This window comes from Leptospiraceae bacterium (assembly GCA_015075105.1).
Taxonomy (GTDB): Bacteria; Spirochaetota; Leptospiria; order Leptospirales; family Leptospiraceae; genus JABWCC01.
Map to the genome: position 1 here is coordinate 57,672 of JABTUZ010000002.1, position 57,671 is coordinate 115,342.

56 protein-coding genes, 1 tRNA gene and 2 pseudogenes (2 of these 59 cut by a window edge) are annotated in these 57,671 nt (G+C 34.2%); 34 read left to right on the forward strand and 25 right to left on the reverse strand.

The features are described 5' to 3' along the window. The 7 genes in view from HS129_10205 to HS129_10235 are tightly spaced (at most 10 nt apart) and all read left to right on the forward strand, a layout consistent with a single transcriptional unit that may run on beyond the window. Window positions 1-808: the 3' portion of an NADP-dependent isocitrate dehydrogenase gene (locus HS129_10205; GenBank protein ID MBE7412412.1), read on the forward strand. It extends 401 nt beyond the left edge of the window; only the last 808 of its 1,209 coding nucleotides appear in the window; the start codon falls outside the window, past its left edge; the stop codon is at window positions 806-808. Window positions 809-816: 8 nt separating this feature from the next. Next, window positions 817-1,701 (forward strand): MCE family protein, encoded by an 885-nt coding sequence (locus HS129_10210; GenBank protein ID MBE7412413.1) that lies wholly within the window; start codon window positions 817-819, stop codon window positions 1,699-1,701. Then, window positions 1,698-2,840, forward strand: a complete 1,143-nt coding sequence (locus HS129_10215; GenBank protein ID MBE7412414.1) for a glycosyltransferase — start codon at window positions 1,698-1,700, stop codon at window positions 2,838-2,840. The genes HS129_10210 and HS129_10215 overlap by 4 nt, the downstream gene beginning before the upstream one ends. Then, the gene (locus tag HS129_10220) at window positions 2,791-3,003 is read left to right on the forward strand and encodes a flagellar FlbD family protein (GenBank protein ID MBE7412415.1); all 213 of its coding nucleotides are present in this window, start codon (window positions 2,791-2,793) and stop codon (window positions 3,001-3,003) included. The genes HS129_10215 and HS129_10220 overlap by 50 nt, the downstream gene beginning before the upstream one ends. A gap of 10 nt (window positions 3,004-3,013) precedes the next feature. After that, window positions 3,014-3,796, forward strand: a complete 783-nt coding sequence (locus HS129_10225; GenBank protein ID MBE7412416.1) for a motility protein A — start codon at window positions 3,014-3,016, stop codon at window positions 3,794-3,796. A 10-nt stretch (window positions 3,797-3,806) separates the two neighbouring features. Further along, window positions 3,807-4,634: a flagellar motor protein MotB gene (gene motB, locus HS129_10230; protein ID MBE7412417.1), complete on the forward strand. Its 828-nt coding sequence runs from the start codon at window positions 3,807-3,809 to the stop codon at window positions 4,632-4,634. A 9-nt stretch (window positions 4,635-4,643) separates the two neighbouring features. Then, window positions 4,644-5,162, forward strand: coding sequence for a flagellar basal body-associated FliL family protein (locus tag HS129_10235; GenBank protein ID MBE7412418.1), 519 nt, complete (start codon window positions 4,644-4,646; stop codon window positions 5,160-5,162). 3 nt (window positions 5,163-5,165) lie between these two features. Here the strand turns inward: HS129_10235 and HS129_10240 are convergent, their stop codons facing one another. Together HS129_10240 and HS129_10245 are read right to left on the reverse strand one after the other, a co-directional pair. After that, window positions 5,166-5,981: a hypothetical protein gene (locus tag HS129_10240; GenBank protein ID MBE7412419.1), complete on the reverse strand. Its 816-nt coding sequence runs from the start codon at window positions 5,979-5,981 to the stop codon at window positions 5,166-5,168. Window positions 5,982-5,991: 10 nt separating this feature from the next. After that, a pseudogene (locus HS129_10245) lies at window positions 5,992-7,446 on the reverse strand (M20/M25/M40 family metallo-hydrolase). Window positions 7,447-7,530: 84 nt separating this feature from the next. On the opposite strand from HS129_10245, the gene HS129_10250 reads away from it, so the two are divergent. Genes HS129_10250 through HS129_10260 form a run of 3 tightly spaced genes read left to right on the forward strand, consistent with a single transcriptional unit; the run spans window position 7,531 to window position 11,199 of the window. Further along, window positions 7,531-9,144, forward strand: coding sequence for a hypothetical protein (locus HS129_10250; protein ID MBE7412420.1), 1,614 nt, complete (start codon window positions 7,531-7,533; stop codon window positions 9,142-9,144). Between the two features lie 19 nt (window positions 9,145-9,163). Next, window positions 9,164-10,342, forward strand: a complete 1,179-nt coding sequence (locus HS129_10255) for a hypothetical protein (GenBank protein ID MBE7412421.1) — start codon at window positions 9,164-9,166, stop codon at window positions 10,340-10,342. Window positions 10,343-10,350: 8 nt separating this feature from the next. Next, window positions 10,351-11,199 (forward strand): diaminopimelate epimerase, encoded by an 849-nt coding sequence (locus HS129_10260; GenBank protein ID MBE7412422.1) that lies wholly within the window; start codon window positions 10,351-10,353, stop codon window positions 11,197-11,199. Window positions 11,200-11,239: 40 nt separating this feature from the next. Here the strand turns inward: HS129_10260 and HS129_10265 are convergent, their stop codons facing one another. From HS129_10265 to HS129_10310, 10 genes are all read right to left on the reverse strand, one after another. Continuing rightward, entirely contained in the window at window positions 11,240-11,578 is a 339-nt protein-coding gene (locus HS129_10265; protein ID MBE7412423.1) for an STAS domain-containing protein, read from the reverse strand. An 86-nt stretch (window positions 11,579-11,664) separates the two neighbouring features. Beyond that, on the reverse strand, window positions 11,665-12,486 hold the full coding sequence (locus HS129_10270) for a hypothetical protein (protein ID MBE7412424.1): 822 nt from the start codon (window positions 12,484-12,486) through the stop codon (window positions 11,665-11,667). 48 nt (window positions 12,487-12,534) lie between these two features. Then, window positions 12,535-14,136, reverse strand: a complete 1,602-nt coding sequence (locus HS129_10275) for a methylcrotonoyl-CoA carboxylase (GenBank protein MBE7412425.1) — start codon at window positions 14,134-14,136, stop codon at window positions 12,535-12,537. A gap of 7 nt (window positions 14,137-14,143) precedes the next feature. Continuing rightward, a complete protein-coding gene (locus tag HS129_10280; protein ID MBE7412426.1) occupies window positions 14,144-15,013 on the reverse strand; it encodes an alpha/beta hydrolase in 870 nt (289 codons plus the stop codon). A gap of 9 nt (window positions 15,014-15,022) precedes the next feature. Next, a complete protein-coding gene (locus tag HS129_10285; GenBank protein MBE7412427.1) occupies window positions 15,023-16,063 on the reverse strand; it encodes a glucose-1-phosphate thymidylyltransferase in 1,041 nt (346 codons plus the stop codon). Then, window positions 16,060-17,892, reverse strand: coding sequence for a glutamine--fructose-6-phosphate transaminase (isomerizing) (gene glmS, locus HS129_10290; GenBank protein ID MBE7412428.1), 1,833 nt, complete (start codon window positions 17,890-17,892; stop codon window positions 16,060-16,062). The genes HS129_10285 and glmS overlap by 4 nt, the downstream gene beginning before the upstream one ends. Window positions 17,893-17,895: 3 nt before the next feature. Next, window positions 17,896-19,278 (reverse strand): phosphoglucosamine mutase, encoded by a 1,383-nt coding sequence (gene glmM / locus HS129_10295; protein MBE7412429.1) that lies wholly within the window; start codon window positions 19,276-19,278, stop codon window positions 17,896-17,898. 59 nt (window positions 19,279-19,337) lie between these two features. Further along, window positions 19,338-19,410 (reverse strand) — tRNA-Val (locus tag HS129_10300). Further along, a complete protein-coding gene (locus tag HS129_10305; protein ID MBE7412430.1) occupies window positions 19,401-19,709 on the reverse strand; it encodes an HU family DNA-binding protein in 309 nt (102 codons plus the stop codon). The genes HS129_10300 and HS129_10305 overlap by 10 nt, the downstream gene beginning before the upstream one ends. Before the next feature lie 6 nt (window positions 19,710-19,715). Continuing rightward, window positions 19,716-19,979 (reverse strand): 30S ribosomal protein S20, encoded by a 264-nt coding sequence (locus tag HS129_10310; GenBank protein MBE7412431.1) that lies wholly within the window; start codon window positions 19,977-19,979, stop codon window positions 19,716-19,718. A 125-nt stretch (window positions 19,980-20,104) separates the two neighbouring features. Between HS129_10310 and HS129_10315 the strand changes: the two genes are divergently transcribed. From HS129_10315 to HS129_10325, 3 genes are read left to right on the forward strand one after another with little or no spacing between them, the layout of a single operon-like run. Beyond that, complete coding sequence (locus HS129_10315; GenBank protein MBE7412432.1) at window positions 20,105-20,404, forward strand: hypothetical protein; 300 nt, start codon at window positions 20,105-20,107, stop codon at window positions 20,402-20,404. Next, window positions 20,388-21,401 carry a hypothetical protein gene (locus tag HS129_10320; protein MBE7412433.1) on the forward strand — a complete coding sequence of 338 codons (1,014 nt, stop codon included), beginning with the start codon at window positions 20,388-20,390 and terminating at the stop codon, window positions 21,399-21,401. The genes HS129_10315 and HS129_10320 overlap by 17 nt, the downstream gene beginning before the upstream one ends. Beyond that, a complete protein-coding gene (locus HS129_10325; GenBank protein MBE7412434.1) occupies window positions 21,402-22,193 on the forward strand; it encodes a hypothetical protein in 792 nt (263 codons plus the stop codon). Here the strand turns inward: HS129_10325 and HS129_10330 are convergent, their stop codons facing one another. Then, window positions 22,194-22,535, reverse strand: a complete 342-nt coding sequence (locus HS129_10330; protein MBE7412435.1) for an STAS domain-containing protein — start codon at window positions 22,533-22,535, stop codon at window positions 22,194-22,196. 97 nt (window positions 22,536-22,632) lie between these two features. Next, window positions 22,633-23,034, reverse strand: a complete 402-nt coding sequence (locus HS129_10335; GenBank protein ID MBE7412436.1) for a cytochrome c — start codon at window positions 23,032-23,034, stop codon at window positions 22,633-22,635. A gap of 170 nt (window positions 23,035-23,204) precedes the next feature. On the opposite strand from HS129_10335, the gene HS129_10340 reads away from it, so the two are divergent. The 5 genes from HS129_10340 to HS129_10360 are packed head-to-tail and all read left to right on the forward strand — an operon-like array spanning window position 23,205 to window position 29,045. After that, the gene (locus tag HS129_10340) at window positions 23,205-25,553 is read left to right on the forward strand and encodes an MASE1 domain-containing protein (protein MBE7412437.1); all 2,349 of its coding nucleotides are present in this window, start codon (window positions 23,205-23,207) and stop codon (window positions 25,551-25,553) included. 43 nt (window positions 25,554-25,596) lie between these two features. Next, the gene (gene leuC / locus HS129_10345) at window positions 25,597-26,991 is read left to right on the forward strand and encodes a 3-isopropylmalate dehydratase large subunit (protein ID MBE7412438.1); all 1,395 of its coding nucleotides are present in this window, start codon (window positions 25,597-25,599) and stop codon (window positions 26,989-26,991) included. Beyond that, window positions 26,988-27,617, forward strand: a complete 630-nt coding sequence (gene leuD / locus HS129_10350; GenBank protein ID MBE7412439.1) for a 3-isopropylmalate dehydratase small subunit — start codon at window positions 26,988-26,990, stop codon at window positions 27,615-27,617. The genes leuC and leuD overlap by 4 nt, the downstream gene beginning before the upstream one ends. Before the next feature lie 11 nt (window positions 27,618-27,628). Next, on the forward strand, window positions 27,629-28,012 hold the full coding sequence (locus tag HS129_10355; GenBank protein MBE7412440.1) for an FKBP-type peptidyl-prolyl cis-trans isomerase: 384 nt from the start codon (window positions 27,629-27,631) through the stop codon (window positions 28,010-28,012). Between the two features lies 1 nt (window position 28,013). Continuing rightward, on the forward strand, window positions 28,014-29,045 hold the full coding sequence (locus tag HS129_10360; protein MBE7412441.1) for a cysteine synthase family protein: 1,032 nt from the start codon (window positions 28,014-28,016) through the stop codon (window positions 29,043-29,045). Here HS129_10360 and HS129_10365 read toward each other — a convergent pair whose 3' ends face one another. Then, on the reverse strand, window positions 29,046-29,834 hold the full coding sequence (locus HS129_10365; protein MBE7412442.1) for a hypothetical protein: 789 nt from the start codon (window positions 29,832-29,834) through the stop codon (window positions 29,046-29,048). It lies immediately after the preceding gene. A 103-nt stretch (window positions 29,835-29,937) separates the two neighbouring features. After that, window positions 29,938-31,164, reverse strand: a complete 1,227-nt coding sequence (locus HS129_10370; GenBank protein MBE7412443.1) for an adenylate/guanylate cyclase domain-containing protein — start codon at window positions 31,162-31,164, stop codon at window positions 29,938-29,940. A 144-nt stretch (window positions 31,165-31,308) separates the two neighbouring features. Here HS129_10370 and HS129_10375 point away from each other — a divergent pair, with 144 nt between their 5' ends. From HS129_10375 to bla, 3 genes are all read left to right on the forward strand, one after another. Then, window positions 31,309-31,866 carry a hypothetical protein gene (locus tag HS129_10375; GenBank protein MBE7412444.1) on the forward strand — a complete coding sequence of 186 codons (558 nt, stop codon included), beginning with the start codon at window positions 31,309-31,311 and terminating at the stop codon, window positions 31,864-31,866. Then, the gene (locus HS129_10380; protein ID MBE7412445.1) at window positions 31,847-32,341 is read left to right on the forward strand and encodes a hypothetical protein; all 495 of its coding nucleotides are present in this window, start codon (window positions 31,847-31,849) and stop codon (window positions 32,339-32,341) included. The genes HS129_10375 and HS129_10380 overlap by 20 nt, the downstream gene beginning before the upstream one ends. A gap of 104 nt (window positions 32,342-32,445) precedes the next feature. Further along, window positions 32,446-33,225 carry a subclass B1 metallo-beta-lactamase gene (gene bla, locus HS129_10385; GenBank protein ID MBE7412446.1) on the forward strand — a complete coding sequence of 260 codons (780 nt, stop codon included), beginning with the start codon at window positions 32,446-32,448 and terminating at the stop codon, window positions 33,223-33,225. Between the two features lie 5 nt (window positions 33,226-33,230). Here bla and HS129_10390 read toward each other — a convergent pair whose 3' ends face one another. Next, window positions 33,231-33,791 carry a septation protein IspZ gene (locus HS129_10390; GenBank protein MBE7412447.1) on the reverse strand — a complete coding sequence of 187 codons (561 nt, stop codon included), beginning with the start codon at window positions 33,789-33,791 and terminating at the stop codon, window positions 33,231-33,233. Window positions 33,792-33,917: 126 nt separating this feature from the next. Between HS129_10390 and HS129_10395 the strand changes: the two genes are divergently transcribed. The 5 genes from HS129_10395 to HS129_10415 all read left to right on the forward strand — a co-directional run bounded on the left by HS129_10395 (window position 33,918) and on the right by HS129_10415 (window position 40,037). Further along, a complete protein-coding gene (locus tag HS129_10395) occupies window positions 33,918-35,414 on the forward strand; it encodes an ABC-F family ATP-binding cassette domain-containing protein (protein ID MBE7412448.1) in 1,497 nt (498 codons plus the stop codon). A gap of 45 nt (window positions 35,415-35,459) precedes the next feature. Continuing rightward, the gene (locus tag HS129_10400; protein MBE7412449.1) at window positions 35,460-37,454 is read left to right on the forward strand and encodes a sulfatase-like hydrolase/transferase; all 1,995 of its coding nucleotides are present in this window, start codon (window positions 35,460-35,462) and stop codon (window positions 37,452-37,454) included. Window positions 37,455-37,568: 114 nt separating this feature from the next. Then, complete coding sequence (locus HS129_10405; GenBank protein MBE7412450.1) at window positions 37,569-38,660, forward strand: hypothetical protein; 1,092 nt, start codon at window positions 37,569-37,571, stop codon at window positions 38,658-38,660. After that, window positions 38,657-39,319, forward strand: coding sequence for a hypothetical protein (locus HS129_10410; GenBank protein MBE7412451.1), 663 nt, complete (start codon window positions 38,657-38,659; stop codon window positions 39,317-39,319). Before HS129_10405 ends, HS129_10410 begins: the two co-directional genes overlap by 4 nt. Continuing rightward, window positions 39,306-40,037, forward strand: a complete 732-nt coding sequence (locus tag HS129_10415) for an endoflagellar motor protein (GenBank protein ID MBE7412452.1) — start codon at window positions 39,306-39,308, stop codon at window positions 40,035-40,037. The genes HS129_10410 and HS129_10415 overlap by 14 nt, the downstream gene beginning before the upstream one ends. Here HS129_10415 and HS129_10420 read toward each other — a convergent pair. The 6 genes from HS129_10420 to HS129_10445 all read right to left on the reverse strand — a co-directional run bounded on the left by HS129_10420 (window position 40,034) and on the right by HS129_10445 (window position 47,391). Further along, entirely contained in the window at window positions 40,034-41,314 is a 1,281-nt protein-coding gene (locus HS129_10420) for a DUF1566 domain-containing protein (protein MBE7412453.1), read from the reverse strand. The genes HS129_10415 and HS129_10420 overlap by 4 nt on opposite strands. 113 nt (window positions 41,315-41,427) lie before the next feature. Continuing rightward, a complete protein-coding gene (locus HS129_10425; protein ID MBE7412454.1) occupies window positions 41,428-42,075 on the reverse strand; it encodes a response regulator transcription factor in 648 nt (215 codons plus the stop codon). Window positions 42,076-42,116: 41 nt separating this feature from the next. Further along, entirely contained in the window at window positions 42,117-43,892 is a 1,776-nt protein-coding gene (locus tag HS129_10430) for a hypothetical protein (GenBank protein MBE7412455.1), read from the reverse strand. A 97-nt stretch (window positions 43,893-43,989) separates the two neighbouring features. Continuing rightward, window positions 43,990-45,462 (reverse strand): Na+/H+ antiporter NhaC, encoded by a 1,473-nt coding sequence (nhaC, locus tag HS129_10435; protein MBE7412456.1) that lies wholly within the window; start codon window positions 45,460-45,462, stop codon window positions 43,990-43,992. A gap of 6 nt (window positions 45,463-45,468) precedes the next feature. Then, the gene (locus HS129_10440; GenBank protein ID MBE7412457.1) at window positions 45,469-46,602 is read right to left on the reverse strand and encodes a hypothetical protein; all 1,134 of its coding nucleotides are present in this window, start codon (window positions 46,600-46,602) and stop codon (window positions 45,469-45,471) included. A gap of 12 nt (window positions 46,603-46,614) precedes the next feature. After that, window positions 46,615-47,391 carry a carbon-nitrogen family hydrolase gene (locus HS129_10445; protein MBE7412458.1) on the reverse strand — a complete coding sequence of 259 codons (777 nt, stop codon included), beginning with the start codon at window positions 47,389-47,391 and terminating at the stop codon, window positions 46,615-46,617. Between the two features lie 150 nt (window positions 47,392-47,541). Between HS129_10445 and HS129_10450 the strand changes: the two genes are divergently transcribed. The 4 genes and pseudogenes from HS129_10450 to HS129_10465 all read left to right on the forward strand — a co-directional run bounded on the left by HS129_10450 (window position 47,542) and on the right by HS129_10465 (window position 50,297). Further along, on the forward strand, window positions 47,542-47,952 hold the full coding sequence (locus HS129_10450; protein MBE7412459.1) for a hemerythrin family protein: 411 nt from the start codon (window positions 47,542-47,544) through the stop codon (window positions 47,950-47,952). 44 nt (window positions 47,953-47,996) lie between these two features. Beyond that, on the forward strand, window positions 47,997-48,404 hold the full coding sequence (locus tag HS129_10455; protein MBE7412460.1) for a hemerythrin family protein: 408 nt from the start codon (window positions 47,997-47,999) through the stop codon (window positions 48,402-48,404). A 94-nt stretch (window positions 48,405-48,498) separates the two neighbouring features. Then, window positions 48,499-48,696 (forward strand): hypothetical protein, encoded by a 198-nt coding sequence (locus tag HS129_10460; GenBank protein ID MBE7412461.1) that lies wholly within the window; start codon window positions 48,499-48,501, stop codon window positions 48,694-48,696. A 59-nt stretch (window positions 48,697-48,755) separates the two neighbouring features. Further along, window positions 48,756-50,297: pseudogene (locus tag HS129_10465) on the forward strand (potassium transporter Trk). 20 nt (window positions 50,298-50,317) lie between these two features. On the opposite strand, the gene HS129_10470 reads toward HS129_10465, so the two are convergent. Further along, entirely contained in the window at window positions 50,318-51,529 is a 1,212-nt protein-coding gene (locus HS129_10470) for an aspartate kinase (GenBank protein ID MBE7412462.1), read from the reverse strand. A gap of 118 nt (window positions 51,530-51,647) precedes the next feature. Here HS129_10470 and ilvC point away from each other — a divergent pair, with 118 nt between their 5' ends. The 3 genes from ilvC (at window position 51,648) to HS129_10485 (ending at window position 55,310) form a co-directional block, all read left to right on the forward strand. Continuing rightward, window positions 51,648-52,649, forward strand: coding sequence for a ketol-acid reductoisomerase (gene ilvC / locus HS129_10475; protein MBE7412463.1), 1,002 nt, complete (start codon window positions 51,648-51,650; stop codon window positions 52,647-52,649). A 92-nt stretch (window positions 52,650-52,741) separates the two neighbouring features. Then, entirely contained in the window at window positions 52,742-53,701 is a 960-nt protein-coding gene (locus HS129_10480; protein MBE7412464.1) for a class I SAM-dependent methyltransferase, read from the forward strand. Window positions 53,702-53,750: 49 nt separating this feature from the next. After that, window positions 53,751-55,310, forward strand: a complete 1,560-nt coding sequence (locus HS129_10485) for a hypothetical protein (GenBank protein ID MBE7412465.1) — start codon at window positions 53,751-53,753, stop codon at window positions 55,308-55,310. An 8-nt stretch (window positions 55,311-55,318) separates the two neighbouring features. On the opposite strand, the gene HS129_10490 is transcribed toward HS129_10485, so the two are convergent. Then, window positions 55,319-56,347: an OmpA family protein gene (locus HS129_10490; protein ID MBE7412466.1), complete on the reverse strand. Its 1,029-nt coding sequence runs from the start codon at window positions 56,345-56,347 to the stop codon at window positions 55,319-55,321. 345 nt (window positions 56,348-56,692) lie between these two features. Here HS129_10490 and HS129_10495 point away from each other — a divergent pair, with 345 nt between their 5' ends. Beyond that, window positions 56,693-57,671: the 5' portion of an MFS transporter gene (locus HS129_10495; GenBank protein MBE7412467.1), read on the forward strand. 233 nt of this gene lie beyond the right edge of the window; only the first 979 of its 1,212 coding nucleotides appear in the window; its start codon is at window positions 56,693-56,695; the stop codon falls past the right edge of the window.

Sequence of the window (57,671 nt, forward strand, 5' to 3'; positions counted from 1 at the left end):
TTATGGAGATATTTACAAAAATACAGAACTAATCATCGACGAGCCGGGGAAGGCAGAAATAGTATTTACAAATTCTTCTGGTGCAGAAAAAGCAAGAGTAACTATTCAAGATTTTAAAACTCCGGGTGTAGTGATGGGGATGCACAATATAGATAAATCCATTGAAAGTTTTGCTAAAGCTTGTTTTAATTATGCTCTATCAGAGAAAGTAAATATTTGGTTTGCAACCAAAGATACAATTTCTAAAAAATACCACGCTAAATTTAGAAAAATTTTTGATGAGATGGCAGTTTCCAAAAAATCTGAACTTGAAAACGCTAAAATTGACTATAGCTATTTTCTAATTGATGATGCAGTCGCTCAAATCATAAAGCACGAGGGAGGAATGCTCTGGGCTTTGATGAATTACGACGGGGACGTTATGAGTGATATGGTAGCATCCGGATTTGGATCACTTGGCTTAATGACTAGTGTATTAGTTTCTCCTGACGGAAAATTTGAATACGAAGCTGCACACGGAACGGTTACTAGGCACTTCCGTAAATACCAAAAAGGAGAAACGACATCTACAAATTCAGTTGCTTCTATTTTTGCTTGGACAGGAGCTCTCGCTAAAAGAGGAGAGTTAGACGGAATACCTGAGGTTACAAGTTTTGCACAAAATTTAGAAAAAGCTGTTTTAGATACGATTGAATCTGGCGAGATGACAAAAGATCTAATCCTACTAACTACAAGCGCGAATAAAAAAGAATTAGATACTTTTCAGTTTATGGAAGCAGTTCAAACAAGATTGAACAAACTAATTTAAGAAAATTTTTGCCACTTCAAGAAATTGGGGTGGCTATTCCGATATTCTATATGATGAAATTTTCTTCTAATGCAATAGTAGGACTTGGATTTACGGCATTTATGCTTGTAAGTTTTTATTTCACGATTATCAAACAAGTTGATATAGATTCCAAATACCCTTACAAGCTCAAACTATACTACTCAAAGATAGACGGGATCCGAAAAGGTACAGAAGTTTATCTAAATGGTATTTTATTTGGAATGGTGAATAGTTTTCAAGAAATCTCTGCAAATGATGTCCCTGATAAAAGATTTTTAGAATATGGGAAAAGCGATGCAATAGAATTGGTTCTGAAAATTTCAGAGCCTTTGACTTTATGGAATAATTACAAAATTCGATTTAAGAATACTACAATGTTTTCTGGAAGAACAATCGAAATAGACCCCGGATCTTATGAAGGCGAATCTTCTACCTATTTTCAACCAAGTTTTAGAACAGGAGAAAAAATTCCTGACTTTTCTCCATCGGCAAGTTACTATGACGATTTTTTTGCATCTTCTGCAAGACTAATAGAGGACAACCGTCCAGAGATTAAAATTGCAGTAGAGAATCTAACCGAAGTTTCAACAAAACTTCAATACGGAAACGGGACTCTCCCACAATTCATCAATAACGATATAGTTTATGATGCGTTAGCCGAAACAGCAAGCGACCTGAGCATATTTGGAAAAGATTTAAGAAGAACCCAAGAATCACTTAGAGAGTCCAATATTATCCCTGCACCTTTTGCAATCAATCTTTATAAAAGAAATACTACAATCGGTAGAATTTCTGATAGGCTTTATGTTGTAAAACCACAAAGTCAAAAAAATCTTGAACTATATTACAAATCAAAACTACTTGGCTTATGAAAGTTGCGGTCATTCACGATTGGCTAACAGGGATGCGGGGAGGAGAAAAAGTACTTGAGTCTATTTTAAAAATTTTTCCAAATTCTGAACTTTTTACACTCTTCTATTCAAAGGGCAGCCTAAGCCCTCTAATCGAAAATCGAAAAATCCATACTGCATTTACAGATAAACTCCCATTTAAAAAATCTAAGTATAGAAATTATCTGCCTCTATTCCCAACTGCCATAGAAACGTTTGATTTAAGAGGATTTGATCTAATTCTTTCCAGCTCTCATTGTGTAGCAAAAGGAATAATCTCCCCTCCGGATTCAACGCACATTTCTTATATCCATTCACCCATGCGTTACGTTTGGGATATGTACTACGAGTATTTTCCGAAAAAATCCGGGATAAAAAATTTCTTGATTCAGTTCATCTCTAACTACTTAAGAATATGGGACGTAACCAGTGCTCAAAGGGTAGATAAATATGTGTGCAATTCTAAATTTGTAGCAAAAAGAGTGAAGAAATACTATTCCAAAGACTCTAATGTAATCTACCCGCCGTGTTTGGAAACTGGTACCAAAATAATCAATGAAAAAAAAGAGGATTATTACCTAATTGTTTCTGCCTTTGCTCCCTACAAAAGAATTGATCTCGCAATAGAATCTTTTCGTATCAATGGAAAAAAGTTAGTAATCATTGGAAGCGGGCAAGACGAGGGAATTCTTAAAAAAAGTGCTCCTAAGAATATAACCTTTCTATCAGGTGTCTCTAAAACTGAAATAGAAGAGTATTATAAAAGAGCAAGAGGGTTTATTTTTCCGGGGTTAGAGGACTTTGGGATTACCCCTGTAGAAGCACAAAAATTTTGTACCCCTGTAATAGCCTACGGCAAAGGTGGGGTTTTAGAGACTGTCAATGACAAAAAGACAGGTGTTTTCTTTCAAAATCAGAATATTGGAGATTTGAACGAGGCTATAATGGTTTCAGAGAAAATTCGGTACAATCCGGAGGATTTCCAAAAGAATATTGAAAGATTTACCGAAGAAAAATTCATAATTGAAATGAAAAATACGGTCGATGAAGTACTTAGGGGTAATATAAGTTTTGATCGTAGTCCACAGGTTAAACAAAAGCGAAGTAGTAATAAACGCTAGTCAGATTGAATCATTAGAATCAACCCCCGATACTGTAATCGTACTCGTAAATGACAAAAGATATATAGTACGAGAAACTATATCTGAAGTCATAGATAAGGTTATAGAATATAAAAAAAAGATATTTCAATTTCCTTTTAATGGAACAGAAAAAAAGGGATAATGGTTAAATTATGGATATAGCTACAATCATTGGTTTAGCGTTTGGTTTGACAGTACTACTACTTGGAACTATAACAGCGGGTTTAAATCCGATGTCGATTTTGGATATTCCTTCGATTTTGATTACATTTGGTGGTGGTATTGCTGCAACAGTTATTTCTACTTCTTGGTCAAATACAATGAATATTGTAAATGTATCGAAAAAAGCATTCTCCGAACCAAAATTCGATATACCCGGACTTATTACTACTCTTGTTTCTTTTTCAGAAAAAGCAAGAAGAGAAGGACTACTTGCACTCGAAGATGATGTTTCTGAGTTGCCCGATGAATTTCTTCGTAAAGGAATTCAACTTGTAGTGGACGGAACAGACCCTGAATTAGTGAGAAATATCATGGAAACTGAAATGTCGAATATTGCCTCGAGACACTCCTCGGGTAGGAACTGGTGGGATTCCCTAGGTGGTCTTGCTCCCGGATTTGGAATGCTTGGAACTCTTATCGGACTTATCGGTATGTTGAAAAACATGGGCTCTGGAGATTCGAGTGCAATCGGTATCGGTATGGCTGCTGCTCTTATTACCACGCTTTACGGATCTTTTATATCCAACCTGCTCGCTATCCCAATGGTAAAAAAACTCATGATGAGAAGTGAAGACGAATTATCCATGAAACAAATTATGATAGAAGGCACATTGTCCATCCAATCCGGGGACAACCCTAGGATTGTAAAAGAAAAACTTTCCAGCTTCCTCTCTCCTTCCGAAAGAGGAGCCTTGAAAGATGATGAAAAATAGGAAAGCATAGATGGCAAAACAACAAAAGTGTCCAGAATGTATTCAAAAAGTAGCGGAGTATATGCTTACCTATGGGGATATGGTCACTCTACTTCTATGTTTTTTTATTATGTTATACACCACAGGTAAAACTAACGCACGTGAAATGCAGATTATTTTATCTGTGTTCAAGTCAACAACCGGGTTTTTTGACGGAGGACAAACTCTATCCAAAGGTACCTTAGAAGAATTTGGAATGAATATTGAATCCCTTCCTTCACAAACAAGAGGAAAGGCTCTTTCCAAAGCAAAAAGAACTGCAACAGAATTATTTAAACCAGAAATTCGTGCAGGGAAAGTTAGGGTTTCTGAAGACGAGAGAGGGCTTGTGATTTCTTTAGCTGGGGCTGACTATTTTGATCCCGGGTCGGCTATTTTATTACCAGAAATAAAAGAAACTTTAAAGAAAGCGTCCGGGTTAATGAAAGAATTAGAAAGATTTGTAAGAGTCGAAGGACATAGTGACGAAGACGCAGTCCTACCCGGTACAAATCCCGGAAGAGAAGAAAGAATTTATTTGAATAACTGGGACCTTGCCGGTGCGAGAGCAATCAATTCCACAGTGTATCTTATTAATTATGGGAAGTTAGATCCAAGCTGGTTTCAAGCAGTAAGTTTCGGCTCATATCGACCCATGATAGTAGAAGATCCTGGCAGCCCAGAAGCAAAAGCGTATAACAGAAGAATTGATATAGTAATTTTAACAGAGAGATCGGTTAAGAGGAAAACGTCAGAGAGCAAATTCGGACTCCCTAAAAGCAAAATCTCAAACACCGAAACTACAACAGAGGAAGAATAGGAGAAAAATATGGGTGATGCAGAAATAGATGATGAAGGCAGTGCCCCGGCGGCTGAAGCGACTGGAAGTTCACCGATTATTAAATGGCTATTGTATATCGCAGGAGCCATATTTGGAATAATTATTGTTGTTGTAATAGCTATGTTTGTAGCTCAAAAAACTGCAACCAGTGTATTTAAACAACAAAAAAATATAGCATTAGTGAAAGCCCCTCCCCCACTCGACGTATTTAGATTTACAGATGAATTTAGAATAAATACTGCCGATGTCGGAGAATCTCATTTTATTAAATTGAAACTTTCTTTTGGTTACGACAAAGGGCAAGCAGCACTCGGAGGCGAGCTTGCAGAAAGGATGCCACAAATGCAAAATATCATTAATCTGATAATTTCCAGAAAGACTAAAGAAGATTTAAGAACAGTGGTTCAACAGCTTGATTTACGAGAAGAAATAAAAGCTCATATCAATCATATCTTGACAAATGGCAAGATCAAAGAAGTTTACTTTCAAGAATTTATCATCAATTAAGGGTTATTCTTCCAAAGCTGAAAAAATTTCTTTAAGTAAGGTTTTTCCTTCTTGCTTACTTCCGGTTTTTTTATCAATGTATTTGTTTAAAAATCCCGGGAGTTTTTTATTTCTGACGTTGTAAGAAATGATTTTTTTATTCAACTGAATAGATTGAGTTTTTGTAAATTGAAAATTTTCAGAAATTTTTTTTGACAGTAGATTGCTTTCCTCAGTAGGATTGGTTTTGCTACTCAAAACTCTACGATTCAAAAAATCTTCAATTTTTAGTACATTTTCTTTGACTAACCTCCTGATCAAATTTTTGGTAATAGAATTTTTTTCCAAAAAATCTGATAATATTTTAATAATAAAGATTCTGTCCGGTCCGAAAAAAACTGAAGATGCCTCAAAAAATCCGGAAGACTCCATATCAACAAATACCTTCTCTTTGAAAATAGAAGAATCAAAGACAGGAGTATCTGAGGTTACAATAGAAATCTCTCTAAACGAACTTTGGAATACATCAGGATAGTAATCTTTTTTTGTTGCCAAGTCTGTAACTTTATGGACTAAAAAAATATCTCCGATAGATTTACTTAGATCGTTTGACCCACAAATCCCAATATTGAATATGAAATCATTCGAGCTTATTTTGAATTTATTTAATAAAATCGCAGTACCTATCGCTGAATTAATTTTACCTACACCGGTGATAATTAATTTTATCCGATCACTTGAATAAATAGAAAATCTATTTTTCGTATCTTCTAATTTTAATTGAAAATTTTCGATAATCGGTTCTGCCTCAGACCTTAAAGCAACCGAAACGAATACCATGAAAAGAAGCTCAATTCATTCCGTAGATCATCTCATATATAACTTTCATTCCAAGTTGCAAATTTTGAATAGATATACTTTCATTTTTCCCATGCATTCCATCTATATCTTCTGCAGTCATTATCGCAGGTATTAGCCCATAGCACTTTAAACCTAACTTTCTTAAAAAATGAGAATCAGTTGCACCAGGAGAAAGAAAAGGAGTAATTACTGCCCCAGTTTCATTTTTCATTGCGACAGAGGAAAGAATCTGAAATAGCTCACCGTTTAGATCGGAAGAAGTAGGTGGCTGTTTACTGATAACCTCAATTGTAATATTTCTCCCTTTAGCCAATTCTTGTATTTTCTCTAAATAGTTTTCCGGTGTTATTCCGGGGAGAAGACGAATATCTACTACCGCTTCTGCCTTGTCCGTTATTACATTGGGTCCTGCTTTTTCTGTGCTTAGGGAGGTTATGCTCCTTGTATTAGATGTCATGGCTCTAAGGTGACGGTTTCCCTTTATTATCCCTGCTAAAATCTTTTTCACAATTGGGTTATGAGCTCTTTTTAAGAAAAAAGAATTAGGGAATTTGCTTGCTTCACCCATCTGATAAAAAAATTTAGAAGTCTCATCCGTGATTGTAACCGAAGTCTCCATTTCTTGCAAATCGAATAAAAACTTCATCAAATCCAATGTAGCGTAGTTTGTTGGAGGTGTACTACCATGACCCGAAGTACCGGTTGAAATAACTCTAATCCATAAAATCCCTTTTTCTGCGTATTGCAGATTAAAAATCTTAGATCCGGGAATAGCCACATCTTTAGTACCAACTCCACCTTCGTTCAAAACATATTCATAGCCTTTAAAAATTTCAGGATGTCTTTCTACTAAAAATTTTGCTCCTTGCTTACTCCCAGTTTCTTCATCTGCCATTGCAAGAAACATCAGCTTTCTTTTGAGTTTAATATTTTTTTTCTTAATTTGGATAAATGCGTGTAACTGCATGATCCCCATTCCTTTCATATCAACAGCACCACGCCCGAATACTCTCCCGTTTGCTATGTCGCCCGAAAAAGGATCCCTTTCCCACTCTTTAGAATTTGCTTCAACTACATCTGTATGATTGGCAAGAATCACCCCACCTTCATTCAATTCACCGGGTAGTTCTGCGATTAAGTTGGCTCTCAATGGGTCGCCCGGGTATTCTATTATTTTAGAAGAAATCCCTTCTCGTTTTAGAATTTTTTGCAAATATAGACAGGCTTCTTTTTCATTCCCGCGAATTGAGCGGATTTTGATATACCCTTGTAAATCTTTTGCTGCCGTATCAGAAATTAATTTCCAATCGATCGAGTCTTTTGGAAGAGGGTATGAGCCTTCCTTTGCAATTGAAATCCCATATTCGTAACTGAAGGAAATGTATAGAATTAAAATTAAAAATATTGAAATAAGAGTAATTGATATTTTTTTAGTCATTCACATACTATATTATTTAAAAAAAGAAACGCAAGTATTTTTTAGGGTAGTTTGCATTTTAAACTATACACTGGAATTATATCGAGGATTATGAAAAAAGTTTTTCTTGGAGTATTTATTTGTTTTATTCCAATATATTTTTTGGTTAAAATAGACCCGAGATTTGTATTTACTGGGGATGGACTAAATAAGCTAATCCAATCAAAATCTCTACTGGAGAACAATTTCAAAAGCGAAGAAATTTTCTACCCTGCAAGAGATATTGACCCGGATTTTAATTCCTATCCTTTCCAAGGAGTATATCTTATAAAACAAAACGATAGACATATCGGACAATACCCTATATTTTTTTCGTTTATAAACGCATTACTATTAAAAATTCTTCCCTACTACTTTTTACCCGGAAATTCTTACCTATTTGCGATTGTTTCTCTTTTTTTATTATATAAATATTGGAATGTTAGTTTAAAGTTTATTCTATTTACGGCAGTATGCACAAACTTTCTATTTTATGGAATAGAATTTAACGAAAATTTATTGTTGGTCTTTCTCCCATTTGTAGCAATTACAATTTTATTTCATTACGAAAGTTCTAAACATAAACTAAGTATTTTATTTTTATCCGGGTGTATAATGGGTAGCGCTGTTTGGCTTAGGCTAGAAGCATTACTTTTTTTTGTTAGTCTTATAGGAGCATGGATATTTTTAAAAGGCTTTGAAAATAAAACATTGAAAGTTGAAAGATTATTTTTTATATCTGGGTTTACTTTAGTTCTTTTTTTATTTTTTTTATTTAACCAATGGAACTACTCCCACTTCTTAGGACCCAGATACATTGCAAACCAAGGGGAATTTTTATCTGGTACCATGTCGAGTAAACTCACCCAAGCCTTCACGATTGCTTTTGCCGGACACTTAAAACTTGGATTTTTTGGATACACACCACTGTTCTTACTTATATTAGTAAACCCAGTATTATCTATTTTTAAAAATTTCTCTGAAAAAATAAAAATTCTTAACTGTACAATTATATTTTTTATTATTCTCGTTTTACTTTCTGCCCCAAACGACGGGGTAGTGAGCTGGGGGTCTAGATATTTAGCCCTGGCAATTCTACCGAGTGTAATAGTTTTAGATGAGATTTTTAAACATATCCAATTCCAAAAAAATATTACGAAAAAATTATTTTCTACTATAACAATTCTATTATGTGTATATTCTATATTTATAAGCCTGCTTGGTTTTACATTTACAAAAAATGCCAACCGACAACTAAAAGAATACCAAAAAGAATTCACACCATATAAAAATGACTATAAAATTTTTTCCTCCACATTTATGTCCACAATGATTGGAACAGAATACTTCTACTCAATTTATCTTATTCCCAAAGATAAGGATAGCTTAGTTGACTTAATCTCAAAAATAAAACTAAAAAAAGATAAAAAAAGAATCATATTCTTTGAATCTATTGAAGCGAATAAAGAAAAACTTTTCCAAAAAAAAGAAGAGTCTAAAAAAATATACAAGAATTTTCTATTTTTCCTTTTTCGGTTTTTAACTATAGATGATTCTGATAAAGCGCATATAGAAAATATTGATTTTAAAAAAGAATCTTATCTAAAAATTTTAGAGAAAAGTTTTTATAAAGAAAAAACTATGTCAGGAAAATATACAAACGCAAGTATTTTTTTAATCCAATAATTGAAAAGGAATCCTATCATTGAAGAAGTATAGATTAACAGACCAAAAAAGTATTCTGGGAGCATTGAGTAAGTTAAAAGATAAAACTCTCCAATCCCCTACAAACAACAAACACTATTCTATTACGAATATCTCAGGCGAAAAAGATATTTTAAATTCAGTGAATATTACTATCGCACCAGAAGAAGGTGAAATCGGAAAACCTCAAATCTTAGTTTGTATTTTAAAGGAAAACAAAGCTGAATTGAGAATTAAACAGGTAAACCCTTACCAAGATGATTTATTTTCTGTTTCAGAATTGATCATTGAGCCTTTAGAAAGATCTGCTGAAAGAGCTGCAATTAAAAATATCAATATATGGAATACCCACGTTTCTCCTCAAGTTGATTTGACTATGGTTCTTTCTCTTTACGGAAAGACCTCTATCATCACTCAAACCATAAATCAATTCCAATTAATGCTCGAACATACTTTGAATCAATACGGTTACTTTATTAAAAAAGTAAACATTGGCTTTTTTTATGCTTCTGATTCACCTTTGATTGATAGCATTGGTGAAGCAAAGTCTCCTTTTTTTATTCGAGACTCCTATCAAAAAAAATTCTATACAGAAAGGTCTTTTTATAACCCGGTCGGAAAACTAAAAGATCGAGAAATTGATGCGATGTTAAAATCTTTTCTTTATGGGAATATCAAATCCACTCTTATCGTTCCATTTTATGGTGGGGAAAACGCAATCGTTGGTTACGTGGAACTTCAAAGCAACCTCCCCAATCTCGGAAATACAATTCTTCAAGAGGAAATTGAATCTCCCAACGGTATAGGGATTTTAATCAGTTTTCTTGAAGCAAAGTTAGAAGAATTTACTTATGAGTTAGAGCTTGCTTATGTAAAAGAGTGGAAATTCATTTCAAATAAAGATGATATCATTGATATAAGCCAAGACGGTAGAGGTATTGGGCTGCATTTCTCCTCAGTGCAAAACTCTTCTCTTCTCGTAGTTGGCTCAAAAATTACTTTTACTATTCAAATCAACTCTATCAACTATGAATTTTTTGGAAGCATCCGTAATATCAAAAAAGGAAAAACTCCGGAAGATGGGCTTATCGTAGGAATTAAGATTTATACTTGCAATATTCCTGAAGGAATTTCTCTTCTTTCTACTTATGCAGCAAAACTTATAGGGACAACAATTTAGGAGCAATAATGAAAAAAATCTTTTTCACAAAAATGGAAGGCATCGGTAATGATTATGTGTATATTGATGCAACAAAAGAAGACATTCAACTCACACCGAAAGAAATACAATTTCTATCCGATAGAAATTTTGGAATTGGAAGTGACGGAGTAATTTTTATCAGGAATTCATCTAATGCAGACTTCCTTATGGATATGTACAATTCGGATGGCTCTTCATCAGAGATGTGTGGAAATGGAATTCGCTGTGTAGGTAAATATGTGTTTGATAAAAAACTAACCAATAAAACAAACCCGAAAATTGAAACTGGAAAAGGAATACTCGAATTAGAGCTTTCTTTAAACACTGATAAAAAAGTGAAAAGTGTAACCGTGGATATGGGCTCTCCAATTTTAACTCCTTCTGAAATTCCAGTCAACCTAACAGGCAAAGACCCAATTATAGAAAGAGAAATTTCCATAAATAGCTTCGACCTACGTTTTACGGCTGTAAGCATAGGAAACCCACACGCTGTGATTTTTGTAGAAGACTCCGATAAATTTCCGGTAGCTGAAATTGGTAGATTGATTGAAAACCATTCCATGTTTCCAAGAAGAACCAATGTAGAATTTGTAACTGTTAAAGGGAAAGATCACTTATACCAAAGAACTTGGGAAAGAGGAGCCGGAGAAACATTGGCTTGTGGGACTGGGGCTTGTGCTGTGGCGGTTGCAGGATTTTTAACTAATAGATCGGGCAGAAGGGTGCAGATTGATTTACGAGGAGGCAGCCTTGAGATTGAATGGAAAGAATCCAATAACGTAATTATGAAAGGGCCAGCGAAAGAAGTATTCACCGGAGAAATTGAGCTAAGCTAAGATGTGGTTCAAAATTTTACTGCAACGTATTTAGAATTTCTTAGATCCCAAAGGCAGAAACTGCTTCTTCCTCTGACTTACACACTTCTAAATGCTGCTCCATACCAGTAAGTTTAAATACCTTAGCAACGCTCCCGGTGATATTTATCACCTTTAACCCACCGTGGTATTTTTTTAGTCTATACATACCTGTAACTAAAGTGCCAATTCCCGAAGAATCAATAAAAGGAACCTTAGCCAGATCAATCACAACCTGAAATTTCTCCTCTTTGATCATAAGGTCTAAGCAGTCTTTCAATTCCTTAGCATTGTACAAATCTACCTCACCGGCAATGCTAATAATTTGAACACTGTTATTTTCTCTAATGTTTATTTCCATGGCTCGAGCTTCAAATATATAATATATTATTTCCTAAAAGAAAAGCAAATACAATTCTCTCAAGAAAACGCCTTTCTTAAAAAAATTTAAAATTTGTAAAATACCCCAAAACTTGTCTTAGACTCAAAAATAGACTCTCCTAAAAACCCTTTTTTTACAGAAGGAGTATAATTGAATAAAATTCCTTGGGTGGCGTCATTTTTGTAAAAATAGCCTGCATCAACAATATTGATTAAATAAACTAAAATTGCGCTGAATAAATACATATTTCTCTCTTTTTGGTGGTTTTCTACTGCCTCTTTTTGGCTATCGAAAGAATGGCTGTAAATATAGGCAGTGCCGGGATTCAAAAATGTAGCCGATGAAGGTGCTTGGCTAAAATAGGGTGAATTCAATGAATTGTAATCATTGGACGCATTTCTATACTCTCTGTTTTTTTGATACGCCCCAAACAATAACACTCCAATAACAGAAGGATATACAATTGCAAAAATATTTCTATTTTCCTTGTATTGCCCCCAGCCGGGAAGAACCATCGAACTGAAAATTATGTTTCTTCTGGAATACTGGGTTTGTTCTTTTTTTGACTCTTTTTCGGTAATTATAGGCTCTTCACTAATTTTTTTATCTGTGAGTTTTTTGTTCTTCTCTAAGATTTTTCTTTCTTCCTCTTCCTTGATTTTCTTGGCTTCGTTTGCATCAATATCTTTGTAAACAATTTTTAAAATAGAATTTTTAGAGTAATTTTGCGTGCTCCCATTTTCTTTTTTTATTGTGATTTCTTTTGGATTTTGATTAACAACTTTTGCTTTGATAATATTGCCATTTTTGAGTATTACAGTTTCAGAAAAAATACTCAAAGAAAAGACAAAATATATAAATACAAAACTCTCAAAAAAATACTTCATCGCTTATGGATATTTTTTATTTATTAAAAAATCTTGTAAAGGTTTTTTTTACATTCTAAAAATACCGAATCTCGGATCATCCATTGAGCGATTCTCTGAAACAGAAAGCGCAATTCCAAGGGCTTGTCTTGTTTCTTTAGGGTCTAAAATCCCATCGTCCCACAATCTAGCAGAACTATAGATACAAGAAGATTTATTTTCATAGTCTGTAAGGATTGGCTTTTTAAAATTTTCTTTTTCTTCTTCGGTAAATTCTTTTTTTTCTTTTGCGAGCTGATCCATTTTTACAGTAAGAAGTACGTTGGCTGCCTGCTCCCCTCCCATCACTGAAATTCTGGAATTTGGCCACATCCACAAAAACCTTGGACCGAAAGCCCTACCGCACATCCCATAATTTCCGGCACCGTAAGAGCCTCCAATGACTACAGAAAATTTTGGAACTACAGAGGTAGAAACTGCGTTTACCATTTTAGCTCCATCTTTTGCAATCCCTCCATTCTCGTATTTTTTACCGACCATAAACCCAGTGATATTTTGTAAAAATAATAATGGAACTTTTCTATGATTGCAAAGCTCTATAAAGTGTGTTGCCTTTAAGGCACTTTCAGAAAATAGCACTCCATTGTTGGCAATAATACCAATAGGCTTACCGTAAATATTGGCAAAACCGGTAACGAGAGTAGTTCCATAATATTTTTTGAATTCGTGAAACTTGGATCCATCTACAATTCTTGCAATCACCTCTTTTACGTTGTACGGTTTACGGACATCTTTACTGATGATTCCATAAATTTCATCTGCCGGATACAAAGGCTCTTCATAAGTATTGGTTACTTCATTTTTCTTTCTATTCAAGTTTGCAATGATAGACCTAGTGATTGAAATTGCGTGGTTATCATTTTCTGCGAGGTGGTCCGTGACCCCGCTAATCCTGCAATGAACTTCAGCGCCACCTAATTCTTCAGGGGTAACGATCTCTCCTGTAGCTGCCTTTACTAATGGAGGTCCACCTAAAAATATAGTACCGTTTCCTTTTACAATAACAGACTCATCGCTCATAGCCGGAATGTACGCACCACCGGCAGTACAACTGCCCATCACTACAGAAATCTGCGGGATTCCGACTGATGACATTTTTGCCTGATTGTAAAAAATTCTGCCAAAGTGCTCCTTATCAGGAAAAACTTCGTCTTGCATTGGCAGAAAAGCTCCCCCTGAATCTACTAAATACACACAAGGAAGGTTATTCTCTAAAGCAATCTCTTGGGCGCGTATATGTTTCTTTACTGTCAAAGGATAATACGTTCCTCCCTTGACTGTAGCGTCGTTTGCTACGACTACACACTCTATACCGGAAATTCGACCAATCCCGGTAACAATTCCCGCAGCCGGAACCTTATCTGAATATACTCCTTCTGCTGCAAGTGAAGAAAATTCCAGAAAAGGAGTCTCTCTATCAAGAAGAGATAGAATTCTTTCTCTTACTATGAGCTTTCCTCTTTCTTTATGTTTTGCTATAAGTTTTTCTCCACCACCCATTCTTGCTACTTCGATCAATTTTTTAATATCTTGAACTTTTCCAAATAGGTCATTATAATTTTCTTTGTATTCTTTTGAATTGACTGAAACTTGAGATTGAAGTATTTCCATAATTAAATTAAATTTTTCCTTTTTTTGAAAATGCTTTTACTAACACTTCGATTTTTTCTGCACACTCGATTGGGTATTCTTCCAATAAAAAATGTCTTCCCTGTATAAAATTACAGAAACCGAGGCGCATCACTTGCTTTATATACTCTACTTCCGAAAGGTCAATGATCGGATTTTTTTCTCCAGCTATGATCTGCCTTCCACCAATCATTTTTTTGATCCCGGATTCCATATCACGCTGTGCATGGATTGTAGTGTCGATAGATTGACATATCTTTACAAAATTTTTTCTGCACACACCATTCAATAATAAAAATGCGTAGTCTTTTGCAGTATCTCGACTAATAGGTTTTTGTTTAGAAACAAATCGAAGATTAAACAATAACCTCAAAGTAAATGAGTTTAAAAACATAGAAAACATATTCCCTAAAAAAGGAATCTTTAAAACAGAAACCGGAAAATACATTCTAAATTTTTTCAAATTCAAAAAAGTATTTATGACAGAAAGAGATTTTACTTTTTCAGGATGGTCATTCAACAGCAAAAAAGATATAGGTCCTGCATAGTCGTGGGCTACAACATGAACTTTTTCATCTGTTATTTTTTCTAAGAATCGAAAGATAAATCTTGCAAAATATCTGTGAGAATATACTTCTTTAGGTGTTTCAGAAAATCCGAGTCCCGGTAGGTCAGGAGCGACCACTCTATATTTTTCAGACAAAATCGGTATGAGTTTTCGATATATATAAGACGTGCCAAAAAGGCCATGAAGAAGTACAATCACTTCTCCTTCTCCTTGATCTATCGTAAAAACATTTAGCTCATCTACTTCAACGAACTTACCATTTCTTTGGTGTAAATTTACAGTTTCACTCATTACGAAACATCAAAAAATTTCATACAAATTTCTCAAAAGTATTTCTTCTTTTTCGCTTAACGATTTATCTCTTCTCGCCATGATTTTTTTCGCATCATTTAAAAATGAATCTAAACGATATTTTTCGCTTCCACCAACCCAACTAAACGGTTTTGTATAACCTTCAACTCTTGGAGCAACAACATTGCAACCGATATCTATTACAGATCCGGTATTTAACATACACCCGATAGCGATTTTAGAAAAATCTCCGATGATAGACCCGAATTTTATAGTCCCAGTATTAATTTTTTCTAAACCAGACCAAATTTTTATTGTTCCATAGTTGTTTTTTAAATCACTCGTTGTGGACAAAGCGCCAAGGTTCACCCAACTCGATATAAAAGAGTGCCCCACGAAACCTTCGTGGTGTTTGTTGGAAAAATTACCAAAAATAGAATTCTCCACTTCACCACCAATCTTGCAAGTATCCCCGATGATTGTTCCTCCAGTAATTCTCGCTCCATCAATTTGTGCGTTAGGCGAAATATATAGAGGCCCTTCTAAAAAAGAAAAAGAAGTAATCGTTACCCCTTTATCAATTATAATAGGGCCTGAAGTTAGATCAAAAACCACGTTTGGATAAACGTTTGCAGTTGGATGAAGGTATAAGTGCTTTTTCTTTCCAACAACAGAAAACTGCTCCGATTTAATTTTTAGTTTACGATTCCACTTTTTTATATCTTTAGATAAATCTATATCTTCTTCGATTTGCTTACTAATTTGACGAATTAACTCCCAAGGCAAAAAACCTTGAGGCTGAATTTCTAAATCTATTTTTTGATTTTCATACAAGCGTATAAAACTATTTCTGGAAAGAAAAGAATTTATAAAAATCGGATTCTCATGGGAATAATAAATTTTTGCTCCCGGGTATTTTTTTGTCAACCTCTGAATTGTTGAATAGACTCCGGTTTGAATCTCGCTAAACGATCGTATTCTTGTAGGAACTTCGAGTCCTTGGGGAATATTTTTTTCATTTATCAGTATAGACTCAATTTTTGATTTCATTCCACTGTTACCGCTTTTGCTAAATTTCTTGGTTGATCGGGAGTGCAACCTCTCTTGATAGCTACATAATAAGAAAGCAGTTGCAATGGAATAACAGTCAACAGTGGACTTAAAATCTCACTGCAAGAAGGAATTTCAAATGTATAGTCCGAAAGTTTTCTTGCTTCCACATCTCCTTCGGTTACAATGGAGATGACTTTTCCGGATCTGGCTTTAATTTCTTGGATATTGGAAAGCATCTTAGGGTAAATTTCAGATTGAATTGCAATGCAAACTACCGGAACATCGCCCGTGATTAAAGCAATAGGCCCATGTTTCAACTCTCCACCGGCATGACCGGATGCGTGGATATAAGAAATTTCTTTTAGTTTCAATGCACCTTCCAAAGCAACAGGGTAGTTGTATGTTCTTCCGAGAAAAACAAAATCTTTTGTATTCACAAAATCTTCTGCCCATTTTTCGATTATCGGTGCGTGGCTCAAGATTGTTTCCATTTTGGAAGGAAGCAGTCTGATTTCTTCCAATAGGGCTTTTCTTTCGCCGTCGTTTGTCATCCACTTGATATGGCTAACATAAAGAGAAAACAAAAAGAAATGAATTACTTGCGCAGTGAATGCTTTCGTACTTGCGACTCCGATTTCTGGTCCGGCAAGAATATCAATAAATGCGTCGGACTCTCTTGCAATAGTAGAATTACTATTATTTACAAAGGATATCACTTTTACAAATTTTGATTTTGCTTCGTGGATTCCGGCTAACGTATCGGCAGTTTCTCCCGATTGAGAAATTGCAATCACCATTGTGTCTCCTTCCACTACAGGATTTCTATACACAAATTCTGAAGACATTTCTGAATCAGTCTGGATTCTTGTATTATGCTCAAGATAATGTTTTCCTATCATTCCTGAATGCAGACTAGTACCCGCAGCTTGAATTACAAATCGTGAAACTTTAGAAAGCAATTCGTTGGAAATTTTTAATTCAGGAAAATGTAAGCCTTCTCCACCATTCAGTCTTTTTTCGATAATCTTTCTGAATACCGCAGGTTGTTCGTAAATTTCCTTAAGCATAAAGTGGGGATAACCGCCTTTATCGATTTCTTCCCATTTGATTTCTTGCTTTTGAAAATTAGGCTGGATTTCATTTCCCTGAAAATCAAACAAAGATAGTTTATCTTTTGAGAAAAAGCCCCATTCTTTTTTATTTAAAAAATGTACATAGACAGAATTTCTAATCAAAGCTGAAACATCGGATGCAAGAAAAAATTCGTTGTCTCCCTTTCCTAATAAAAGAGGTGCACCGTCTTGAGCAAAATATACTTTATCCGGGTCTTTTTCAAATATCGCTGCAATAGCCCACTTCCCTTCGATAGTTTTGAATAAATTCAAAAAAGCATCTTGAATAGACTTCCCCGATTTTAATTCTTCTTCCAATAGATGGGGAATAATTTCTGTATCTGTATCGCTATGAAATACGTGACCTTTTTCTAATAGTTGATTTTTCAATTTCTGATAATTTTCAATTATTCCGTTATGGACAACTGCAATTGAGGACTTTGCATTGGTATGGGGGTGAGCGTTGATTGTAGAAGGCTCTCCATGAGTAGCCCACCTTGTATGACCAATCCCTACATTTCCAAAAACTGGTTTTTCCTTCAGGATGGCTTCAAGGGCTTTAATCTTTCCTTTTTCTTTTCGGATTTCTATTTCTCCGTTTTCAAAGGCTGCAATACCCGCAGAATCATAACCCCTATATTCTAAACAAACAAGCCCGACAATTAATACTGACTCTATATTCTTATTTCCGGCGTAACCGACTATTCCACACATATATTATTTTTCCGAAATCTCTTTTGCTTTTTCTAAAATTTGTTTTAAATCGTTTTCATTTTTTGTTTCAGCTATTACCCGAATAATCGGCTCAGTATTGGAAGATCGAATATGTATCCAAGAAGAAGAAAATTCCATTCTGAGTCCATCTCTTTCATCTATTGTATTTGGCGAAAATGAGCTTTTAAATTTATCAAATAAGGATCGAATTTCCCAGCCTGAAGAAGAAAAACTGGTTTTTTCCATATATATTTTTGGCAAAAAATCTACTATTTCATCAATTTTTTCTCTACTCATGGAAAGCCTATTCAAGATATGAGCGATCCCAGACAGTGAATCTCTACCAAAAGAGCTAATTTTAGGGTCAATCACCCCTCCATTTCCCTCTCCACCGAAAAAAGCCCTCTCTTTCTGCATCATTTCGACTACATTTGCTTCTCCTACTTTCGATCTTAACAATTTCTTCCCATATTTGTTTAAAATTTCTTCAATAATGAAACTTGTAGATAGATTGACTACAATTTTTCCATTTTTTGGAGAATCTTCTATAACCGATAATATACTCAAAGGCAGCGTGTATTCTTCAGAAATTGCACCTTTTTTGGGAGTTAGGACTACCAAACGATCTGCGTCCGGATCCAAAGCAAATCCTATGTCGCATCCGGAAGACTTCATTTTTTTTGAGGTGACTTGGAGTGCTTTTGGAGTTGGCTCCGGTGGTCTTGCAAACTTGCCTGTAGGCTCACAGTTCAATTTAATGACTTTACAACCCAATCTTTCGAGTAAAGCCGGCACTACAATGCTTCCTCCGGCGTTTACAGAATCTATTAGTACCTTGAATTTTCTCTTCCGAATTCTGCCAATGTCTATCCATTTTAAAACAGACTCCAAGTGAAGAGCTATGTATTTTTTGCTATCGTTGTACACATTTGATTCAGGAAGAAACAATGGTTTTGGACTTGGATTACTCCCTGCGATAGACAAAAATTCATCTAACTCTTTTTGATTATAAAAAAATCCATTCTTTCCGATTAATTTAAACGCATTCCAATGAATCGGGTTATGGGAAGCACTCACCATAACCCCCCCACCGCTACGAGTTTCTTTGATTACAGATTTCACTGTCGGGGTAGGCACAATACCTAAATCTATTACATTTTTACCGAGCGAAAGAAGTACCCCTTCTAAAATAGATTTTATAAATTGCCCGCTTGGTCTGCCGTCCAACCCTATTACTGCTGTTTTTGAATTTAGGTGCTCGGCAAACGCCTTTGAATATAAAAATATTGTTTCTAAATTCAATCCTTCGGGAATTGTTCCTCGAATTCCAGAAATAGAAATCATAAGGTTCGTATTTTTATTTGAAATGCTCAATATTTTTCCAATTTAAGATATGTTCTGGAATTTTCAATTCTATTTAGTGGAGAGTAAGTGGTTAAAAAAAATGGGCGATGACAGGATTGAACTGCCGACATCCTGCTTGTAAGGCAGGCGCTCTCCCAGCTGAGCTAATCGCCCTTACTCTTTTGACTTAATTGAGAATGGGTCAATTCTGTCCACTCTTTTCCTGATTTAAAGTGAATTTTGAATTTCTCTTCAGAAATTTTTGTTATCCTTTGGATCGGATCCCAAACATTTCTTTTTTTCTTAAGAACTCTCCGAAAAGAGCCAAACCCTCGGATTTGAATTGATTCCCCTGATGCGATTTTGTTTTTAAGAATTTCAAGAAATGAATCTACAGAATTTTCTACTAAGGATAAGGGAATACTATTTCTTTCTGAAATTTCTTTACAAATCGAAAGTTTAGTGATTCCCAATGAATGTTATTTTAAAGAATTAATTTTCTTTGCCATTCGGCTTTTATTTCTGCTTGCGTTGTTTTTATGCACTACATTTGTCTTTGCTGCTTTATCTATTGCAGAAGAATATTTCACAAATAGCTTGGATGCTTCTTCTTTTTTACCTGTTTTGATAAATTTTAAGATATTTTTAGCGTAGGTTCTGATTTCAGATTTCTTCATAGAGTTTCTTTCTCTTCTTTTATCAGATTTTCTTGCGTCTTTTTTAGATGATTTTAAATTAGCCAACTTTTCCTCTCAGTTTTTCCCTGATTATACAATGCAAAAATAACAAAAGTATGAGTCAAGCGTTTTATTTATGCACTTTTTTGAAAAAAATTATTAATTTTCTTACTTTTTTTACCTATATATATATGGAAACAAGATATACAATTTTAATAACCTTGGACAGAAATATAAGCGACATGATAGAAAAAGAAGGACACTCTATACCAGAAATTCTTTCTAAGGCTGCTTATTTTATTCATTTAGAAGATAACTTGTCTTATTTAAACACGGATGAGATCGTAGAATACAGGTGCTTTTTGTCAAAAAATCTATATTTAAAACTAAATGAACTTGCAAAAAATCAGGGGGATTACTTAAATTTAATAGCTGGGCAGCTAATTTTTGAATATTATATAAAATATCTTCACTATGATGCAAACTCCTAAGACACAGTATATTCCGATTGATTCTATCGAAGACTTGGATCTTTCCAAACTATCCATCGGTCAATTGAACAATAAATACATCGATAAAGACAATAATCGCTATGCTTTAAAATTCAATAAAGAAAATCGAAAAATAGAAGTTGTCCGAATTCAAATGAAATCCTCCGGAACTCCTACATCAGAAAAATCAAAATCAGAAGAAACTGCCGTAAAAACTGAGGGACTCATTAAATCAAAAACCCGATCTTTGGAAGAAATCATGGCAGAAAAGAAGTCTATTGATTCTGAAGAAGTGACCTCTGAAAATGTAGAAGTTTTAGACGAAGCTGATGTTGAGAATACAGAAAGCGACGACGATCATGATTTTGATCTGAGCATTGATTACAAAAAAGAAACACCCGGCTCAAAATACAACGAATCTTTTAGAACAGAAGGGAACTTTCAAATAGAAGAGAAAAATTTCTTATCTGAAATTATAAAAGAATTCGAAAAGAACAAAGATCGAATTTCAGCAATGTTAAACAACCTCAAGAATTCAAAAATTTTTGAAGTTACAGGAGACCCGTCTGAAAATCAAAACATTATCGGCAATCTCTCTCGTGAAATAGAAGTTGAAATTTTTCAGAACATGGATAAAATTATAAACTTCTATAAAGAGCTTACTTCCTATCCCAGACCGAGTGGTTACTATTCTTCTAAGTACGACAAGACAAAAAAAGACATTCTTTCAAAAACAACAAGCGACAAAGAGATCATGGCTCTCATCACTCGATGGGAAATGCAAGAGTTACTTTTCCCGATTCATCAAAAATTAAAAAAATTATTAAAAAATATTTTAGATATTATGAATACCAAAACAGACAACCACCTAAAGCAATTGCAATACAAAGAACAGCAAATGTTTACAGACGCAAAAAATGCTGCAATATTTATGTTACAAGATATAGATTCTGTTTTAATGAAAATCGAACAATGGAAGATTCGGAGCTCAACCTAAATGTCTTCACTGGATTCCATAGAAATAAAAAAAATATTAGAAAAGCTCAGATCTGAATATTCTACCTTTTCAAAAGAAAATCCTACTATATTCAAATCACTTCCATTTGAAGAAAGGTACACTCAAGTATTAAAAGCAAAAGGGAACATTGAAAATTTTCTAAAAGATGAAATTGTATTTTTTGAAAAGTTAAAAGAAAAACACAATGAATTGCAAGCTAAAAAAGAAGCACTAAAAGGAGATACTCTGAATCGCATTTTAGACGAAATAGAAGAAAGGCTCCAAAAATACCCAAGAATCGAATTCCACCCTCTCGCAAAAAAAGAAATGAAATATTTTTATGGGGCTATTATGGATTTTGTAAATTCAGAAGTTCCTGCCTTGTATGCAATTTTTCGTGGAACACCAGAGATGAATTTATTCAGTGATACACTTTCTAACATAGAAAGATTTGGATATTCCAGAAAAGGACTACCCTCCGTAGGTATAAACGAGCATATAAAATCACTCTTGGATGCAAACGGAAATAACACAAAAATCGAAAAAGATACTCAAACTATTCTAAAAGATATTTCTTTAAATCTAAAAAGTCTCACCACGAATCTAAAAGATAGTATTGAAAAGAAAAGAATTAGTCCCAACTATGTTTTACAAATCAATGAAAAAGATTACCCAAACTCATTTCAGAATTTTCAAGGGAAAACAGCCTTAGCCGCAGTAGATATGATTCTTGCTAAAATCAAAGGAATTATAGTAGATTTTAGAATGGATGCAATTGTTGGATTAAAATAGCTACTTTAGAGCTTCTTCTAATCTTTCATGGATGATTACAAAATCTGTAAGCCCAACAATATCCATCACTTTTTTAAAATGAGGGTTTAGTCCGGCAAATTCTATTTTCCCTTGAGACTCGGACGCTCTGGAAATCAAACTAATCAGAGTTGCGATTCCTGCTGAATTAATATAAGATGTCTTTTCAAAATTAATTACTACTTTCTTTCTTTTACTGTCAGGAATCGAAGAATAGGAAGTTACGATGTCCTCGTCCGCCTCAGATGTAATTTCACCGGAAATATGAATTATCGGATAGATTTCACCTTCCGAATCAACTTGAATTTTAAAATCTTCTATCATTATTTGTTATATTAGTTTTTATAACTATACAGTCAATACAAAATAAAAAGACAAAAGTGCAAAAACTAAAGCACTTTTGCCTTTGCAAACTTGTAAATTATTTTGCTGTTGCTAAATGCCTTACATATTTTGCAATTTCTTTTACGTTGTCCGCTCCAAGACTTTTGAATGATACCATTCCGGTTCCAGGAATTCCTTCATTGATAGTTTTCAAAATTCCTTCTTCGGTATTTCCATTTTTCCAATCTGCTGCCGGAGCTTTAAAGTTTCTTGGTTTTGGGTTCAAAGAAGCCGCAGCAATACCGTCGCCTGCTCCATGGTCACCGTGACAAGAAGCACAATTCATCGAAAATTGGTCTTTCCCTTTTTGAAGTGCAGGATCAACCGGTGCTTCAGTTGCAGAAGTATCTGCTTCTTTTTTTTCTGATTTTCCGCAATTTAGCGAAAAAATAAGAGCCGCAACCATAGAAATTACGACCGCTAATTTTTGAAGTTTCATAAATAAACTACTCCTATTTGATATTACGACAATTTTTTCATACTCTCATTTTTTTGAATAGTAGAATTTTTATTCATTCTAAAAAGATAAATTTTTTAATTTTTTCTCTAAAGCGAGACTACTTTTGAAAAAAGTTTTGCTTTTGAAGACGGTCAAGTTATTTTCTCTATATGAATCAGTTAGGGTATCAGGCTTTTCGCTTATTCGCTCTTTTTGCAATTTATTATTTGAGTGGAAAAATTGGGTTAGCTTACTCTGCCATTCACCAAAGTATTACACCCATCTGGTTTCCTTCTGGATTAGCCTTAGGGTATTTTATCGCATCAGGCTGGAAAACCTTCCCTATTGTATGGTTAGGCTCATTCTTACTCTCCTTAACAGAATTCCCAGTAGGACTATCCATCCTTATTTCCACGGGAAATGTATTGGAAGGGTTACTCGGCTATGTGTTGATCAAGAAATCTATACCATTCAATCAAATTTTTTATCAAGCTAAAGGAGTTCTGTATTTTTTAATTTATGGTGTAGTTCTCTCATCTATTCTTGGTGCTTTAATCCGAAGTACTGGAATGTATTTTTATGGAAGTATCCCTATAGAAAGCTGGGACAATGAATTCACTGTTTGGTGGGCAGGGGATGCTATGGGGATATTAATCATCACTCCATTTTTCCTGATCACGGAAAATAATGTATTAGAAATAATCAAAACAAGATTTTGGAGAATCTTAGAATTTTTTGCTCTGTTTACCTTTGTAGCCGGATTTAGTATTTTGATTTTTTCAAATATTTTATCCTTTCCTTTTCTTCTGCTACCGCTTTTAATTATCACAACCTATCGATTCGGATTTAGAGGAATTCCGATTTTTATTTTTATCGTAAGCATTGTAGCTTTGTATTTTATTCAAAACTTACCCGCACCCTTTCAATCAGAAAATAACTTAAAATATACAATTTTTAAAATTCAATTATTCAGTAGCGTGCTCGCAGGGACAGGGTTGATTTTTGCAGCCATTGTTTATGAAAAAGAAAAATCATTTCAAGACATGCAGAAAAACTGGCAAATGCACAAAAACTTAGCTGAAAATTTTCCTGGAATTATTATGGTCTTTGATAAAAATCTGAACAACACAATTTATGCCGGTAGAGATATACAATCAGACATTAATGTTTTGCAAAACAAAAATCTAAAAGAGTTTCTTTCAGAGTCATCCTATAATGAATACGCCCCTTATTTTAGAAGATCGCTAAAGGGAGAAAAATTATCCTACCATACAAAATTTCAAGGCAGGTCTTATATCACTTATGTTACTCCTTTGAGCAATGAAAACAATTCCGTGAGCGAAATATTAGTCGTATCTCAAGACATTACTGAATTAAAAAAGTCCGAAGATGCGTTACGCGAAAATGAAGAGAAATACAAACAGATGTTTCAAATAAACTCTGCAATAAAATGGGTTATAGATCCTAAAACAGGAAAATTTTTAGAAGTTAATGACGCAGCGATAAAATTTTATGGTTATACTAAAGAGGAATTCAGCGAACTAAAGATTTGGGATATAAATATTCTACCTCCTAACCAAATCGTACCTTTAATGCAAGAGGCTATACATATTCAAAAAACTTTTTATTTCCAACATAAACTAAAATCAAAAGAAGTAAGGTATGTAGAAGTATTTACAGGACCAATAACCGTAAACGAAGAAATTTTATTGTATTCAATTATTCAAGATATAACCGACAGAAAGCGAATTGAAAATGAGATTTTAGAATTGAATCAGAATCTTGAAAAAAAAGTAGAAGAAAGAACTCAGGAACTTTTAACCGCTAATGAAGAGCTTGAGTCTTTCAGTTATTCCATATCACACGATTTGCGAGCTCCACTCAGAGCCATTTCCGGATTTAGTCAGATTTTACAAGAAGACCATGAAAAAGAAATCAGCCCGGAAGGGAAACACGCTCTAAATAGAATTGTTCAAGCTACCGTAAAGATGAATAATATGATTTCTGCCTTACTCAATTTTTCTAAAATCTTGAGATATTCTATAGATAAAAATAAGATTTCTATTTCCGATATAGCCGAATCGGTTATGAAAGATATACTCGAAGAAAACGCAAATCTCAACATACACTTTTCAATCGAAAAAAATTTATACACAATTGCAAATGAGCCACTAATGAAAATCGTTCTTAGAAATTTATTTGAAAATGCAGTAAAGTACTCATCTAAAAATGAAGTAATTAAAATTGAATTTGGTAAAATAGATATTGAAGGGAAAAAAGTCTTTTTTGTGAAAGACGAAGGCGTAGGGTTTGATATGGCGTATTCAGACAAATTATTTCATGTTTTTCAAAGACTCCATTCTAATTCGGAATACGAAGGCGTAGGAGTCGGACTTGCCACAGTAAAAAGAATTATCAAAAGACACGGTGGAGAAATCTGGGCAAAAAGCTCTCCTGAAAACGGCTCTACTTTTTATTTATTGTTACCGGAAAATGATAAAGTCCAGTCTAATTTCTAAAAAACAAAAGACTAAATGGGTTGGGTGTAAAACTATGGAATCTATGAAAACTATGTTTGAAAAAATATGGGAAGACCACTTAGTCAAGGAAGACAGTAGTTCTACTATATTATATATTGACCGTCACCTTGTTCATGAAGTAACAAGCCCTCAAGCATTTGAAAGCCTTAGAATGGCAAGCAGAAAAGTCAGGAGACCGGAAGCTACTTTCTCTACAATGGATCATAACGTCTCGACAAAAACAAGAGACTTAAAATCTATCGACCCAATCTCCCTAAAACAAATGCAAACCTTATTGGAAAATTGTAACTCCAACGGAATTAAAATCTTTGATTTGAATAACCCCGATCAGGGGATCGTTCACGTAATTGCACCTGAACTCGGAATGACCCAACCTGGGATGACTATCGTTTGTGGTGACTCTCATACATCTACACATGGTGCCTTCGGTGCACTCGCATTTGGAATAGGGACAAGTGAAGTGGAGCATGTACTGGCTACCCAAACTCTCCAACAAAAAAAACCTAAGACAATGGAGATTCGAATAGATGGGACTTTATCTCCTCATGTCACTGCTAAGGATATAGTCCTTACTATTATCGGAAAAATTGGAACTGATGGTGCAACTGGTTATGTGATTGAATTTACTGGAAGTGCAATACGAAACCTTTCTATGGAAGGTAGGATGACCGTCTGCAATATGGCAATTGAAGCAGGAGCAAGAGCAGGGCTAATTTCTCCTGATGAGACTACAATTTCCTATATCAAGGGCAGGGACTACGCACCAAAAGAAAAGTATTGGGAAGAAGCAGTGAAAAAATGGAAGTCCTACGCAACAGACCCCGGTGCAAAGTTTGACAAGACAGTTGTGCTTAACGCCGACGATATAGCGCCAATGGTAACATGGGGAACTTCACCCGGACAGGTAATTTCTGTTACAGATACCGTACCTTCACCGGATTCTTTTTCTGATAATGTAGCCAAAACGAGTGCGCATAACGCACTGCAATACATGGATCTAAAACCTGAAATGAAAATTACAGACATTACCTTGAACAAGGTATTTATCGGGTCTTGCACAAACTCCAGAATAGAAGACCTTAGAATTGTCGCAGAAACAGTAAAAGGGAAAAAGGTCTCTAAATCCGTAAGCGCAATTATTGTGCCGGGATCCGGAAGAGTGAAGAGGCAGGCAGAGTCAGAGGGACTCGACAAAATTTTCATTGAAGCCGGATTTGAATGGAGAAACCCCGGTTGCTCTATGTGCCTTGCCATGAACGACGATTTACTTGACCCGGGAGACAGATGTGCATCCACTAGCAATCGAAACTTTGAAGGAAGACAGGGAAAAGGTGGAAGAACTCATTTAGTGAGTCCTGCAATGGCGGCAGCTGCTGCAATTGAAGGAAGATTTGTGGATATTAGGAGCTGGAAATGAAAGCCTTTACCGAGCACGAGGGACTAGTTGCAATTTTAGATAGAGCCAATATTGATACCGATCAAATTATTCCAAAACAATTTCTAAAAAAAATCGAACGATCGGGGTTCGGAAAACATCTTTTCCATGATTGGAGATTTTTAGACAACGCCGGAACAAAACCTAACCCGGATTTCTCTCTCAACCAAGAAAGGTACCTTGGAGCTACAGTACTTTTGACCAGAGACAATTTTGGTTGTGGCTCATCTAGAGAGCACGCTCCTTGGGCACTTGAAGACTACGGGTTTAGAGTGATTATTGCTCCTTCTTATGCAGACATATTCTACAACAATTGTTTCAAAAACGGGATGCTCCCGATAGTAATGGACTCAAAAACTGTAGATGACCTTTTTAAAGAAGTGGAATCTAAACTTGGAGCAAAAATTCGAGTAGATTTACAATCCCAAAAATTATTTTCCCCTTCAGGAAAAGTATATTCCTTTGACCTCGATCCATTCCGAAAAGAATGCTTGTATAAAGGATTGGACGATATAGGTTTGACTATGATCCACGAGAAAAAAATTGATGAATATGAAGAAAAACAAAAGAAATCCCAACCATGGCTATATGAAAAAATATCTAATTAAGGAAAAAAACTATGAAAAAAATACTTTTACTGTTTGTTTTAATCAGTGTGGGCACTATGAATATAGAAGCATCTGACTTAGTAATCAAAGACGTAAAAAAAGGAACAGGGAAAGAAGCATTAAAAGGCAACGTAGTCCTAGTTCACTATTCGGGGTATTTAGTCAATGGAACAAAATTTGACAGCTCTGTTGATAGAGGAAAACCATTTTCCTTTGTGCTTGGAACCGGCGAAGTCATCAAAGGCTGGGACAAAGGTGTTGCTGGAATGAGAGAAGGCGGTAAAAGAAAACTTACCATCCCTCCTGAAATGGGTTACGGACAAAGAGGCGCTCCTCCTGTGATTCCGCCTAACGCAACACTTGTGTTTGATGTAGAGCTGATTAAAGTAAACTAACTTGTTTGACCAAATTTCTAAATCAATAGATGAGTTCGGAAATAGCTTCCTTTCGGCTCTGAACAATATTCAGGGATTTTTTGGAAAAGACCTATCCATTGCAGTTCCTGTTAAAGAAAATATTTTTGAAGCAATAGGGAATACCCCCCTAATAAAAATTAAAGGAATCGGAAACCACATCAAAGGAGTAAATTTTTTTTTAAAAGCAGAGTTTTTAAATCCGACCGGTAGCGTTAAAGATAGAACTGCTTTTGCACTGATTAAAGATTTTGAAAAAAGAGGATTACTAAAAGAAGGCTCAACTATTTTAGATTGCTCCGAAGGAAATCTATCTGTGAGTCTGGCTTGGATTGGAAAAACTCTTGGTTACAAAGTGATTTCTTTTGTAACAAAAAATATTAAAAAATCAATTTTGAAAAGATTGGAATTTTATGGAGCAGAAATTTCAGTAATTCCTGATGAAAGCTCAGACACTTCCGAAAAAATCAGGGCTTTTGTGCGTAATCAAGTTGCGCTAAAACCAAACTCAGTTTGGCTCGATCAATATATAAACATGACAAATCCGAATATTCACATAAAATACACCGGAAGAGAAATATTCAGAGACCTTGCCGGTGACGTAGATGCTTTTGTATCAGGTATAGATTCAGGAGGATTGATTTCAGGGGTAGGCAGATTTTTAAAATCTCAGAAAGAATCTATTAAAGTAATTGCGGCCTTTTCCGGCGATTCTTTGATCTTTGTACATTCGGCTTCGAAATCAGGGAAAGTGGAAAGTGCAAAATTAAAAAATAAATTACCAGAAACTTTTGACACAAAGCTCATCAACAGTTCCTATTATATCACCCAAGAAGATTGCAATTTTTATCAACAAGAGCTGTGCTCAAAAGAAGGAATCTATACAGGACTAACCACAGGTATGAATCTTGCCTGTGCAATCAAATATGCAGAAGATATATCGTCCTCGAATTACGGAGAAATGAATATCGTAGTCATGGCTCCCGATAAATTAGATATAAACTTTGATCTTTAATCAGAATTTTTTTTCTGCAACTTGAAAATACAACTGCCAATTTTTTTTTCCAAAATCTTTTTGAGATAGATCGTCTTTATCTTGATCCGGTTGAAATTGTTTTTGTTCCGGGGGTTTATTTTTTTCGTATTCTTCAAATCTACTCTTGTCTGCAAAAGCATTCAGTAAAGATAGCCCTATCGATCCTAAACCTACAAATGCCGTTCCGGTTGCAGTCTTTTGAAATTTTCGTAAACTTGCGATGATGTATGTCAAAGCAATCGCAAATGGCCACGTCATAAAAAATATAATTTCAAACCTTCTCGCCTTTGTTTCCGTGTAAGGCTCTCTTTTCTCAAAAGCTTCTCTTTGTTTTTTTTGTCGCTCTTTTCTGATTTTTGCTTCTTCTTGATTTTTTCTCATCGCTCTATAATCAATTTCTCCTGTCAATGGATTGATTATCGATGATTGACGTTTTTGAACTGCCTGAGGAGAGCTTTGTGAATTGAATTGTTGAAACTGCATCGGGTTACGAGTGTTAGTCGGAAGAGGCATCATAAGTAAAGGATCAGGAGGGATTTGTGGATTTTTTGGAGTCACAAGCGTAGGCTTATTTTTTTTTAAAGGCAATTGATAGTCTCTATAGTAATCATAATCCTTTCCAACTCCCTCGCCTCCTTGATAGTTTTTCAAATTAAAATCATAAGGATCATAAAAATCATCTCTCACTTGAGAAAAAATCGAAAATCTTATAAAAAAAAATATAAAAATAGAAGTGAAAATTTTTAAAGAGATTTTATTTTTCTTCATAGTATTTTTTTGAAAAATCTGTTTCCATATTCACTATTTTTTTAGTAAAATTTATTTTCAATCTCTATCTTTTTTGACTTATATAGAAATTTCAATAGTGTGATTAAGCAATAGATTTTTCTAAAAGCAAATAGCTTTGAATTTTGCCAATCCCTTTTACCTCTACTGTCCCTCTGTCTTTAAACTGAAATTTGTCCTTTATTAAAAAATACGTTGAGTTCGATATTTGAATCTTTCCGGGAACTCCATGCGATTCCATTCTGGAAGCAGTGTTTACAGAATCACCCCAAAGGTCATAAATAAATTTTTTCTTGCCTATTACACCGGCAACAGCATGCCCCGAATTAATTCCGATTCGTATATCTAAGTTTAATTTGTTCTTCTCGCTATATTCTTTGACAATCTCCAACATTTCCAAGGCAAGATTTGCGATTTTTTCTGCGTGGTTTTCATCCGGCTCAGGCAAGCCTCCAACCACCATGTATGCGTCACCGATAGTTTTGATTTTTTCGAGTCCGTATTTCTCTACCAAATCATCAAAGGAAGAAAAAATATCATTCAAAAGTTTCACTACCCCATCTGCACTCATAATTTTTGACAATTCGCTAAAGCCAACAATATCCGAAAAAAGAACAGTACAATTTTCAAACCTATCCGCAATCGTATCTGTGTTTTCTCTTAGTTTCTTGGCAATAGATGCGGGCAAAATATTTAAAAGAAGTTTTTCGGACTTTTCCCTCTCTAACTGAATAGAAAGCTCTGATTTTTGAAATATCGAATTAATATAAATTGCAAGAACAAAGATCAAGGCTGCAAAAGAAATATCCATCAACAATTTTTGAGTCTCAAAACCGACTTTATATGGAATAGACAAAGGAAAATATTGATGAGAAACTCGTAAAAAAATAAATAGACAAAATACAACAAAGGCAAGACCAATCTTCCAATTCTTTTCTTGTCTCGGAAAAATAAAAAATACCGCAAGTCCTTCAGCAATCAAAAATAGATGCGATCTTGTTTCAGCGCCTTCAAGCAATGCAATAGATACAATATACGCAGTAGATATAGTCAGGATATAAATTCTGGCAAATAGCAATTTTCCGATTGAGTTTAAATAAATCGTAAACGGAAGAAATAATATAAATAATACATTAATTATATCAATTACTAAAACAGAGCCTAAAAATTGGAATACTATAAAAACAAGTAATGTAAACATAGTTACTAATGCTGCAAACCCATTGATAAGAACTATATGTTTGTGTTCCGAGTAGTCTCTTGCAAACAGAACTCCTTGATAAGCGATGGTGTTCCATAAAAGCTGTAACATAGTTTTTTTTATCCTGTAGAATTTATAGTGCTTTAAAATTCGTTAATTGAATGATGAATTTTTCCCTTTGCAATATCAATAACAATACAATAAAATTTAAAAAAAATACTTGCACTTCTTAGAATCAATTCAAAAATTTAATCTATGAAAAACTCACTACCTGAAATTCACTCTTGCAGCAATAAAGAAGATCTACTAAAACAAATTATCGATTCTCATCAGGCTTTAGTAAATTTTTATAAAGAAATCCCAAGCACTATTTTTCAAGACGGAGCCATTCCTGACGGCTGGTCTGTTAAAAAAAATATGAAGCACGTAATTAGCTCTACAAATCTATTTACACTCTATTTAAAGTTACCCAAATTTTTTATGAAAATTTTTGGAAAGCCCAAAAAAAATCAAAAACCAATCGAAGAAGTTGTACCTACAAATCGCCCAAATATAAAAGATTTCGGAAAATACACTACAGCGGAAATTTACAAGCCAAGAGAAAAAGAAAAAATCATCCAAGGAATTTTAGATTCTGCCGAGAAGTTAAAAAAATCAGTAGAGAAGTTTTCAGAAAATGAGTTAAACAATCTTTCTGTTTTTTTAGGAATCAGCCTTCGTAATTTTATCTTGATTGTGTTAAAGCACAATATATATCACGTCAACGTTGCAAGAACCAGACTGATAAATACAAGTGAAAGCTTCCAAAAGTAATGACAACAGTGCAAACAGATTTTACATTATCAGTGTAACAATTTTCACTTTTCTTGTACCTGTTATTGGTTTTGTTGCAGAGCATTTTGTTGTCTATACCGACTTGACATTCGAACTTTTTAGTAAGTGGTTTATTTTTTCGGCAGTTGGTCTTCGTTTATTTTTTGCTGGAATCAAACAAATCAGAAGCCCGGAATTTACTGCAAAACAAATCTTCCATTTGAATAACTCTGATAGTTTTCCAATTCTTCGCGAGTTAGGTTTCGCAAATATATGTTTTGGACTTGTAGGATTTATTTCACTATTAAAACCAGAATGGAGAATTGTTAGTGCATTTGCAAGCGGTCTTTACTACGGACTTTCAGGTGTTCAACACGGACTAAAAAATTTTTCGAGTATAAATGAAAAATTTGCTTTATGGACTGATTTAATAATTTTCATTCTACTAATCACCTATTTTATAAAAACAATATGAAAATACAAAGAATTGTTAAAGTAAAAATTTTTCACGCAATTATAATATTGTTATCTGCAGTTCTAAGTTGCAGTTTATTTGAAAACGATACATCTACACCGAATATGATTTATGACCATACTGCAAAAACCCTAAAACTGATTATTGCATCGCTAACAAATGACATTTTCCCCAAGTATTTAAACATATATATTCACAAGAAAGACTTTTTGCAATCGCCTATTTATGAATCAAAACAATTAATAATAACCCAAGTATCGAAAAATACATTTCAACATACTTCATTTCTACACACAAAAGATTTTGGAGTTGTTCCCGGAAACGGTCTTATAGTGAGAAGTAGTAATCAAGCGATTATTTTCGACACACCTGTAAACTACGAAAGTACAGATGAATTAATCCAATGGGTCGAAAGTACTCTACACTGTAAAATTGTAGCTATCATTCCTACACACTACCACCCGGATTGCTTAGGAGGACTTAAAGCATTTCACGATAAAGGGATTCCATCGTATGCCTACTTTAAGACAATTGAGCTTGCCAAAAAAAATAATTTTATTTCACCTCAGAATAGCTTTCAAGATTCACTAATACTTAAAGTAGGAGACCAAAAAATAACTGCCAAGTTCTTAGGTGAAGGACATACGAGTGACAATATTGTAGGGTATTTTCCTAGTGAAAATGTAATGTTCGGAGGATGCTTAATCAAAGAAATGGGTGCTAAAAAAGGATACCTGCAAGATGCAAATATTTCTGATTGGTCAACTACAGTAGAAAAAGTGAAAAAAGAATATCCACAAGTTAGGATAATTGTGCCCGGACACGGACAAGTTGGAGATAAAAAACTTCTTGATTACACTATAGAATTATTTAAAAAAATGTAGGAGTATTATAACACTCCTCTCATAGCAAGAATAGAAAAAACTATCATAAGAATATATAATCCCGGCACTCGAATAATAAACCACCACCACTTATTTAATTTGAATGCAGCGTATCCAGTGAGTGTTCCGTGTATAAAAAAAAGCCACCCCATATACTTAGATAAAAGTTTCAGGTAATTTTCCAAAAATTCCGGGTCAGTAGTCTGCTCTAAAATATTTTGAAAAGAGTCACCCATGTATTTATGAAACATCTCGTTTAACAAAAATCTATTCAGTACATAATAAAAAAAGAAAAATACTAAAGCGAGAATCCAACCAAGTATCGCTGGCTGAAGTTTGAAATAAATATCGTTCTCTGTCTTGAGAGATAAAAATACTGCAACCCCAATCAAGAAAAATCCGAGTATTGTGATTTCATCAATTGTCTTGTAAACTACAATAGTAAAAATTAATTCTGCAACTGCAAGGGCAAGAGCAGAAAGTAGTGCCATTTTTTTATTTGTAAACGATTCTAATACTACAAATACCAATACGGGAATTATTCCTATCCAGAGGTTAGAATTCATACCTTATTTTTATTTGTTTGACAATTTCGTCAAGAAAGCTATTTCTATTAATTTGCAAATTTACAATAATTGTAGAATTCATAGACCTGCCTGAAAATTTGGTTTTTCATAAAAAGGAATTTGTAAATGATTAAAATATCTGGGTTGAATAAATCCTTCGGCAGTCAAAAATTATTCGATGATTTAAGTTTTAGCGTAAATAAGGGAGAAAAGGTCGGTCTAATCGGAAGAAACGGACACGGAAAATCTACTATTTTTCAAATACTACTCGGCAATGTAGAGCCGGATTCAGGGATAGTCACTATTCCTAAAAATTATAAAATCGGTTACCTGCAACAACACTTGAAATTTACTAAGCCCACTGTTTTAGAAGAGTGTTCGCTCGGTCTTCCCCCGGGAGAAGAATACGAAACTTGGCAAGTAGAAAAAATTCTATTCGGTCTTGGCTTTTCGGAAAAGGATATGGAAAGAAGTCCAAGTGAATTTTCCGGTGGATACCAAATTCGTATGAATCTTGCAAGACTGCTTGTGTCTAAACCGGATATGCTAATGCTCGATGAACCAAACAACTATCTCGATATTGTCACAATTCGATGGTTAGAAGAATTTTTGCGAGAGTGGGAAGGGGAAATTATTTTAGTTACCCACGATAGAAGTTTTATGGATGCAGTCGTAACCCATGTAGTTGCAATTCACAGGACAAAGGCAGTCAAGGTGGAAGGGGACACTGAAAAAATTTATAACCAAATAAATCAGGCAGAAGAACTCTATGAAAAAACCAGACTGAATGAAGCAAAAAAACGCAAACAAGAAGAAATCTTCATAGCAAGATTCAAAGCAAAAGCGAGTTTTGCAAGTAGAACTCAATCCAGAGTAAAAAAATTAGAAAAACAAGGAGAGATGAAGGCGTTAGACGAAATCCAAGACTTAGAGCTATTCTTTAACAGTGCTCCTTTTGAAGCAAGCCAAATGCTCTTTGCAGAAGATATATCCTTTTCTTATACAGGAGAAACTCCATACTTAATAGAAAATTTTTCTTTAAACGTCGGAAGAAGAGAGAGAATTTGTATTATCGGAAAAAATGGAAAAGGAAAATCAACTCTTCTAAAGATTCTTGCAGGAGAATTGCAACCGATTCAAGGAAAGTTAAGCAAACACCCTGTTTTAAAAGAAGGGTATTTTGGACAGACCAATAAATTGGATATGAACGAAAACAACACAGTAGTAGAAGAGATTAAAAGTGCCGATAAATCCTGCTCTGACGGAATCGCAAGAAATATCGCAGGTGGGTTGATGTTTAGTGGGGATTCAGGATTAAAAAAAATCAAAGTTTTATCGGGAGGAGAAAAGAGTAGAGTCCTTCTCGGAAAAATTTTAGTGACTCCCTGCAACTTACTTTTTTTAGATGAGCCTACAAATCACCTAGACATGCAATCCTGCGACTCGCTAATCGAAGCTGTAGATCAGTTCAATGGATCTGTAATCATGGTAACTCACAACGAGATGCACTTAAAAAGTGTGGCTACAAAACTGATCGTATTCGATAACAATACAATCCAAATTTACGATGGTGGTTATGAAGACTTTTTGAATGACATAGGCTGGTCTGATGAAGATGTTTAGAATTTATATTATACAATTTAATGAGATTTCCAAAAATCACATACAATGAAATTCAAATTCTACCAATCAATTCAAAATTCATTCTCCTTGAAATTATCTCTATATTCAGGGTTGGCTTATTTTTTTATTTTAACGATATATAGAATCCTATTTTTTATTTATAATCACAATACAGATGAAAAAACAAACACAACTGAAATCATAAAAGCGTTTCTATTCGGGATACGATTTGATCTATCTACAATTTCAATTATTGTAATTTTTATTTTGGCGATAAGTTTCGCAGGAAATTTCAAATATTTTTTTAAATATCAAAAACAACTGACTTTCATTCCACTTATAATTTTAGAATGGATGGTATTGCATTTAGGAGCTGATATTTTATATTTTAAAAATTCTAACAAGCATTTAGGATACGAAGCAATCGTATTTCTTGGCAAAGATTTTACTGTGATTTTTCGCTCTGCCCTTAACGCTGATCTTTTTTTTATACTTGGAATTTTTATTACCCTTATTGGTGCAGGACTCATTTTCTTTAAAGGACTCAACACCCTACGCACAACTATAACTTCAAACACAAACTATATACAATCTATTTCGCATAACGTCCTTTTTATCTGTATTCTTGTAGTATTGATAAGAGGTGGGTTTCAAAAAAGCCCGATTAGCCCCGGCAATGCAGCCTTTTCTAAAAACTTCTTTCTAAATAATCTTGCACTCAATGGAGTGTTTACAGTCCTATCTGATTTAAAATGGAAAAATTCTCCTAATATACAAAAAATAAAAATCGAAGAAGCAATCCTCATTGCAAGAAATGAAATATCTTATCCGGAATCTCAATTTATAAGCTCTCGTTATCCTATACTACGAAAAACTAAAGCTAAACCAAACACCACTCCACCCAATATTGTATTGGTAATCTTAGAAAGCTGGACAGGAAAGTTTATCAATTCTAAACTTCCTGATTTTCAATCAAAAGAAATCACTCCAATTTTCAACAAGTTGATACAAAAGGGAGTCTATTTTCAGAATTTTTTCTCCACAGGTGGACGCACGTCTAACGGTTTATTCGCGATTCTAACCAGCATTCCCGATCGACCGGGTTTTAGCACGATCCATTCACAAAACGCATTGGCAAATGTTGGTGGACTCGGCAATGTATTAAAATACGCAGGGTATGATTCTATTTTTATTTATGGAGGAGAACTCGACTTTGAAAATATCAAACCACTTGTTAAACACTGGGGCTATGATACGTTATACGACATTGATAGTATTCAATCAACTCATAAATATGAAAAAGGAATCTGGGGATATGATGATGAAAATGTATATGACTTCTTAATCCAAAAATTAGAGGAACGAGACAAGACAAAACCTTTCCTTGTTACTGTGTTGACCCTATCTACTCACTACCCTTACAAGGTTCCCGATAAAAAATTTGAATTATTTTCTGCAAACTCGACAGAAAAAGATTTCCTGAACACCCTCTTTTATGCGGATTGGGCAATTGGAGAATTTTTACAAAAAGCAAAAAATTCAGAATATTGGGACAATACTATTTTCCTGTTTGCGGCAGACCATACCCACCATAGAAACTTAAATTATTATGAAGATAGAAATATTCCCCTCCTGATATATTCAGAAAAAAAAATCCAAGCCGATTATAGAAAAGACTTTGCATCCCAATTAGACATTCTTCCAACAATTCTTGGATTGACCGGCAAGGAAATATATTTTTCAGCAATGGGTAGAGATCTTTTTTCGAGCCAAAAAAAAAATTCGGGATATTTTGCTTATGGAAATATTTTCGGGTGGGTTGAAGGTGACGTATTTTTTTTGGATACTGTGGACAAAACGAATGCCCTCCATTTTACTTCTAAACCACCTTTTAGTGAAAAAGAGTTGTGCCGTAAAATGCCTCTTCCGTGCTTAATTCCTCAAAGAAAAGCCAAGGCTTTCTTAAATCTTTCAGAAACCCTAATCGAAAAAAATTTAATTTTTCCTTCGGCTAACAATTTAAAAAAAGGTGATTTTTAAAGCGAAAATTTCAAATTGTAAAAAAAGTTTCAATAGTTCTAATATAAACATATTGAATCAATATTATTTACGGAAACAAATTCTATGTTATTAAAATTTTTTAGCTTTATTACAATTCCTCTTCTTTTCAATTTTTCTAATTGCTCTAAGTCAAGACCCGGGCCTAAAGATAGTGAAATTCTGCAATTGGTCTTGTCAGAGAATGAACGAAAAAGCCCAAAAATAATTTCTGTTAAATCTGTAAATTTGGATGAAGACAAAGAATTAGAAATTATTTCCTTGATTAGAAATGGGACAGAAGAAATTCTTTGTATTTTCAAAAATGAGGACAAAAAATGGAAACTGAATTATAAAAAAAATTTTAGCCTATTGAATGCAGGCCCATTTGAATACGAAAAAGAAAAAAAAACTTGGGTTCCTTCAAAAAATGATAAAGAAGGCGAAGGGTATATTGTTAAGAAGATCTTAATAGAAGAACTTCCAGGCGATTCCTTTAATTCTATTTTTTTAGAAATATTGTCCGAAGAGCCTCCTCTTGGACTTTTTTCTTTTCCATATATAATTCGGAAAAACTTAAAAATTTTTGACGGACTAAGTTCTCTAAAAGAGCACGAGAATCTAAGAAAAACAAGAAGAGCCGATTTTACCTATAACCCAAGTGAAAAAAGCATTTCTGTTTTTCCCAGCGATCCTTCATACTCACAAGAATTTGTATTCAATGGATGGGAAATTGTACCTGTAATTTCAGGACTTCCAGTAGCTTCTATATTGAATGCAGAATTTAGCAATTTTGAAAAAGGAAAAGAAACAGAAATCAAACTACTTTTAAAAAATCGGGGACAAACTGCATACGTTACCTATCTTTCTGTGAGCTTCCCTGAGGGTGGGGTGATTCGAGTTGACCCAAAAATGACTGGTGCAAAAATATACAATTCGGGGAAGACGATCTATTCAATGAAAGAAAAGAAATTCATACCCTCAAAGTATCCATTACTTGAAATTACAAAAGAAAGCTGGGGAAGAAATTACAAGTATGACTTGTCTTTTAAATTCACTCCAACAGTCTCAGGAAAACAAAATATTCTTTTCAGATCTTCGGTGAAATATTCCGGTAACATAATTTATCTCCCCAATGAATATTCTGTTTTTCCTTTTCAAATCGATCAACAAGGTTTTCCTTCATACCCTATAGAGGTCGGGAAATGAACCAAAAACAAGGCGAGACATCTTTATTTTTAGCAAAAAAAGAAATTGTCCGAGTTCAAGTTGAAAGATTTCATGAATTCTATCCTAATTATTTTGCAAGACAAGAAACTACACCTATGGTAAATTATTTTTTTGATAAAATATACAACTTAGAAGGGAAGGAAGATTGGCTGGATCTCGCTGTAAATACTTTTGAAAAAGTAAAAAATATGATAAAGGAGCAAACCAGACAAAACTTAGAGCAATTAATCGAGCTGAACAATCTAACCGATAAATTGGATACACAGATGGCATTGCTGTTATTGAATAAAAATTGGAAAGAAGGAGATCAACTTGGCTTGAACGAGTATCGCAATCTATACATTGAGCTAAAGCATACAGACGATAGAAGACTTCAATTAGAATACGTATTAAACAATCTCCGAAAATTTTATGACTTGGCTCATCGTCCAATCAATGCAGTCATTATGAAACCGGCAAAATTTATGTCTAAATTACTTGGAGTTTATCCTTTGTTTGCAAGCGTAGAAGATGGCTACCATGCAGTACTTCCAGTATCCTCCGATATATTTGAATCATTTTATGAAGAGGTGCAAGAGAGAGAGTGGAATTATCTGTATTCTGCTTTTCCGGAATTAAAATCAAATGCCAACGAATAAAAAATTAAGATTTCGACAAAAGCCTCCCTCTGAAGATTCAGAGAAAAATGAGCGTTGGCTACTAACGTATGCCGATATGATTACACTTTTGTTAGGATTATTTATTGTTATGTATTCTATCTCAACTGTTGATCAAGAAAAATTAAAAACCGTTGCAAGACAGATACGTGGCGGATTTGGTCTTGAAGGAATTGGTGAATCTCTAATCTTTGATGGAGGAACAGATATCACAGAAGAAGAAATATTTCTTCCAAAATCAAAAATTTTTCGATTATGGGAAAGACTGGGGTTTTCTTTAAAAAGACTTAAAAATGAAAGTAAAGTCTTATTTGGTCTTGATAATAACGAAGAAATTAAACTAACAGTTTTTGCTTCCTCCCTCGGTGAGGGAAATCTTAAATTCGACAAAGATACAGATTTTACATTCCAAAGACTTTCAGAAATGTCAAAAAATATGGAAATAGATATTATTCTTAGAGTTCAAATTCCCTATTTAGAAAATATAGAAAAAAAAGGCTACGCGAATAATTGGGATTTTAACGCACACAGAGCTTCTCTCCTTGCGGATTTCTTAGAATTAAAATACGGAATTCCTAAGAATCAGATTTCAATTCAAGCCTATTCTGAATTTAGAAAAATGAAAACTGACAACCCTTCTCCCGAAGAATATGCAAAACAGGAAAGAATAGAAATCATTATTCGAAAAAAGGAAAACTAAGGGGCAGACACACAGCGAATTTTTGCATTATTTACCTTGGGTTGGTGAAATAATTTCCCTTCAGCAAAAGAAACATAGATTCCATTCGCAGGAGTATTTACATAAGTGGTTGAACTCCAATAATTATCAATTGATGTATTTGGAAATATAGTCTCAAAAATTGAAGCGCCTGAATTTACGCTATAATCTACAATACTCTGCAATTCTTTCCAATTAGGAAGTCTCCAAGTTTTACCTGAAAGATTGAGTGAATTGCAATAAGATAATGCAGTTTGCCAATCAGTCGGGCTTGCAACACCAGAACAAGTAGAATCATTATTTCGCCCTTTAGTACATTTCTGCCATAACAAATTAGTTGATTTATCTAGAATGGTTCCGTCTCCAAAGTCTGAATATTTTTGTAAATTATTGTCAATGGAAAACGAACTACTAACACAACGAACATAATAAGGATCTGTCTTCAAGTTTGCGTAAATAATCCCACCACTAAAATTTACAACCCAAGCATAACTCAAATCGAATAGATAATTTGTCTTGGTCCAATAGTGACCCGCAATAGTATTTGGAAAGTTTGTTAAATTAATTGGAAGAGGATTCATACTATGCTCTACTATTGTAGATAACTCAATATAAGTAGGGAGCCTCCAATTTTTTCCAGATAGTGTAAGTGTATTACAATAATTATTTGCATCTGTCCAATTTGTTAAGTTCGCAATTCCTGAACAAGTAGAATCATTATTTTGTCCTCCACTGCATTTTTGCCAAACTAATCCTGTAGTATTATCTGTAATGGTATAATTTCCATTATCCGTATAACTTCGAGAAACACCTTGATTCTCCTGCGCATCCTGACCTTGATAGCTGCCACAGGCGACCGGGTTATTTACTCCATCGTAACAACTTGTTTGTCCTGTTTTTAAAGGAGGATAACTAAATTTACTTTCTACAATAGGACTTTCAGTCATTCCTATTTTTGATGCAAACGCTTTAATTGTTTTACCCGAGATTTGCCATATAGGGATTCCTGTGGAATATTGTCTTGAATGAATAGTGGGAGTGGATTCATCGAGTGTATAATAAATATTTGCACCAGGTGTATTTGTGCTCAAGATAATAGTTTGGGGTGTAACGTAATGCCCGGAAGAAGGATTTAATGTAGGAGTCTCTACAGTACTATTTTGTAATTGGATAATTTGAGACAAAATTGAAATAAGTGTAGGAGTGTTACTTAACTCAGGAAGATCTATTTCTTGACAGTTTATTATTAAATAAACCAAAAATACAAAATTTTTTTTAAAGAGATTGAGCTGCTTGGACTTTAACATACTACCTCAATACAATTTTGAAATTATACAATTTATATTGGGATTTGTAAATAGGGCATTTTGCCCTATGATTCTATGGATTGATGGTATTTTCTGATGGCTTCAGTTTTTTTGTTTACCCTTAATTTTTGATATATATTTTCAATATGTCGCCTGACAGTATGAGGACTGATGTTCAATTCATCAGAAATTTCCTTGTAGCTAAATCCGAGTACAATTAAATTTAAAATTTCATTCTGCCTATCGGTCAAAGGCTCTTCAAATGAGGACTTTGAATTTAATTTTGCTCGTTCTTTTCTCTTATACAAATCCGAGATTTTTGTTGCAATTCTTGGTGTAAGACTTGCCCCACCCAACATGAGAACTTTCAATTCAGCTAAAAACAACTCCTTTGGGGTTTCTTTCAATACATATCCATTGGCTCCGTTTTGTATTGCTTTTATGATGCTTTCTTCATCTTCAAATATAGTAAAAATAATAATTTTAATATCAGGGATTTTTTTCCGAATAGGTACAATCAAATCAATCCCACTTATATCTGGAAGTCCTATATCTAGAATTAATAGGTCAGGGTTGTTCCCCTTGATATTTTCAAAGCCACTCTCTCCCGAATGCCATAACCCTGTAAAAATAAAATCTTCTGAATCGGAAATAATATTAATAAGATTCTGAGCAATTTCTTTAGAGTCTTCAATGATTGATACTTTGTACATTAAAAACTATTTTACCTCTTTTAATTTCCTTTGTCAATAGGTCATACTGCCCTAATTGGTATTAATATTGAAATCACAGTTCCTTGTTTAGAATATATTTTCCACCTCCCGCTCATCTCACTTACTCTATATTTTATATTAGAAAGTCCCGATCCACGACTCAGTTGGCTTGAAGAGGGTTGCATTCCGATCCCATCATCGGAAATAGTGAAAAATAATCCGTACGTCGAGTAAGAAAGTTTTATATGTATTTTTTTTGCGCTTGCGTGTTTTATAATATTTGTGACACACTCACAAAAAATATTGTACAAATGAAAACTGTTTTTGGAATTCAATAATTTACTATCAAATTTCAAGTCTGAAAGAACTTCGTATTTACCAATAGACTTCAGACGAGACAAGAAATTTTCCATTTCCTTTATCAACACCTCAGAAAAATTTTCATCTCTGTTCAGTAGATAAACAAAATCACGAAGTTTTGATAGAGTTGAATAAATGGTTTCTTCCATTTCAGCTTCGTTGGTAAAAGCCTTGTTTCGAGCATTATATAAAAGCTGCGTTAAACTACTCCCCACAGTATCGTGTAAATTCCTCATAAGGATTTTTTTTTCACGAGAATGCTCTTCTTTTACTGCTAAATTCTCCTGACGTAAAAAATTAATCTTATCTGCGAGAGCAAAGGACAATAAAATCGCTTCACTAAGTGAACCAAATTTTAGTGCATTTTCACTTACAAAAGAATATGGCTGACCCAAAAAAGTATAAGAAACTTCCATCCCAAGGAATAATAAATTCAAAGCAGAAGAAATGATATAAAATTTTGCAGAACGAAAACCCTTACTAAGTGCCAAAATTGCAGATATAAAACTAGTGACCAAAAAACACAAAACAATAACAGCAATTCCTTTTAATGAAATGATATGCAATAATTTAAAAGGTGATACCAAAAATACTAACATGCCTAACAAAAAATTTATCCCAAGCAAGTAGTATAAAAGTTTATTCACTTTCCATACTTGTAAGAAAAATATTACGAAAAGAGTAGTGCCTGCAATCGACAACCCTGCGGTTGCTGATTGTAGAATATGATAAATCCAAGGATCAGAAAATAAATTTGCTGTAATTCCAGAATATTGAGCTTGAAATAGAATGAAAAAAAATAGATACAAAATATACCAAAAGTAATTAAAATCCTTAATCGATGCATAAATAAATATATTATATAAAAACAAGGCAAATATTGATCCAAAGTAAAAGGCGATGAAAGCAATATTTTTAATTTCTGCCATCTCAATTTCATCCTTAAACCCGATTTTAAATGCAGGTTTCAACATAGTTTTTGATTTAAAATGTAAAAGCAGTGTAACTTCTTTTTCTGGATATATAGAAAATGAAATTCCCGGCGAAATAAACCAGTCTTGTAAATTTCGTTTTTGATTTTTACCTCTCGTATAAGAGCCTGCAAATCTAAAACTCAAATCAGGAGAGGTTTCTAAAAAATAAAGTTCCGCCTCATCTATGAATGGGTTTTTAAATAGTAGAGTAGATTTTTCGACTTGACTTACATTTTCTATTTTCAGTTTTATGAGGATCCAAGCATCACCAGATGCAAGCCCTGGATCGATATTTTTGCCAGCCTCACTTTGGAATTGATTTTTTTTAATTAAGTCTGCAATGTCAGCTAACTTGTATTCTTTTTTTAAATTAAAAATTTCTTTTTGTTCTACTATGAGAATTTTTTTTAATTGGGGAGATATTATTATATCATTGTCCGGATAAATCTGGTTAGAAAAAACTATCAGAAAAAAAATAAACATTAATATAGAAAGGCACATTTGCAATAAATTTTTATTTAAAAGAGCATTGTTATAAACTCAATAAAAATTTTTACAAGGTAGGGTATCTATGAAAAAACTACTCTATTTTAGAGGTTTCCGCTATATCCTCGCTTGAAATCTTTGTAATACTAAATCCGATAAAAGCATAGATTAGGGAAATCACAGGGTTAATCAAGTTGAAAAAGCAAAAGGGAAAGTAAGCAATCGTAGAAACACCTAAACTAGAAGCCATAAAAACTCCACAACTATTCCAAGGAATTAAAGGCGAGCTTAGAGTACCTGAATCTTCTAAGGCTCTCGATAGATTTTCAGGTGCAAGATTTTTCATCCGGTAAGATTCTTTGTACATTCTACCAGTAATCAAAATAGAAAGATACTGATCAGATGCAGTAAGGTTTACAAAAAAACAGGTTCCGATGGTGGCTGCGATCAAACTAAAAACATTTTTTGCAAAATAGAGAACAGAATGCGTTATGCGATATAGCATCCCACTTCCATCCATTATACCTCCAAAAAACATCGCAGACAGAATGAGCCATACCGTCGGGAGTATTCCTACCATCCCACCTCTGGAAAGTAACGCATCTACCTCGCTTGACCCGGATATAGTTTTAAACCCTGACGAAGAGGCTATAATTCCAGCTTTGAATACAGCCATTGAATAGTTCGGCTCACTCGTAAACTCTATAATCACTTCTCTTTGAAAAATAATTGCCGTGACAATACCTCCAAGACAACCGGCGAGTAGAGCTGGAATTGTATCGGTTCTTTTTATTACCAAACCAATCACAAGAAGAGGTGAAATAAATACAAAAGGAGAAACTACAAACTTGCGACTTAAAATTTCAGTTACAGTTGCGATCTTTTGTGGACTATACGCGGTATCATTGAAAAGCCCAATGAACAAAAAAATAATTAGAGTTAAGACAATACTCGGAATGGCTGTAATTGTCATATAACGAATATGGGTATATAAATTTGTACCTGCAACCGAAGATGCCATATTGGTAGTCTCTGAAAGAGGAGACATTTTATCTCCAAAGTAAGCCCCTGACACAACTGCTCCGGAAGTGAGTGCAGGATGAATTCCAAGAGTATTTCCTATTCCTATCATTGCAAGACCGATCGTCCCGGCAGTAGTCCAAGAGCTACCCGTAGTAAGAGACACTAACGCACAAAAAAAACATGTAGTGAAAAGAAAATATTTATACGATATGAGTTTCAATCCATAAATAATCAGAGATGGAACAATCCCTGCAAGAATCCAAATCCCAATCATTGCCCCCATGAGTAAGAGGATTAAAATTGCCTGCATCGCAAGATTGATATTCTCTAAAATTTTTTCTTCCAACATTCTCCAAGACTTTCCATGGAAAATAGAAATTGTCCAAGCGAGTACACCTGCTAAAATGAGTGCAATCTGATTTGGGCCATTAGAGGATTCCTCTCCAAAAATCTGCACCGATAAAAATAAAAGTCCGATTAACAATACTACAGGTGCAAAGGATTCAAAAATATTAGGGTCTCTTTTTTGGAATTGAATAAACAAACAAATCTATCCAGGGATAAATTCCAGATCACACATTGATTTTGCTGCATTGTACCTTCCGGCTAACAGATGATTTTTTAAATCAGTAATTCTTTGATAATAAATCGGAGTATGTTCTTTGAATGCTTCCTTCAAATCTCGCTTCTCAAGTCTGGAAAGTTTTCCGTCAAACGCAGCCGCTATCGTTAGAATATTCAAAAGTAAAAATCTTTCTTCTTGATTTACAGACTCTAAAGTATCTAAAAATTCTTTCCAATTAGCAAAATCTTTTTTTTCGTTTACTTTTAAAATTTCCGATAGACGAACTATTAAAATCAACATATTGGGGTGATAATTTTGAGTGAGGACGATTGAGTTTCCGATTGCTTGAATGCAACCGATTTTAGCCTCTTTGGAAAGTCCTTGAATTTTCTCTTCAGTAAATATTTCTTTTGAAATATATTTAGCAATTAGGTTTCCAAATAACCTTAGTCGAGCTTCTTGTACCGTTTTCACCAAAACGATTGCATTCCATAATCCGGTAATAATTACCGAAATATAGGCTACGCTGACTCTAAGCACACTTTTTCCTGCAACTCTTCTTAAAATTAATTTAGCTACAACATTGGACATCATTATCTTCAGCTTATAAAAAAATCCGAGTAGAACTAATTTCTTCTTAGATACTCTTGAGAGTGGGTCTATCCCCAAATAATTTCTGACTGGATCAGGCACTTCCAGTGCAGCCCTTGCTAATAATAAATTTATACTTTCTCCTGCAATGATTTCTGAATCTTCTTCCGGGTGCCCTGCAACTCTGGAAATCATAAACACAGTTCGTAAACTCACCCAATACAAAACCGCAAATTCTATAATCGTTAAAACTACCGTAACTATAGAAAGCCACGAGTATAAAATCAATGGAGGTGAGTCAGAAAAATATTCTTCGACGAACACAGACCCACCAGCTGAAATCCCACCAATACAAAATGCTATTAAAGCTCCGAAAATTGTTGCTCTCCGAATTCTTTTAGCAATATAAGCATCATCTCCTATATCTCTGGTGATATTTTTTTCAAAGTCTTTCTTTTTGTACTTATGAAAATAATAAAGACCCGTTTTTTCTAACAGTCCGGGTTTTTTATTTCCTAACGAGCTCATAAATTCTTACTCCTAATTAAACTCAAGTTTTCTGTCTTTTAAAAATGGAAATTTTTCTCGATATACTGTCAAAGCTTCAAGTTGAATTTCAGATAGATAGAATTCTTCTTTTTCCGAGAATTGAAAAAGATTTTTCCCAGAAGGATCAATGAGATGAGAATGTCCGTTATGCGACACTGTATTTCTTATTCCTGCGTCACCTACTCGATTTACGCCCAAAATATAGGCTTGATTTTCAATTGCTCTTGCTTTTAGTAAGGTGTCCCATGCTTCAATTCTATCTTTCGGCCAATTTGCAATTACGATATAGAGATCTGTTTTTCCGGCAGTTTTACGAAACACTTCTGGAAACCTAAGGTCATAACAAATAAATAAAGCAACATGAAAATCAAAAATCTTGAGGGTTGTAAGTTCGCTCCCCGAAGTAAAGCTGTTGTTCTCGCCTGCAAAGGAAAAGGGGTGAAGTTTCCTGTATCTTGAAATTATTTTTCCCTCTGGAGAAGCAACCGAAAAAGTATTGAAAGGAAGTCCCTTTGGGTTTTTTTCAATCCAACCCCCTCCTACAAAACTGCCTAGCTTTGTTGCAGATTCCATAAAAAAACTTTCCGTATCCCCTGATTGTTTTTCAGAAAATTCTTTGCTTTTCATGGTAAACCCGGTAGAGCAGGTTTCTGGAAACACTACTAAATCTACCGGAGACTGCAAGCTATGTATTTTTTTCCTATAATTGGCAAGATTTTGATGAGGATCTTGCCAGAATATGTCAGTTTGAAACGCCGCAATTTTCACAAATATGAATTTTCTATCCTTTGCATAAAACATGTAATCCAAAAAACCTATTTCTATTCAACACTTATTTCTAAATTAATTCTTGATTTTTAAAACAAGAAAAATGAAATATTAAATCTTAGTAAAAATTTTTCTACAAATAGGGAATCAATGGCGCTGTTCAATTGGAGTCAAAAATACAATATAGGAATCAAATCCATTGATGACCAACATGTAAAACTATTTGCAATTATCAACAGTCTTCACAATGCAATCGTTCACCAAAATTCAAGTATGAGTGTAGTTCAAGAATTATTAGAAGAATTGCTTTCTTATGCAAAGTCTCATTTTCGATACGAGGAATCTTTGATGGAGGGAAATGGATACCTTGAATTAGAAAAACACATTATCGAGCACGAAAAATTAATCAACGACCTCGATAAATACAAGAACCGATTTGATTCAGGGGAGTTGAAAGACTTAAACGAGCTTTTGACTTTTTCAATTAACTGGTTGCAAAACCATATTTTAGTATCCGATATGCAATACTCTGGTTTTTTAATCAAACAAGGAGTGAAATAAGTATTGTTGTTTCTTGCAATACCTATATTCTGTTAGAAACTGCCATGCCGTTATTTAATTGGGATGAAAGCTATAGCGTCGGAGTGGACTCTATAGATTTACAACACAAGAATTTGTTTGATATGATCAATAATTTACACGACAACATTCATAGTATTAAAAATGAACCGCTTGCAATCAAGACTACCTTAGACGAGTTAATTTCTTATATCCAATACCATTTTCTACATGAAGAGGAGTTGCTGAAAAAAAATAATTTTCCTGAATTTCAAGTGCACTCAATTGAGCACGAAAAACTATGCGGCAACTTAGAAGAATTCATCAAAAAATTTCAATACGGCCAATTACAAGAGACAACCGAATTGTTAAAGTTTATGATTGATTGGCTTCAGTTCCATATTTTGAAGTCAGACATGAAATACAAAGAATTTTTAAAAGGAAAAAAAAGCTAAGAATTGTGACAAATTCTTTCTATAATCTTTTACCTGTAATTAATTGAATTGACTTTTGTTTTGTAAGTTTTTTTCTATCCAACAGGGGGAAACTATGAACAAAAACTTGTTGATTGCAATTCCTTTCTTTATTTCTCTAAATCCTATTTTTTCTAACAGTTACTCTGCCCAAGTTTTAACAAATTCTCCAATCTCTTTCACTGTCCAATATTCCGACGAAGAAGAATACGAAGGTGAAGACGAAGAAGGTGGAGAAGAAGAGCAAGAAAACGAAGAAGAAGAATCTTCATGAAGCAACCAATTTTCTACCAACTCTAAAAAAATTCACCCAGAAAACTAAATTCACGATATATGAATACTTTCTAAAAATTTTTTATGAAATTCTTACTCGATATTATTAAAAAAACATCCGTTGCAAGACTGATTGCGTTCAGCTTTCTATTTGCAATACTTACCGGCTCAGTCATTCTTTATTGGATCGAAGGGACAAGACTATCGTATATAAACTCATTGTACTTGGCAGCATCGGCTACTTGTGTTACGGGTTTGAGCCCGGTCAATATTAGTGATCTGTCTTTTTATGGTCAACTATTTCTAATATGTATGGTTCAATTAGGAGGACTCGGGGTCTTAACTTTTACCGTACTTGTCGGACGACTCGTCATCTCCGGTTTATCAAGAAATTCTGAAATCGGTGCAGCTATGCTTCAAGCCATCGATCAAGAAAATAATAAAAAAGACGAAATTCACACAGTTTACGAAATATTAAAATCAATTTTAAAAATTTCACTTCTTTTAGAAGCGTTAGGCGCTATCACTCTATTTTTTATCTTACCGGAAAATATTCCATCCAATGTAAACAGATATTTTATCAGTATATTCACGTCTATTTCTGCATTCAACAACGCAGGTTTTTCCTTACTCGATGACTTGTCTTTTATCGTAAAAGATATCGGGAGTATTTATACTATTGCTATTCTCATAATTTTTGGTGGGATTGGCTTTCCGGTGATAATATTTTTTGAAAAGATTTTCTTGGAAATTCTGAAAGAAATTACAGGAAAATTTGAAGTGTGGGGTGAAACCTATCTAATGGCAAAAGCAATCAAAGGTCAAGACCCTTCTCCCATTTATCTTCTATTTACAAAACTATCGAGTGTAACTGAAAATAAAATTGAATCTTACAATAATAACCTTAAAGGAGCTTCCAATAAAACTCAAACGCATATATTGATAGTAGGAAGCCTGATTCTAATCTCTATAGGTGCGATCGGTATCTTTATTACTGAATACGATAACCCGAAAACTTTAAAATCCTTGGACTTCTCGGAAAAGATAGCCAATTCGATTTTTGCATCTGTGTCTGCAAGAACTGCCGGATTTAGTATTTTTAGTTTTTCCAATATCACCGACCCTTCTATAGTTCTGATTTGCTCTTTAATGTTTATAGGAGGAGGACCACAAGGAACGGCGGGTGGAATCAAAATCACCACATTTGTAATACTTGTTCTTTATCTAAAGAATGTAATCAATCCTAAAAAGCCAGTAGAGTATTTTGGGCAGCCTATTTCAAAACGCGCAGTTGCGATGAGTATTCGTACATACTTTTTGGCAACTACAATGATTGCTACGTGGATTTTTATTTTATCTTTGATGCACCACGAGAGCCATAGAATTCATTTGATTTTTTTTGAAGTGATTTCTGCCTTTGGAACTGTGGGCTATTCTATGGGGCTAACCCCACTTTTAGGAGATGTTGAAAAGGTCTCTTACTGTGCAATTATGTTTATTGGAAGAATCGGTATATTTACAGCATTGATCGCACTTACAGGAATGTCAGGTACAATAAATCTAGGAGAAGAAGACGACGGAGTAAAAATCCAAGTCGGTTAATTCTTTTTTAGCTATTATTTTTACAAACCAAAAGTATCGTGAATAGCCTTGACTGCAATTTTTGCCTGATCCTCGCGTATTACACAAGAAATTTTTATCTCACTTGTAGTAATCATTTCAATATTAATGGATTTATCTGCAAGTGCCTTAAACATATCTGCAGCTACTCCTACGTGAGACTTCATCCCTACACCGACTGCCGATACAATAGCAATTTTTTCGTTTATATCTATTTTCCCGGTACCATGGGTTTTTATAAAATCTTCTAAGATAGGCTTTGCAGTGGAAACTGCTTTTCGCGGGATTGTAAAAGAAATTGTATTGATGCCATTGTGAGGGGAAGATTGTACAATCACATCAACTAAAATATCTGCTTTAGAAAGTTTTCCAAAAAGTTCAGCGGCAATACCCGGTTTATCTGGAACATCGGGAATCGTAACTCTTGCTTCTTCACTCTTAATAGTAACACCACTCACTTTGATCTTTTCCATAAGTTTTTCCTCACTGACAACTAACGTACCTATACTTTGATTGAAGCTCGACCGAACATGAATCGTTACTCCGTAATTCATTGCAAGCTCTACACTTCTTGAATGAAGAACTCCTGCCCCAAGACTTGCAAGCTCAAGCATCTCATCATGGGTAATCGTATTGTGTTTCTTTGCTTCAGGAATAATTCTTGGGTCTGCGGTATAAACCCCATCCACATCCGTATAGATCTCGCACTCTTTTGCCCCAAGAACTGCAGCAAGAGCTACAGCACTCGTATCACTTCCACCTCGCCCCAATGTCACAATATTTTCGTCTTTGTCTATTCCCTGAAATCCGGCTACAATTACAACCTTGCCTTTAGAGATAGCTTCATCTATTTTTGTGCGGTCAATTGATTTTATTTTACCATTAGAAAAATTCCCGTCGGTCATAATCTTTAACTGAGAACCGGTGAAAGATTGTGACGGGATCTGAATTGCTTCTAAGGCTATTGCCAAAAGAGAAACCGAAACTTGCTCACCTGTTGAGAGTAGCATATCCATTTCCCTGCGACTCGGATTTGTATTTATTTTCTCGGCTAACTCAATAAGTTCGTCTGTAGTGTGTCCCATAGCCGAAACAACGACTACAACAGAAGAGCCTTTATCATAATAAGATTTAATTCTATTCGCAACATTCTTTATTTTATCAGGACTTCCTACAGAAGTTCCACCGTATTTCTGGACAATGATATTTGACATATTGAATAAATCCATATTTTGAAAAATGGTTATTTTTTCAATCGTTAAATAGTTGAGATTCTGTTTGATTTTTATTCTCTGGTAAAAGGTTTTTAAATTTTTTATTAGAGGAAACAAAATGGCAAAATTGTACTACGACACAGACTGTGATCTTGGAATTTTAAAAGGGAAAACTATAGCAGTGATTGGTTATGGAAGTCAAGGGCATGCTCAAGCTCAAAATATGAAAGACTCTGGTTGCAAGGTCATTATCGGTTTAAGGGCAGGTTCAAAATCAGAAAAAGAAGCAAAAGAGGCAGGGTTTGAAGTGTTGAGTGTTTCTGACGCTTCTAAAAAAGCTGATATTATTCAGATTCTTGCACCTGACACAATTCAAGCTGATATGTACAAAAAAGAAATAGAGCCCAATCTATCCAAAGGAAAGGCACTTGTATTTTCTCATGGATTCAATATTCACTACGATTTAATCGATCCTCCTAAAGATGTTGACGTTTATATGGTTGCTCCAAAAGGCCCCGGACACTTAGTCAGGAGGGTTTATGTAGAAGGTGGTGGAGTTCCCTGTTTAATCGCAATTCATCAAGACGCTACAGGCGAAGCCCGTAAGCGTGCACTCGCTCATGCGGCTGCAGTAGGTGGAGGTCGTGCAGGGATTTTAGAAACAAGTTTTAGAGAAGAAACGGAAACTGACCTATTCGGAGAACAAGTAGTACTCTGTGGCGGTTTATCTGCGTTAATCCAAGCTGGATTTGAGACATTGACAGAGGCCGGCTATGAGCCGGAAATGGCCTATTTTGAATGTTTGCACGAAGTAAAGCTAATCACTGATTTGATTTATGAAGGTGGACTTGCAAGAATGAGGTATTCTATTTCAGACACCGCCGAATATGGTGATTTGACAAGAGGACCTCGTATTATAGATGCAGGTACAAAAGCAAGAATGAAAGAAGTCCTCTCTGAGATTCAAAAAGATAAGGGAGCGAAGTTTGCAAAAGAATGGGTAGCTGAAACCAAAGCAGGTTATCCCAATTTCCAAAAACTTAGAGAAAAGGGAGCTAAGCACCCAATTGAAGAAGTCGGTAAAAAACTTCGCAGCATGATGAAGTGGCTCGCAAAATAAATCCTTTTACAGGTAGGGTCTTGCCCTACCTGTAAACTTGAAATTCCAAATTCTCAAGTTCAGGAAAATACATTGTAAGTGGCTAAAACAATATGAATGAAATTCTTGCAAAGTACATTTCTGAACGAAATAAAAAAATCTCAACCTATCTCAAATCAAATCGTATCGAAGCGTATAGGGCTTATGATTTTGAATTAAAAGACTTTCCGGTGAATATTGATATTTACGGAAAATACGCCCATATTGCAATTTATGAAGATAGTGAAAATTCAATATCTGAAGAAATAAAAAATACAATTCAAGAAGCCATCCGAGAATCTTTACATATCACTGTCTCTCACCAAATATGGAAATATAGAAAACAACAAAAAGGAAAATCTCAATACGAAAAATTAGGTCACAAAAAAAATCTTTTCACTATCAAAGAATACAAATCAGAATTTTTCATCAATCTCACCGATTACTTAGACACAGGTTTATTTTTAGATCACAGAGAAACAAGGCAACTCGTAGCCAAGCTTGCCACAAACAAAGAAAGACTATTGAATTTGTTCAGCTATACTGCCTCATTCAGTGTAGTGGCAGCCAACGCAGGAATACGATTTACCACCTCTGTAGATATGTCAAATACCTACACAGAATGGGCAAAAGAGAATTTTCGATTAAATAAAATGAATACGTTCGACCACATCGCAATCAGAGAAAATGTTTTTATTTTTTTGGACACAGCAAAAAAGAAGAGATGGAAATACGATCTTATAATCATAGACCCTCCGACCTTTTCAAACTCAAAAAAGATGCGTTCCCCTTTCGATGTTCAAAAAGATTATCCGAAATTAATCAACACTTCTCTTGAGTTATTGAATGACGATGGGATCTTACTGTTTTCTACAAATTATAAAAAATTTCAATTAGACGATGAAAAAATATTGGCAAGAAAAATCCACGACATAACAAAAGAAACAATTCCCATAGATTTTTCTGATTCTAATATCCATAAATGCTTTATGATTACAAAAAAGGAATTTTATCCTCTACACATAAGTATTTGATTTGCCTCTTTGTGTAGGGAAAAGCCTTATGAAATAGCAGGAGAATATTTTGAGAAAAATTTATGAAATCATAGACACCTCACCATGGAAAGTTCTCATTGGCATCTCATTTTTCTACTTTTTGCTTATTTTTATAGTAAAAAATCCAAAGCCTGTTTATGGAGATGGTGGGCTAATGTATTTGCAGACCAAACAAATTGTAGATTCTAATTTTTCGACATTTCGTTTTGACTACAAAGGTAGAGTTTACGATTCTACAGGACGTTATGCGCCATATACAAAACCATTTCTTGCCAAAATCGAAAATAATTACTATATAGATTTTCCTCCCTACTTTCCGTTACTGAATTCATTGTTCTATAAATTTTTTGATTATAGAGGATTATACATTTTATCTTTTCTGTCTTTGATCTTATCTCTATTCTTTCTTTCTCGTATCGGAAAAACTCTAAACTTCAGCCATCGAAAGACAAATCTTCTACTGTTTCTGTTTGCTTTTTGTACTTCAGTTCCACTGTATAATTTTGTATATCATGAATATCCTTTAGCTATATTTTTATTTATCGCATCTGCTTATTTTCTAATCCATTCGTTTCAAGACAACTCACCCAAAAAAATCTATTATATACTGTTTGGACTATTCGCCGGGATTTCTTTATTCTTTCGACTTGAGCTTATGTTTGTTTATCTTGCACTTGGAATAAGTTTTCTATTCTACAAAAAAAATGGCAACCTTAGCATGATCGTATTTTCAGGCCTTGGATTTATTTTGCCGTTTGGAATTCTAATGAGCACTAACTTCTACCTACACTCTCATCCACTTGGGCTTCGCTACGTACTCACTTTGGAAAATACAAACGAAACAATTTCTATGAGGTTAAATATTATACAGATGATGTTATTTTCTCCTTTGAGAGGAATATTTTTTCAGTCTCCATTTACCCTCGTTGCAATATTTCTTTTTTTCACCAGAAAAAATCTAAACGTAACCGAAAAATTTTTATTTTTCGCTATTGTTATTTCATTTTGTCTGATACTATTTATTAGCCCAAACGACGGAGACCATATTGCGCCCAGATATTTATTCGGGATTTTTCCATTGTTGTGTGTTCTGTTTTTATTACTTATCCCTGAATTTGATTTCAAGGGGTTCAACACAATATTTCAAATTCTTATTATTCTATCTATTCTATTTTCTTCTTACTCTCTATGGAAAAATATTCGCTGGATTTCTAATTCAGATAAAAATATTATTAGCTTCAATACCAAGCTAAACAAGATTCCTGAGAAAATCATTATTTTTCAAGAATATGCCTCTACTTTAAATTTGCAAAATTCCTATTCCGATAGGATTTTTTTTGTAGCCGAAAAAAAAACAGACTTAGAAAATTTGATTCAATCTCTAATCAAAAATAATACAGAAAAATTTGTAATCGCAGAAAATGCCATCCAAACAACGCAAAAAGACACTAACCCATCTCAAGCCTCATCTAATAATAATTTAGACAAGAAAAGTCTCGACTGGAGAAATGACCCCAGATTAAAAACTATTTCTAAAACTCAAGACTTCCCGTTTATTTTTCACCACATCCAAGTGACAAAAAAATAGAAGCGCATCTATTCAATTACTTCAAATTGAACTCTTCTATTTTTTATTCTGCCTTTTTTTGTAGAATTATCTGCAATTGGTTTTCTTTCTCCTTCTCCGATTGCAGTAAGTCTGGAAGAATCGACCCCTTGATTTTTTAAATATTTGATTATAGATTCAGCTCTTTCTACAGATAGTTTTTGATTGTTTTCGTCAGTCCCACGATTGCAAGTATGACCGATCACCTTTACTTTCAAATCAGGATTTCCTATTAAGAATTCTGCCATCTTTCTCAAGAATGCGCGATTTTTTTTATTTACATACAACTCAGAATCGTCAAAGAGCAAAGACTCCGAATTAATTTTTTTTGGATTCAAACCTGCAATAGTTTTCACGCCTTGCAAATTTTTTGGTTTTGTTTCAATTTTTGGCAAATCATTAGAAGGTTCATTTTGAGAAGGCTGTATTGTTTCTTTCTTTTTGACTTCTTCTTTACTATTAGTTTCCAACTCTCTATTGATTGTAGTCTCTTTTTTTCCAGTGTCCTTTCCACACTGTAACTTTAAGAACAGAAAATAGATCAAAACAAACAATATCAGAATAACAGCACTTGTTATAATATAGAATTTATTCTTATGAGAAAATTCATTTTTCTTGATGGAGGTTTTCTGAATCTGATAATAAGCAGGGTCCGGCTCTAAATCCGGTTTAGAAAAAAGTTCCTGTTCAGGCTCTTCGATTGGCTTTATTTTAGGTGACTTGGATTTTACAGGTTTTGACTTTTTTGCTGAGGCTTTAGACGCAGCCCAAGAACGGATTTCTTTCCTAAACCAAGTATCTGCTTTTTTAGTAAATTTATAATTGTCGCGAATATAATGAATTGTCTTTTTTTCTATATCCGTATATTCACCGGAATCCTTAACCGCCCAAAGAATTTTTTCTGCATCGTCTAAAGAGATTTGTCCATCTCCCCTTCCTGCAATCGCTGCGTCTGCTATATCTAACAATTGCTTATCGTAATTTTGATTCTTGATTTTTTTATAATATTTTTTTGCCATAATCCCTCTTTACACAAAGTGAAAATATTTTTATATTTTTTGCAGGAGCATCATAAATAGTTTCAATTATCCACTATAAGTAAAAATTGCTATTCCTTGTATATTTTTGTCAACTCCTCTTTCAAACATACGTTGTACTTATTATCGGACACTTTTTTGCAAATCAATACCAATTCATTTTATTAGTAGCCTCAAAGTATAACTGTAAAAAGCCTATTCACAAAACTTTTGCAAAACTTGCCTAAATAATGAGACTTAACTCGAAAATCTCTGAACAAATCCAAATATGAAATCCGTGAAAATAATATTCTTGTTTAAATTTCTACACCACAAAAATTATATCCAATGATAAAAGAAAATCTTAAATACGAAAAAAGTATATTGTACCTTCTTTTTGGATCAATATATTTTGTACAAGGTATTGCTCTTGCTTACTTTCAGAATTTTAATAAAAGCTATTTAAGTTTAAACAAGATTGACGAAAAATTTATCGGCACGATTTCCGGGATTCTCTTAATCCCCTTTTTAATGAAAATTTTTATCGGGGTCATAAGCGACCACTATCCGATTCTATGGTTGGGGAAAAGAAAGCCCTATATTCTAATCGGGCTATTATCCGGTGGAGTTTCATTTTTACTGGCAGGTTTTGTCCCACCCAATGAAAACTTAGTTTTATTTTCAACATTAATTGTCATCGGGGTATTCAGTATTATAATTTTCGATGCAAGTGTAGATGGGCTTGCAATTGACAGCACGAATATTCTTGAGCACGGCAAAGTCCAGGGAATTATGATTGCTGGGAGATCGATCTCTTACTTTCTATTTGTATTTTTATTTACGAAACTTTCTGAAAAGTCCAACTACGACTATATTTTTCAGATTATCACTATTTCTATGATTCTTCCGATTCCATTATTATTTTTTAATAATCGAAACAACAAAGTGCTGAAATCAGAAAAATTTCAATGGACTGCATTTCGTTTTTTATGGAAGCCTGAATTTTTACTATTCTCTTTGTACGCAATCCTGTATTCTTTATCTTCTTTTGGAGTGGACAGTCAAATTTTGTATTTTTTCAAACAAAGTTTTGACTTGAATGAAGAAGGTTTTAACAATTATGATACGTTACGCGGAATAGGAGTCATCATCGGAGCTGTTGCCGGCTGGAAGTATATTGACAGACTTGGGCATAAAAGAAGTTCATTTCTTGCCATAATCCTCCTCTCGATAGGAGCTTTTTTGATTTCAATATCTTGGAATGTTCATTCTGTATATTTTTTTGGAAGTATTTGGGGAATTGCATGGGGATTTCAAGAAGCGGTCT

Coding starts and splice junctions, on each gene's coding strand:
- HS129_10215 (MBE7412414.1), top strand. CDS start 1,698: ATGAAAGTTGCGGTCATTCACGATTGGCTAACAGGGATGCGGGGAGGA.
- HS129_10225 (MBE7412416.1), top strand. CDS start 3,014: ATGGATATAGCTACAATCATTGGTTTAGCGTTTGGTTTGACAGTACTA.
- motB (MBE7412417.1), top strand. CDS start 3,807: ATGGCAAAACAACAAAAGTGTCCAGAATGTATTCAAAAAGTAGCGGAG.
- HS129_10235 (MBE7412418.1), top strand. CDS start 4,644: ATGGGTGATGCAGAAATAGATGATGAAGGCAGTGCCCCGGCGGCTGAA.
- HS129_10240 (MBE7412419.1), bottom strand. CDS start 5,981: ATGGTATTCGTTTCGGTTGCTTTAAGGTCTGAGGCAGAACCGATTATC.
- HS129_10250 (MBE7412420.1), top strand. CDS start 7,531: ATGAAAAAAGTTTTTCTTGGAGTATTTATTTGTTTTATTCCAATATAT.
- HS129_10260 (MBE7412422.1), top strand. CDS start 10,351: ATGAAAAAAATCTTTTTCACAAAAATGGAAGGCATCGGTAATGATTAT.
- HS129_10265 (MBE7412423.1), bottom strand. CDS start 11,578: ATGGAAATAAACATTAGAGAAAATAACAGTGTTCAAATTATTAGCATT.
- HS129_10270 (MBE7412424.1), bottom strand. CDS start 12,486: ATGAAGTATTTTTTTGAGAGTTTTGTATTTATATATTTTGTCTTTTCT.
- HS129_10275 (MBE7412425.1), bottom strand. CDS start 14,136: ATGGAAATACTTCAATCTCAAGTTTCAGTCAATTCAAAAGAATACAAA.
- HS129_10280 (MBE7412426.1), bottom strand. CDS start 15,013: ATGAGTGAAACTGTAAATTTACACCAAAGAAATGGTAAGTTCGTTGAA.
- HS129_10285 (MBE7412427.1), bottom strand. CDS start 16,063: ATGAAATCAAAAATTGAGTCTATACTGATAAATGAAAAAAATATTCCC.
- glmS (MBE7412428.1), bottom strand. CDS start 17,892: ATGTGTGGAATAGTCGGTTACGCCGGAAATAAGAATATAGAGTCAGTA.
- HS129_10315 (MBE7412432.1), top strand. CDS start 20,105: ATGGAAACAAGATATACAATTTTAATAACCTTGGACAGAAATATAAGC.
- HS129_10320 (MBE7412433.1), top strand. CDS start 20,388: ATGATGCAAACTCCTAAGACACAGTATATTCCGATTGATTCTATCGAA.
- HS129_10325 (MBE7412434.1), top strand. CDS start 21,402: ATGTCTTCACTGGATTCCATAGAAATAAAAAAAATATTAGAAAAGCTC.
- HS129_10330 (MBE7412435.1), bottom strand. CDS start 22,535: ATGATAGAAGATTTTAAAATTCAAGTTGATTCGGAAGGTGAAATCTAT.
- HS129_10335 (MBE7412436.1), bottom strand. CDS start 23,034: ATGAAACTTCAAAAATTAGCGGTCGTAATTTCTATGGTTGCGGCTCTT.
- HS129_10340 (MBE7412437.1), top strand. CDS start 23,205: ATGAATCAGTTAGGGTATCAGGCTTTTCGCTTATTCGCTCTTTTTGCA.
- leuC (MBE7412438.1), top strand. CDS start 25,597: ATGAAAACTATGTTTGAAAAAATATGGGAAGACCACTTAGTCAAGGAA.
- leuD (MBE7412439.1), top strand. CDS start 26,988: ATGAAAGCCTTTACCGAGCACGAGGGACTAGTTGCAATTTTAGATAGA.
- HS129_10355 (MBE7412440.1), top strand. CDS start 27,629: ATGAAAAAAATACTTTTACTGTTTGTTTTAATCAGTGTGGGCACTATG.
- HS129_10365 (MBE7412442.1), bottom strand. CDS start 29,834: ATGAAGAAAAATAAAATCTCTTTAAAAATTTTCACTTCTATTTTTATA.
- HS129_10370 (MBE7412443.1), bottom strand. CDS start 31,164: ATGTTACAGCTTTTATGGAACACCATCGCTTATCAAGGAGTTCTGTTT.
- HS129_10375 (MBE7412444.1), top strand. CDS start 31,309: ATGAAAAACTCACTACCTGAAATTCACTCTTGCAGCAATAAAGAAGAT.
- bla (MBE7412446.1), top strand. CDS start 32,446: ATGATTTATGACCATACTGCAAAAACCCTAAAACTGATTATTGCATCG.
- HS129_10390 (MBE7412447.1), bottom strand. CDS start 33,791: ATGAATTCTAACCTCTGGATAGGAATAATTCCCGTATTGGTATTTGTA.
- HS129_10395 (MBE7412448.1), top strand. CDS start 33,918: ATGATTAAAATATCTGGGTTGAATAAATCCTTCGGCAGTCAAAAATTA.
- HS129_10400 (MBE7412449.1), top strand. CDS start 35,460: ATGAAATTCAAATTCTACCAATCAATTCAAAATTCATTCTCCTTGAAA.
- HS129_10410 (MBE7412451.1), top strand. CDS start 38,657: ATGAACCAAAAACAAGGCGAGACATCTTTATTTTTAGCAAAAAAAGAA.
- HS129_10415 (MBE7412452.1), top strand. CDS start 39,306: ATGCCAACGAATAAAAAATTAAGATTTCGACAAAAGCCTCCCTCTGAA.
- HS129_10425 (MBE7412454.1), bottom strand. CDS start 42,075: ATGTACAAAGTATCAATCATTGAAGACTCTAAAGAAATTGCTCAGAAT.
- HS129_10430 (MBE7412455.1), bottom strand. CDS start 43,892: ATGTTTATTTTTTTTCTGATAGTTTTTTCTAACCAGATTTATCCGGAC.
- HS129_10440 (MBE7412457.1), bottom strand. CDS start 46,602: ATGAGCTCGTTAGGAAATAAAAAACCCGGACTGTTAGAAAAAACGGGT.
- HS129_10450 (MBE7412459.1), top strand. CDS start 47,542: ATGGCGCTGTTCAATTGGAGTCAAAAATACAATATAGGAATCAAATCC.
- HS129_10455 (MBE7412460.1), top strand. CDS start 47,997: ATGCCGTTATTTAATTGGGATGAAAGCTATAGCGTCGGAGTGGACTCT.
- HS129_10460 (MBE7412461.1), top strand. CDS start 48,499: ATGAACAAAAACTTGTTGATTGCAATTCCTTTCTTTATTTCTCTAAAT.
- HS129_10470 (MBE7412462.1), bottom strand. CDS start 51,529: ATGTCAAATATCATTGTCCAGAAATACGGTGGAACTTCTGTAGGAAGT.
- ilvC (MBE7412463.1), top strand. CDS start 51,648: ATGGCAAAATTGTACTACGACACAGACTGTGATCTTGGAATTTTAAAA.
- HS129_10480 (MBE7412464.1), top strand. CDS start 52,742: ATGAATGAAATTCTTGCAAAGTACATTTCTGAACGAAATAAAAAAATC.
- HS129_10490 (MBE7412466.1), bottom strand. CDS start 56,347: ATGGCAAAAAAATATTATAAAAAAATCAAGAATCAAAATTACGATAAG.